The organism is Pseudomonas sp. C9-3 (assembly GCF_032392015.1).
In the GTDB taxonomy this organism is placed as follows: domain Bacteria; phylum Pseudomonadota; class Gammaproteobacteria; order Pseudomonadales; family Pseudomonadaceae; genus Pseudomonas; species Pseudomonas nitroreducens.
In genome coordinates this window covers 5,398,285-5,455,394 of the sequence record NZ_CP135919.1, presented here as the reverse complement: position 1 = coordinate 5,455,394, position 57,110 = coordinate 5,398,285, and the positions used below count along the sequence as shown (strand labels likewise).

General features: G+C 64.9%; 46 protein-coding genes (2 of these 46 only partly in view). 19 read left to right on the top strand and 27 right to left on the bottom strand.

Translation table 11 applies throughout. From position 1 onward, the window contains the following. Positions 1–621: the 5' portion of an SPFH domain-containing protein gene (locus RS899_RS24970; RefSeq protein WP_054908101.1), read on the bottom strand. It extends 306 nt beyond the left edge of the window; the window shows 621 of its 927 coding nt (coding positions 1–621); the start codon lies at positions 619–621; its stop codon lies beyond the left edge, outside the window. Between the two features lie 302 nt (positions 622–923). Between RS899_RS24970 and RS899_RS24965 the strand changes: the two genes are divergently transcribed. After that, a complete protein-coding gene (locus tag RS899_RS24965) occupies positions 924–2,147 on the top strand; it encodes a glycosyltransferase family 4 protein (RefSeq protein WP_315808322.1) in 1,224 nt (407 codons plus the stop codon). 45 nt (positions 2,148–2,192) lie between these two features. Here the strand turns inward: RS899_RS24965 and RS899_RS24960 are convergent, their stop codons facing one another. Both RS899_RS24960 and RS899_RS24955 read right to left on the bottom strand, forming a co-directional pair. Next, positions 2,193–3,977 (bottom strand): GspE/PulE family protein, encoded by a 1,785-nt coding sequence (locus RS899_RS24960; RefSeq protein ID WP_065348183.1) that lies wholly within the window; start codon positions 3,975–3,977, stop codon positions 2,193–2,195. Between the two features lie 55 nt (positions 3,978–4,032). Continuing rightward, a complete protein-coding gene (locus RS899_RS24955) occupies positions 4,033–5,397 on the bottom strand; it encodes an inorganic triphosphatase (RefSeq protein WP_315808321.1) in 1,365 nt (454 codons plus the stop codon). 187 nt (positions 5,398–5,584) lie between these two features. Between RS899_RS24955 and argE the strand changes: the two genes are divergently transcribed. Continuing rightward, positions 5,585–6,724: an acetylornithine deacetylase gene (gene argE, locus RS899_RS24950; RefSeq protein WP_315808320.1), complete on the top strand. Its 1,140-nt coding sequence runs from the start codon at positions 5,585–5,587 to the stop codon at positions 6,722–6,724. A 170-nt stretch (positions 6,725–6,894) separates the two neighbouring features. Continuing rightward, entirely contained in the window at positions 6,895–8,193 is a 1,299-nt protein-coding gene (gene argA, locus RS899_RS24945; protein WP_024762181.1) for an amino-acid N-acetyltransferase, read from the top strand. Here the strand turns inward: argA and RS899_RS24940 are convergent, their stop codons facing one another. From RS899_RS24940 to RS899_RS24925, 4 genes are all read right to left on the bottom strand, one after another. Further along, complete coding sequence (locus tag RS899_RS24940) at positions 8,194–8,460, bottom strand: ribosome modulation factor (RefSeq protein WP_315808319.1); 267 nt, start codon at positions 8,458–8,460, stop codon at positions 8,194–8,196. Between the two features lie 138 nt (positions 8,461–8,598). After that, positions 8,599–10,185, bottom strand: coding sequence for a glutamate--cysteine ligase (gene gshA / locus RS899_RS24935; RefSeq protein WP_054908093.1), 1,587 nt, complete (start codon positions 10,183–10,185; stop codon positions 8,599–8,601). 166 nt (positions 10,186–10,351) lie between these two features. Then, complete coding sequence (locus tag RS899_RS24930) at positions 10,352–10,714, bottom strand: PaaI family thioesterase (protein ID WP_371914040.1); 363 nt, start codon at positions 10,712–10,714, stop codon at positions 10,352–10,354. Positions 10,715–10,750: 36 nt separating this feature from the next. Further along, on the bottom strand, positions 10,751–13,090 hold the full coding sequence (locus tag RS899_RS24925) for a Tex family protein (RefSeq protein ID WP_054908091.1): 2,340 nt from the start codon (positions 13,088–13,090) through the stop codon (positions 10,751–10,753). 223 nt (positions 13,091–13,313) lie between these two features. Here RS899_RS24925 and ompR point away from each other — a divergent pair, with 223 nt between their 5' ends. Together ompR and RS899_RS24915 are read left to right on the top strand one after the other, a co-directional pair. Further along, positions 13,314–14,054 carry a two-component system response regulator OmpR gene (gene ompR, locus RS899_RS24920; protein WP_169935708.1) on the top strand — a complete coding sequence of 247 codons (741 nt, stop codon included), beginning with the start codon at positions 13,314–13,316 and terminating at the stop codon, positions 14,052–14,054. A 117-nt stretch (positions 14,055–14,171) separates the two neighbouring features. Continuing rightward, positions 14,172–15,491: an ATP-binding protein gene (locus tag RS899_RS24915; RefSeq protein WP_054908089.1), complete on the top strand. Its 1,320-nt coding sequence runs from the start codon at positions 14,172–14,174 to the stop codon at positions 15,489–15,491. A 138-nt stretch (positions 15,492–15,629) separates the two neighbouring features. On the opposite strand, the gene RS899_RS24910 is transcribed toward RS899_RS24915, so the two are convergent. The 3 genes from RS899_RS24910 to RS899_RS24900 all read right to left on the bottom strand — a co-directional run bounded on the left by RS899_RS24910 (position 15,630) and on the right by RS899_RS24900 (position 18,160). Beyond that, positions 15,630–16,559 (bottom strand): LD-carboxypeptidase, encoded by a 930-nt coding sequence (locus RS899_RS24910; protein WP_315808318.1) that lies wholly within the window; start codon positions 16,557–16,559, stop codon positions 15,630–15,632. A 288-nt stretch (positions 16,560–16,847) separates the two neighbouring features. Then, entirely contained in the window at positions 16,848–17,753 is a 906-nt protein-coding gene (gene rimK / locus RS899_RS24905; protein ID WP_038803545.1) for a 30S ribosomal protein S6--L-glutamate ligase, read from the bottom strand. Continuing rightward, on the bottom strand, positions 17,750–18,160 hold the full coding sequence (locus tag RS899_RS24900; protein WP_233297592.1) for an ATP-dependent zinc protease family protein: 411 nt from the start codon (positions 18,158–18,160) through the stop codon (positions 17,750–17,752). Before RS899_RS24900 ends, rimK begins: the two co-directional genes overlap by 4 nt. A 167-nt stretch (positions 18,161–18,327) precedes the next feature. On the opposite strand from RS899_RS24900, the gene RS899_RS24895 reads away from it, so the two are divergent. Further along, positions 18,328–18,720: an RNA-binding S4 domain-containing protein gene (locus RS899_RS24895; protein ID WP_045215645.1), complete on the top strand. Its 393-nt coding sequence runs from the start codon at positions 18,328–18,330 to the stop codon at positions 18,718–18,720. A 45-nt stretch (positions 18,721–18,765) separates the two neighbouring features. Here the strand turns inward: RS899_RS24895 and RS899_RS24890 are convergent, their stop codons facing one another. After that, positions 18,766–19,566: a phosphatase PAP2 family protein gene (locus RS899_RS24890; RefSeq protein ID WP_233297505.1), complete on the bottom strand. Its 801-nt coding sequence runs from the start codon at positions 19,564–19,566 to the stop codon at positions 18,766–18,768. Between the two features lie 118 nt (positions 19,567–19,684). On the opposite strand from RS899_RS24890, the gene hslO reads away from it, so the two are divergent. From hslO to RS899_RS24865, 5 genes are all read left to right on the top strand, one after another. Next, entirely contained in the window at positions 19,685–20,578 is an 894-nt protein-coding gene (gene hslO, locus RS899_RS24885) for an Hsp33 family molecular chaperone HslO (RefSeq protein ID WP_054908085.1), read from the top strand. 168 nt (positions 20,579–20,746) lie between these two features. Continuing rightward, positions 20,747–22,288 carry a phosphoenolpyruvate carboxykinase gene (locus RS899_RS24880; protein WP_054908084.1) on the top strand — a complete coding sequence of 514 codons (1,542 nt, stop codon included), beginning with the start codon at positions 20,747–20,749 and terminating at the stop codon, positions 22,286–22,288. A 244-nt stretch (positions 22,289–22,532) separates the two neighbouring features. Beyond that, positions 22,533–24,458, top strand: coding sequence for an ATP-dependent DNA helicase RecQ (locus RS899_RS24875; protein ID WP_315808317.1), 1,926 nt, complete (start codon positions 22,533–22,535; stop codon positions 24,456–24,458). Positions 24,459–24,592: 134 nt separating this feature from the next. Beyond that, positions 24,593–26,092, top strand: a complete 1,500-nt coding sequence (locus RS899_RS24870; RefSeq protein WP_315808316.1) for an NAD(P)/FAD-dependent oxidoreductase — start codon at positions 24,593–24,595, stop codon at positions 26,090–26,092. A gap of 145 nt (positions 26,093–26,237) precedes the next feature. After that, positions 26,238–26,840, top strand: a complete 603-nt coding sequence (locus RS899_RS24865) for a nitroreductase family protein (RefSeq protein WP_054908081.1) — start codon at positions 26,238–26,240, stop codon at positions 26,838–26,840. Positions 26,841–27,067: 227 nt separating this feature from the next. Here RS899_RS24865 and RS899_RS24860 read toward each other — a convergent pair whose 3' ends face one another. Beyond that, complete coding sequence (locus RS899_RS24860; RefSeq protein ID WP_054908080.1) at positions 27,068–27,967, bottom strand: LysR family transcriptional regulator; 900 nt, start codon at positions 27,965–27,967, stop codon at positions 27,068–27,070. A gap of 104 nt (positions 27,968–28,071) precedes the next feature. On the opposite strand from RS899_RS24860, the gene RS899_RS24855 reads away from it, so the two are divergent. Both RS899_RS24855 and RS899_RS24850 read left to right on the top strand, forming a co-directional pair. Further along, positions 28,072–29,307, top strand: a complete 1,236-nt coding sequence (locus RS899_RS24855) for a 3-hydroxyacyl-CoA dehydrogenase (protein WP_024762197.1) — start codon at positions 28,072–28,074, stop codon at positions 29,305–29,307. A gap of 2 nt (positions 29,308–29,309) precedes the next feature. Further along, positions 29,310–31,100: an acyl-CoA dehydrogenase C-terminal domain-containing protein gene (locus tag RS899_RS24850; protein WP_315808315.1), complete on the top strand. Its 1,791-nt coding sequence runs from the start codon at positions 29,310–29,312 to the stop codon at positions 31,098–31,100. Positions 31,101–31,353: 253 nt separating this feature from the next. Here RS899_RS24850 and RS899_RS24845 read toward each other — a convergent pair whose 3' ends face one another. From RS899_RS24845 to RS899_RS24835, 3 genes are read right to left on the bottom strand one after another with little or no spacing between them, the layout of a single operon-like run. Then, a complete protein-coding gene (locus RS899_RS24845) occupies positions 31,354–31,866 on the bottom strand; it encodes a dihydrofolate reductase (RefSeq protein WP_315808314.1) in 513 nt (170 codons plus the stop codon). A gap of 20 nt (positions 31,867–31,886) precedes the next feature. Continuing rightward, a complete protein-coding gene (locus tag RS899_RS24840; protein WP_315808313.1) occupies positions 31,887–32,954 on the bottom strand; it encodes a hypothetical protein in 1,068 nt (355 codons plus the stop codon). Continuing rightward, entirely contained in the window at positions 32,951–33,973 is a 1,023-nt protein-coding gene (locus RS899_RS24835; RefSeq protein ID WP_315808312.1) for a hypothetical protein, read from the bottom strand. Before RS899_RS24835 ends, RS899_RS24840 begins: the two co-directional genes overlap by 4 nt. A gap of 179 nt (positions 33,974–34,152) precedes the next feature. Here RS899_RS24835 and RS899_RS24830 point away from each other — a divergent pair, with 179 nt between their 5' ends. Beyond that, positions 34,153–35,529, top strand: a complete 1,377-nt coding sequence (locus tag RS899_RS24830; RefSeq protein WP_315808311.1) for a DUF2868 domain-containing protein — start codon at positions 34,153–34,155, stop codon at positions 35,527–35,529. Beyond that, the gene (locus RS899_RS24825; protein WP_315808310.1) at positions 35,522–36,895 is read left to right on the top strand and encodes a GTPase/DUF3482 domain-containing protein; all 1,374 of its coding nucleotides are present in this window, start codon (positions 35,522–35,524) and stop codon (positions 36,893–36,895) included. Before RS899_RS24830 ends, RS899_RS24825 begins: the two co-directional genes overlap by 8 nt. Before the next feature lie 239 nt (positions 36,896–37,134). Here the strand turns inward: RS899_RS24825 and RS899_RS24820 are convergent, their stop codons facing one another. Continuing rightward, positions 37,135–37,602: a metallophosphoesterase family protein gene (locus RS899_RS24820; RefSeq protein WP_315808309.1), complete on the bottom strand. Its 468-nt coding sequence runs from the start codon at positions 37,600–37,602 to the stop codon at positions 37,135–37,137. A gap of 49 nt (positions 37,603–37,651) precedes the next feature. Beyond that, on the bottom strand, positions 37,652–39,043 hold the full coding sequence (locus RS899_RS24815; RefSeq protein WP_233297495.1) for a nucleobase:cation symporter-2 family protein: 1,392 nt from the start codon (positions 39,041–39,043) through the stop codon (positions 37,652–37,654). A 268-nt stretch (positions 39,044–39,311) separates the two neighbouring features. Here RS899_RS24815 and RS899_RS24810 point away from each other — a divergent pair, with 268 nt between their 5' ends. Continuing rightward, a complete protein-coding gene (locus RS899_RS24810) occupies positions 39,312–39,773 on the top strand; it encodes a pilin (RefSeq protein WP_315808308.1) in 462 nt (153 codons plus the stop codon). A 64-nt stretch (positions 39,774–39,837) separates the two neighbouring features. On the opposite strand, the gene ilvD is transcribed toward RS899_RS24810, so the two are convergent. Continuing rightward, positions 39,838–41,676 (bottom strand): dihydroxy-acid dehydratase, encoded by a 1,839-nt coding sequence (ilvD, locus tag RS899_RS24805; RefSeq protein WP_233297494.1) that lies wholly within the window; start codon positions 41,674–41,676, stop codon positions 39,838–39,840. 376 nt (positions 41,677–42,052) lie between these two features. On the opposite strand from ilvD, the gene RS899_RS24800 reads away from it, so the two are divergent. Then, positions 42,053–42,382, top strand: a complete 330-nt coding sequence (locus RS899_RS24800) for a hypothetical protein (RefSeq protein WP_054908070.1) — start codon at positions 42,053–42,055, stop codon at positions 42,380–42,382. Between the two features lie 123 nt (positions 42,383–42,505). On the opposite strand, the gene RS899_RS24795 is transcribed toward RS899_RS24800, so the two are convergent. Together RS899_RS24795 and RS899_RS24790 are read right to left on the bottom strand one after the other, a co-directional pair. Continuing rightward, positions 42,506–43,702 (bottom strand): class I SAM-dependent rRNA methyltransferase, encoded by a 1,197-nt coding sequence (locus RS899_RS24795; RefSeq protein ID WP_315808307.1) that lies wholly within the window; start codon positions 43,700–43,702, stop codon positions 42,506–42,508. A gap of 81 nt (positions 43,703–43,783) precedes the next feature. After that, a complete protein-coding gene (locus RS899_RS24790) occupies positions 43,784–44,323 on the bottom strand; it encodes a type 1 glutamine amidotransferase domain-containing protein (protein ID WP_315808306.1) in 540 nt (179 codons plus the stop codon). Between the two features lie 193 nt (positions 44,324–44,516). Between RS899_RS24790 and RS899_RS24785 the strand changes: the two genes are divergently transcribed. Next, the gene (locus RS899_RS24785) at positions 44,517–45,341 is read left to right on the top strand and encodes an HDOD domain-containing protein (RefSeq protein ID WP_139092894.1); all 825 of its coding nucleotides are present in this window, start codon (positions 44,517–44,519) and stop codon (positions 45,339–45,341) included. A gap of 169 nt (positions 45,342–45,510) precedes the next feature. Here RS899_RS24785 and RS899_RS24780 read toward each other — a convergent pair whose 3' ends face one another. The 7 genes from RS899_RS24780 to RS899_RS24750 form a co-directional block, all read right to left on the bottom strand. Further along, positions 45,511–47,409 (bottom strand): beta-ketoacyl synthase, encoded by a 1,899-nt coding sequence (locus tag RS899_RS24780; protein WP_054908067.1) that lies wholly within the window; start codon positions 47,407–47,409, stop codon positions 45,511–45,513. 266 nt (positions 47,410–47,675) lie between these two features. Beyond that, positions 47,676–48,608, bottom strand: a complete 933-nt coding sequence (gene arcC, locus RS899_RS24775) for a carbamate kinase (protein ID WP_054908066.1) — start codon at positions 48,606–48,608, stop codon at positions 47,676–47,678. A gap of 72 nt (positions 48,609–48,680) precedes the next feature. Next, entirely contained in the window at positions 48,681–49,691 is a 1,011-nt protein-coding gene (locus RS899_RS24770; protein WP_054908065.1) for an ornithine carbamoyltransferase, read from the bottom strand. 125 nt (positions 49,692–49,816) lie between these two features. Then, complete coding sequence (arcA, locus tag RS899_RS24765) at positions 49,817–51,073, bottom strand: arginine deiminase (protein WP_045215707.1); 1,257 nt, start codon at positions 51,071–51,073, stop codon at positions 49,817–49,819. A 16-nt stretch (positions 51,074–51,089) separates the two neighbouring features. Further along, positions 51,090–52,541: an arginine-ornithine antiporter gene (arcD, locus tag RS899_RS24760; protein ID WP_233297491.1), complete on the bottom strand. Its 1,452-nt coding sequence runs from the start codon at positions 52,539–52,541 to the stop codon at positions 51,090–51,092. Between the two features lie 586 nt (positions 52,542–53,127). Beyond that, complete coding sequence (locus tag RS899_RS24755) at positions 53,128–54,522, bottom strand: sigma-54 dependent transcriptional regulator (RefSeq protein ID WP_315808305.1); 1,395 nt, start codon at positions 54,520–54,522, stop codon at positions 53,128–53,130. Next, positions 54,519–56,315, bottom strand: coding sequence for a sensor histidine kinase (locus tag RS899_RS24750; protein ID WP_315808304.1), 1,797 nt, complete (start codon positions 56,313–56,315; stop codon positions 54,519–54,521). Before RS899_RS24750 ends, RS899_RS24755 begins: the two co-directional genes overlap by 4 nt. Before the next feature lie 201 nt (positions 56,316–56,516). On the opposite strand from RS899_RS24750, the gene RS899_RS24745 reads away from it, so the two are divergent. Further along, positions 56,517–57,110 carry the 5' portion of an acyltransferase family protein gene (locus RS899_RS24745; RefSeq protein ID WP_315808303.1) on the top strand. 522 nt of this gene lie beyond the right edge of the window, so only the first 594 of its 1,116 coding nucleotides appear in the window; the start codon lies at positions 56,517–56,519; its stop codon lies beyond the right edge, outside the window.

The following is a 57,110-nucleotide window of genomic DNA, read 5'->3' as shown; positions in this document are numbered from 1 at the left end:
CTGCTTCTCACCTTCGGCGGTAAGAATGTCGGCGGCGCGCTTGCCTTCGGCTTCGAGAATCTGAGCGCGCTTGAGGCGCTCGGCACGCATCTGCCCGCTCATCGCTTCCACCAGGTCGGCCGGCGGGCTGATGTCCTTGATCTCGATACGGGTGACTTTCAGGCCCCAGGGCGCGGTGGCTTCATCGACGGTGCGCAGCAGGCGCTCGTTGATCGAGTCGCGCTGGCTGAGCATATGGTCCAGCTCCATGGAGCCGAGCACGGTGCGGATGTTGGTCATCACCAGGTTGCGCACGGCGTTTTCCAGCCCGCTGACCTCATAAGCGGCGCGTGCCGCGTCCACTACCTGGTAGAAGCACACCGCGTCGATCTCGACGATGGCGTTGTCGGCGCTGATCGCTTCCTGCGGCGGGATGTCCAGCACGCGTTCCATCATGTTGATCTTCTGGCCGACGCGATCCACCACCGGAATGATGATGCTCAGGCCCGGCTTGAGCGTGACGGTATAGCGACCGAAGCGCTCGATGGTCCATTCGAAGCCCTGGGGAACGACCTTGAACCCCATGAGGACGATGACGATGGCGAGGATGACGAAGAGCAGGGCAACACTGCCGATTTCCATGTGAAGAACTCCTTGTGGTGCAAGACGGACGGGTTTGCTGCAGGGCATCAGTATAAGGCTGCAGAGCCGGCCGACTGGATAAGCATAGTTCCCGCAACGTCCCGGGATTTCGCCAGTGAGAGGGAGCATTAAGAAATATCTGCGCCCCAGCTTCCAGACTTCTGATTGAGCGCGGCGGCACGGACAGCGGACTCTGCACACCCTTCGGATCATCCTACCAGCGCGGAGGTTGGTCCCGCCCGGCTCCATCGCAATCTATCCATCGATGCGCGGCGTGCGGGACTCATGGAGCAGGTGTTGTCGTGAAATTGTTGCTCATCCACCAGAACTTTCCTGGCCAGTTCCTCCACCTGGCACACGGTCTGCTCAAGGACAGTCGCTGCCAGCTGCTGGCTATTGCCCGTGATACGGCACGGGGTGTGCCGGGGGTACGTACGCTGCGCTACAGCCCCAGCCGGGCGGTTTCCCCGCAGATCCACCACTATCTGTATACCGTCGAGGATGCCGTCCTGCATGGTCAGCAGGTAGCCAGGCTGTTGCTGCAACTGCGCGGCACTGGCTATCGCCCGGACGTGATCCTGGCGCACCCGGGCTGGGGAGAAACCTTGTATGCCAAGGACGTCTACCCGGATGTTCCGCTGGTGCACTTCTGCGAGTACTACGGCGCCATGGAGGGGGCGGATATCAATTTCGACCCGGAGTTTCCGTCGAGTTTCGACGAGTGTGCTCGCAGCCGGACGCGCAATGCCCTGCACCTGCTGAACCTGGAGCATTGCGACCTGGGCATCAGTCCCACCCCGTGGCAGCGCGGCCTGCATCCGCTGGCATACCGGGAGAAAATCCAGGTGGCCCACGAAGGTATTCCCCTCGATATGCTGCGTCCGGACCCGCGAGGTTCCTTGCGCCTACCCTCCGGGCAGGTGCTCAGGGCTGGCGATCCCGTGGTGACTTACGTGGCCCGCAATCTGGAACCCTATCGGGGCTTCCACATCTTCATGCGCGCGTTGCCGCAGATTCTCGACCGCCACCCGCGGGCACAGGTCCTGATACTGGGAGGCGACGAGGTGAGCTACGGCATGCCTCCCCAGGGGGCGCCCAACTGGCGCACGCGCATGCTCGAGGAGGTGAGGCTGGACCGCTCACGCGTGCACTTCCTTGGCAAGGTTCCCTATGCCACCTATGTGAAAGCGCTGCAGGTTTCCTGTGCACACGTCTACCTGACCTACCCCTTCGTCCTGTCGTGGTCGATGCTCGAGGCCATGGCGTGCGGCTGCCTGCTGGTCGCCTCCGACACGGCACCGGTCCGTGAGGTGGTTCGCGATCGCGAGAATGGCTATCTGGTGGACTTCTTCGCCGTCGACGACCTGGCCGAGCGAGTGCTCGAGGTCCTGCACAATCCGTCGGCGCATGCCGGCTTGCGCCAGATGGCCCGTCTCACTGCGCAGCGCTTTGACACCCGCAGCGGGGTCAGCGCCTATCGTCGTCTGCTGGAGATGGCCATGGAACCTGCGCGGGCTCAAGGCTGAGGCTGGGTGGCGGCGCGACCGGCGCCGCCGTGGCGTCCAGAGGGGCTACTTCTGCTCGCTCTGCGGGGTCACCCGCATGACTTCCTCGATGGTCGTCAGGCCCGCCGCAACCTTCTGCGCGCCGGACAGCCGCAGGCTGCGCATGCCTTCCTTGAAGGCCTGGCGGCGCAGCGGGATGAGGTCGGTGTCAGCGGTGATCAGCTCCTTCAGCGACTCCGTCAGCAGCATGATTTCGTACACGCCGGCGCGTCCGCGGTAGCCGGTGTCGCGGCATTCCAGGCAGCCGACGGCCTGCTGCGCACCGGTGGGCAGCGGAGCGTTCCACGGGCGGGTGACTTCCTGCCAGTCTTCCTCGTGCAGCTCCATCGGCGCCTTGCAGTGCGGGCAGAGCGTGCGCACCAGGCGTTGGGCCATGACGCCGAGCACGGTGGCGCGGATCAGGTAGTAGGGCACGCCCAGTTCCAGCAGGCGGGTGATGGCGGTGGGCGAGTCGTTGGTGTGCAGCGTGGAGAGCACCAGGTGGCCGGTGAGCGCCGCCTGGATCGCCATCTCGGCGGTCTCCAGGTCGCGGATCTCGCCGACCATGATGATGTCCGGGTCCTGCCGCAGCAGGGCGCGCACGCCGCTGGCGAAGGTCAGGTCTATGTTGTGCTGCACCTGCATCTGGTTGAACGAGGGCTCGATCATCTCGATCGGGTCCTCGATGGTGCAGAGGTTCACTTCATCCGTGGCAAGCTGCTTGAGCGTGGTGTAGAGCGTGGTGGTCTTGCCCGAACCGGTGGGCCCGGTGACCAGGATGATGCCATTGGGCTGGCTGGTCATGCTCTCCCAGCGGCGCAGGTCGTCGGGGGAGAAGCCGAGCTGATCGAAGCTCTTGAGCAGCACCTCGGGGTCGAAGATCCGCATCACCATCTTCTCGCCGAAGGCCGTGGGCAGCGTCGACAGGCGCAGCTCCACCTCGGCGCCTTCCGGCGTCTTGGTCTTCACCCGGCCGTCCTGCGGCTTGCGCTTCTCGGCGACGTTCATGCGCCCCAGGGACTTCAGGCGGCTGACCACCGCCATGCTGACCTGCGGTGGGAACTGGTAGACGTTGTGCAGTACGCCGTCGATGCGGAAGCGCACTGTGCCCTGCTCGCGCCGCGGTTCGATATGGATATCGCTGGCGCGCTGCTGGAAGGCGTACTGGAACAGCCAGTCGACGATGGTGACGATGTGCGCGTCGTTGGCATCGGGCTCCTGGTCGCTGGCACCCAGGTTGAGCAACTGTTCGAAGTTGCCGACCCCGCTGATCTTCTGGTCCGCCGAACTGGCGCCGGTCACGGACTTGGCGAGGCGGTAGAACTCGACGGTGAAGCGCTGGATGTCCGCGGGGTTGGCCACCACGCGTTTGATCGGGCGCTTGAGGACGTGGGTGAGGTTGCTCTCCCAGGCGTGCACGAAGGGCTGTGCGCTGGCGATGGTGACTTCGTCCGGCGCTACTGCGACCGCGAGGATATGGTGGCGCTGGGCGAAGGCGTACGACATCAGCGGCGTGACCGCCGCGACATCGATCTTCAGCGGGTCGATACGCAGGTAGGGCTGCCCGGAGAAGTCCGCCAGCCATCTCACCAGCGCATCCAGGTCCAGCTTGCGCCCCGGCCGCTGGCGATCCTCGACCTGCTGCGCGGCGAGGAACTCCAGTGGGTGCTGCTGGTTCTTCACCGCACTGCGGCGGATCGCCAGGCACTGTTCGGCGTCATCCTGGGCGACCCGGCCCTGGGTGACCAGCTCGCGCAGGATGTCGCCCAGGTCGAGCGGACGATCCTGGGCGGAAGGGGCAAAGACGGACATGCAGACTCCCTACTTCAATGGCGGGTCGACAGGCCCGCGACGTCGCCGGGCCAGCTTATTTCAAAAGCGCCTTCCACGGCTTGAGGGTCAGCACAGTATGGGCCTGGGCCGCGAGGGCATCCAGGCGCCCCTCGGCGTCGGGAGTGGCGAGCAGCTCCTGCAGCTTGGCCAGTTCGCCGTAGAGGCGGTCGGTTTCCGGCAGCTCCAGCACGCTGCGCGCCAGGCGCAGCCAGACCAGCATGCGCTGCAGGCGCGGCAACTGGTCGGCGAGTACCTCGGGCAAATGCTGGGCGCGTTGCAGCGGCATGGCCTGGGCTTCTTCGGCCAGGATGCGCTGCAGCCACTTGCCGACGGCGGAGCCGCCCAGGCGATTGGCGCGGTCGTTGCGCTCGGTGGTCCAGGCCTTGCCCAGCAGCCAGCGAGAGGCGCTCAGGGAGAACTGACCCCAGCGCACATTCGCCAGTTCCTCGCGGAAGACTGCCGGCATCTGTTGGCGCACGGCTTCGTCGTGGCGGCCCTGCTCGAGGCGCGGCTGCCAGTCGGCGATCAGCGCATCGAGAGCAGTACGCAGTTCGCGAGTGGTGGCGCGCGGTACGGCCTGGCCAAGACTGCCGAGCAGGGAGCGCAGGTCGACCAGTTGCTGCAGCCAGCTTTCCAGCAGGCTCCAGTGGCCATTGAAGCGGTATTGCTCGGCCAGGCGCTGGCTGCTGCCCAGCAGAGACCAGGACAGCGCGGCGAAGGCGCCGTCCAGCGGGGTTTCACGCAGCAGCTTCTGGGTATCGGGTTGTACGTTGTAGCTGGTCGGGTCGAACAGGCGGTAGCCGCGCTCGGCCTTGCTGATGTCGCAGGGCATCAGCGCGAGGTCGGCGGCCAGTTCGATGGCCAGGTCCAGCAGCGCTTCGGGCTCGCCCTGGCGCAGTTCCAGCTCCAGTTCGCAGATTTCCTCTTCCTGCTTGCCGGCGACGACCTTGCCCAGGTCCAGCGCGGCCTCGATCACCACCTTGGCTTTGCCGCGGCCCCAGGCGATCTCGGCGCGCTGGCGGGTGAAGTCGGTGCTGAAAATCGGCTTCAGGGTCTTCTTGTCCAGGTCCGCAAGGGCGGCTGGCCAGCACTGGTCGTCAAGCTTCTTGATATCAAGCTTGTTCTTCTCCAGGTACCAGTCCCACTCGTTGCGCTCGGACAGGCCGGCGATGCTCTGGCCGCGGGTCTTCAGGGTCTGGATGAACTGCTCGCCGTCCTTGCGCATGCGCAGCGCCACGCGGGCGCGGGCCAGGTCGCGGCCCGGGGTGTCGTAGTACTGGTTGAACAGCTCGCGGGGCTCCCAGCCGGATTTGTTGCGCTTCTTCAGTGCGGGATGCTCGCGCAGGGCTTCGAGGGTCTCGCGGCTGGCGCGCAGTTTGATTTCGGTTTCTTTCTGCATGGCGGGGGTCCGGGTCAGAGCGGCCGCGCCCGGATTCCCGACCTGCTGTAGGAAGGACGGAACGACGGGCGCGAAAAAGACTTCAAAGTCATGCAGTCTACAGGACTTCGGCATTCCTGCCGGGCGCCGCGAGGTTTTACCGCAGCGTGGCATGGTCCATAGTGGGAACACATCTTCGGAGGACGCCATGCCGTTGCCGCCCCTGAAACAACGCTTTGCCGAGCTGATCGCGGTTCCTTCCGTCAGCTGTACCCAGCCCGCGCTGGACCAGTCCAATCGCCCGGTGGTCGAGTTGCTCGGCAACTGGCTGGTGGACCTGGGATTCGCCTGCGAGATGCAGCCGGTGTCACCGGGCAAGTTCAACCTGATCGCGACCCTGGGCAGCGGCCCCGGCGGGCTGGTGCTGGCCGGGCACACCGATACCGTGCCCTATGACGAGGCCCTGTGGAAAAGCGACCCGCTGGGCCTGGATGAACGCGACGGGCGCTGGTTCGGCCTGGGCGCCTGCGACATGAAGGGCTTCTTCGCCCTGGTCATCGAAGCGCTGTTGCCGCTGCTGGAGCAGCCGTTCAGGCAGCCGCTGATCATCCTCGCCACCTGTGACGAGGAAAGCTCCATGGCCGGTGCTCGTGCGCTGGCCGACGCGGGGCGGCCGTTGGGGCGCGCCGCGGTGATCGGCGAGCCGACCAACCTCAAGCCGATCCGCCTGCACAAGGGCGTGATGATGGAGCGCATCGATATTCTCGGGCAGAGCGGCCATTCCTCCGACCCGAGCCTGGGACGCAGTGCGCTGGAGGCGATGCAGGCAGTGATGGGCGAGTTACAGAGCCTGCGTAGCCAGTGGCAGCAGGAATTCAACAACCCGCAGTTCAGCGTGCCGCAGCCGACGCTCAACCTGGGCTGCATCCACGGCGGCGACAATCCCAACCGCATCTGCGGCCAGTGCGCCCTGGAATTCGACCTGCGCCCGCTTCCGGGAGTGGCCCCGGAAACCCTGCGCCAGAGCATTCGCGAGCGGCTGCAGCCGGTTGCCGAGCGGCACGCCGTGAAAATCGATTACGCACCGCTTTTCCCTGCCGTGCCGCCCTTCGAGGAGCCGGCGCAGAGTGAGCTGGTGCGACTCGCCGAAAGTCTGACCGGGCACACGGCGGAAGCGGTAGCCTTTGGCACCGAAGCACCGTATCTTCAGCAGCTCGGCTGCCAGACCCTGGTGCTTGGCCCCGGCGACATCGCCTGCGCCCACCAGCCCGATGAACACCTTGAACTGGACCGCATCGAGCCGACCGTAGAGTTACTACGCGGATTGATCCGTCATTACTGTCTATAGAGAGCCCTGCGTAGGCAGTTGCCTGTAGAGCGCCCGGAAAGCGGGCCCAACGTACCCAAGAGGAGAAACCTGTCGATGTTCCTGCGACGACGATAACCGCGCCGCCACTGGCCGCCTTTCGGCCGCATCCGACAGATTTCCGCCCACTCGAACGACAGGCTTTTCAAGCAATGCACGACTACGTCAACTGGCTGCGCCACGCCTCGCCCTACATCAACTCACACCGGGACTGCACCTTCGTGGTGATGCTCCCCGGCGAGGGCGTCGAAGACCCCAATTTCGGCAATATCGTCCACGACCTGGTGCTGCTGCACAGCCTGGGTGTGCGCCTGGTGCTGGTGCACGGCTCGCGTCCGCAGATCGAGGCGCGCCTGGCCCAGCACGGGCTGGCGCCGCGCTTCCATCGCGGCCTGCGGGTGACCGATGCACCGACACTGGGCTGCGTGATCGACGCGGTGGGCAGCCTGCGCATCACCATCGAGGCACGCTTGTCGATGGATATGGCCGCCTCGCCCATGCAGGGCTCGCGCATGCGCGTGACCTCGGGCAACTTCGTCACCGCACGGCCGATCGGCGTGGTCGATGGCATCGACTACCACCACACCGGCGAAGTCCGTCGGATCGACCGCAAGGGCATCAATCGCCAGCTCGACGAGCGCAGCATCGTACTGCTCTCGCCGCTGGGTTACTCACCCACCGGGGAAATCTTCAACCTCGCCTGCGAGGACGTGGCCATGCGCGCGGCCATCGACCTGGGCGCGGACAAACTGATTCTCTATGGGGCCGAGCGCGGCCTGATGGATGAGGCCGGCAAGCTGGTGCGCGAGTTGCGCCCGCAGCAGGTACCTGCGCACCTGGAACGCCTCGGGTCGAGTTATCAGGGCGAGTTGCTCGATGCCGCCGCCCAGGCCTGCCGCGCAGGTGTGCGGCGCAGCCATATTGTCAGCTACACCGAGGATGGCTCGTTGCTGTCCGAGCTGTTCACCCGCACTGGCAACGGCACCCTGGTGGCGCAGGAACAGTTCGAACAACTGCGCGAAGCGGGCATCGAGGACGTGGGTGGATTGCTGGAGCTGATCCGTCCGCTGGAAGAGCAGGGCATTCTGGTACGTCGCTCCCGCGAGGTACTGGAGCGCGAGATCGAGCAGTTCAGCATCGTCGAGCGCGAAGGGCTGATCATCGCCTGCGCGGCGCTCTATCCCATTGCCGATTCCGACGCGGGCGAGCTGGCATGCCTAGCGGTGAATCCGGAGTACCGCCACGGCGGACGCGGCGACGACCTGCTGGAGCGCATCGAACAGCGCGCGCGCAACCTGGGACTGAAAACCCTTTATGTGCTCACCACCCGCACGGCCCACTGGTTCCGTGAGCGCGGCTTCCAGCCCAGCAGCGTGGAGCGCCTGCCGGCGGCGCGGGCGTCGCTGTACAACTATCAGCGCAATTCCCAGGTGTTCGAGAAGACGCTCTGATCAGATCCGCTCTTTGCCGGACACCGAATGCCTGATCTGCACGCTAACTCGTGACGCCGGGCCTGGCTCTGCGCCGGGCCCGGCCTGTTCCTTCTGCTGCCGCTGGCGCAGTCGCTCACCGCCGTCGCGCCAGCCGGCTTCCCAGCTGGCCGCCAGAATGTCATGCAGCGGACAGCGCGGGGCGCGGCCGAGCAGCGCTTCCAGGTAGCCTTGCCGGTAGGCGACTTCCAGCTGGTGGAGTGTCCAGGAGGGAGAGTGAAGGGACATGCGCGCGTTCCTGCGAGGTCTTGCGCGGATCGCGCCGGCCGGGCCGGGGCGATCCGCAGGGAGGGAGGATTCTCCCCCCGCCCTCGCAGGTTGCCGATCAGAACTCTATGAGCCGCGTGTCAGCGATTTCTTGCACCGTCAGACGCTGAGCAGGCCCAGGATGCTCGCCTGATACGCGGCGACGAAGGTGTCGAAATCGCCTTCGGGCTGCTTCTCCAGCTCCGCCTGTTCGGCCAGGGATTCGCTGGCCATGCTCTCGAAGCGCGCCTGCTCCTCGGCCGACAGCGGTTCACCCTGCAGGGTGGCGGCATGCTGGCGGCTGTAGCGCAGGGCGAAGGCCTCGAAGCTCTCGCCGCGTTCGCGCATCTCCGCCAGGACCTTCGCCGACGGCGTCAGGCTGGCGTCGGCAACCTTGGCGCGCTGCTCGGCCAGGCTCTGCGCGTGCAGGCCCGTGCCGTTGGCGCGGTCGAGCAGTTCGATGATCGGCGCGATGCCGTCGAGCAGGGCGTTCGCCCAGTCCTTCATCTCAAGCTGCTGGCCACCGCGCTCCAGCTTCAGGCCGGGGCGACGACCTTCCTTGACCACCTTGAGGAAGTTGCTGGTGGCCGCGCCGCACTCGCAACCGCCCAGCGGCGGGCTGTCGGACAGCGCGCAGTAGAGCAGGAAGGCGTCGAGGAAGCGCGCTTCGGTGACGTCGATGCCCAGCGGCAGGAAGGGGTTGATGTCCAGACAGCGCGCCTCGACGTACTGCACGCCACGGGCCATCAGCGCCTGGATCGGGCGCTCGCCGGTGTAGGTGACGCGTTTCGGGCGGATGCTCGAGTAGTACTCGTTCTCGATCTGCAGGATGTTGGTGTTGAGCTGCACCCACTCGCCATCGACCTTGGTGCCGACCTTCTCGTACGGCGCGTACGGCGTGCTCACCGCGCGGCGCAGGCTGTCGATGTAGCTGTCCAGGTCGTTGTAGCAGGGCGTCAGGCCGGCCTGGGCGTTGTTCTGGTAGCCCAGGTCGCTCATGCGCAGGCTGGTGGCGTAGGGCAGGTAGAGCGTGTGCTCGTCGAAGGCTTCCAGGCCGTGCGGGCGGCCGCGCAGGAAGCCGGCGTCCAGCGCCGGGGAGGCGCCGAACAGGTACATCAGCAGCCAGCTGTAGCGGCGGAAGTTACGGATCATCGCGATGTAGCGATGCGACTGGAAGTCCCGCGCGCTCTTCTCGCTGCCTTCGTCCTGGCGCAGCAGCTCCCAGATGCCCTCGGGCAGGGAGAAGTTGTAATGGATGCCGGCGATGCACTGCATGGTCTTGCCGTAACGCAGGGCCAGGCCCTTGCGGTAGACGTACTTCAGGCGGCCGATGTGCGAGCTGCCGTAGCGGGCGATCGGGATGGTCTCTTCATCCGGCAGCTCGCAGGGCATGGATGGGCTCCACAGGTATTCGCCGTCGAGCTTGCCGCTGGCGAATCGGTGGATTTCTCCCAGTTCGTCCAGGGTCTTTTCGACGCTGGTGGAGGTCGGCGTGATGAACTCCAGCAGCGACTCGGAGTAGTCGGTGGTGATCTGCGGGTTGGTCAACGCCGAGCCCAGGGCGCGCGGATGCGGGGTCAGGGCAAGCTTGCCGCGCTCGTCGACGCGCAGGCATTCGCGCTCGATACCGTGCAGGCACTGGGTGAGCAGGGACAGGTTGGCGGCATCGCCCAGCAGGGCCAGGCGGCGGGAAAGTTGGTCGCTCAAGTTGGAAGTCCTTCACACGGCAATCGCCCCACTATGGGGGTGGACTGGGCGGTCTACAAGGGGAGAACACAACCGGCGTGGTCGCCTGGCTTCATCGAGGCGCTGTGCCGGCGCCCGCAAATCCGGGGCTCCGGCGTACAGCATAGGTCAGTTGTCGCGGCGCGAATTACAGCTGGGCGAAGGTGCCTTGTCCCTTGGCGACCAGCTTGTCGCCCTGGTGGATGTCGGCTTCCACTACCAGCGTGCGTCGCCCGGCATGCAGGACCTTCGCCACACAGCGCACTTCGCCCTCGGCGACCGCGCGGATGTAGTTGATCTTGCATTCCAGGGTGACGCTCTGTCGGTCGAAACCATGGACGCTGGAGCAGGCCAGGCCCATGGTCATGTCCATCAGCGTGAAGAGTGCGCCGCCGTGCATGACGTTGCCGCGATTGCGCAGGTGCTCGGCCATCGGCAGCAGCACCTCGGCTTCGCCGTCGGCGACACGGATCGGCTGTACGCCAAGGGTGTCGCTGAAGCGGCTGATCATCAGCTCGCGGGCGGGCATCTCGCTCATGGACCTTCCTTACTTCTTCTTCAGTTGCTTGGCGTTGGCGAACAGCGAGGCCATGGCATTGTTCGCCGGGGCCTTCTCCTGCTGGCGCGGAGCGCTGCGCTCGCCACGCGGCGCGCCGTTGCCGGGCCGGCCGCCGCCACGCGGGCCGTCGACCTTCTCGCCGGGGGTGTCGCTCATGCGCATGGACAGGCCGACGCGGTTGCGCGGGATGTCCACTTCCATGACCTTGACCTTGACGATGTCACCGGCCTTGACCACTTCGTACGGGTCCTTGACGAACTTCTCCGACAGCGCGGAGATGTGCACCAGGCCGTCCTGGTGGACGCCGATGTCGACGAAGGCGCCGAAGTTGGTGACGTTGGTCACCACGCCTTCGAGCACCATGCCGGGGGTGAGGTCCTTCAGGCTCTCGACGCCTTCCTGGAACTCGGCGGTCTTGAACTCCGGGCGCGGGTCGCGGCCGGGCTTGTCGAGTTCCTTGAGGATGTCGGTGACGGTGGGCAGGCCGAACTGCTCGTCGGTGAACTTCTTCGGGTCCAGGCGCTTGAGGAAGCCCGAGTCGCCGATCAGCGAGCGCACGTCGCGGCCGGTGTCGGCGGCGATGCGCTGTACCAGCGGGTAGGTTTCCGGGTGCACGGCGGACGCATCCAGCGGGTTGTCGCCGTTCATCACGCGGAGGAAGCCTGCGGCCTGCTCGAAGGTCTTCTCGCCCAGGCGGCTGACTTTCTTCAGCTCGTCGCGGGTCTTGAAGGCGCCGTTGGCATCGCGGTGCGAGACGATGTTCTGCGCCAGGGTGCTGTTCAGGCCGGAGATGCGCGCCAGCAGGGCGGCGGAAGCGGTGTTGACGTCCACGCCGACGGCGTTCACGCAGTCTTCCACCACCGCGTCCAGGCTGCGTGCGAGCTGCAGTTGGGAGACGTCGTGCTGGTACTGGCCGACGCCAATGGACTTCGGTTCGATCTTCACCAACTCGGCCAGCGGGTCCTGCAGGCGGCGGGCGATGGAGACGGCGCCGCGCAGCGATACGTCCAGCTCCGGGAATTCCCTGGCGGCCAGCTCGGACGCCGAGTACACCGAAGCGCCGGCCTCGCTGACCATGATCTTGGTGCACTTGAGGGCTGGGTATTTCTTGATCAATTCGGCAGCCAGCTTGTCGGTTTCGCGGCTGGCGGTGCCGTTACCAATGGCGATCAGCTCCACCTGGTGCTTGGCGCACAGCGCGGCGAGCACGGCGATGGTCTGGTCCCACTGGTTCTTCGGCACGTGCGGGTAGACGGTGGCGGTGTCCAGCAGCTTGCCGGTGGCATCGACCACGGCGACCTTCACGCCGGTGCGCAGGCCCGGGTCCAGGCCCAGGGTGGCGCGCGGGCCGGCCGGGGCGGCCAGCAGCAGGTCGTGCAGGTTGCGGGCGAAGACGTTGATCGCCTCGAGGTCGGCGCCTTCGCGCAGCTCGCCCAGCAGGTCGGTTTCCAGGTGGGTGTAGAGCTTGACCTTCCAGGTCCAGCGCACCACTTCGGAGAGCCACTTGTCTGCTGCGCGGCCCTGGTTGGCGATGCCGAAGCGCTCGCCAATCATGATCTCGCAAGGGTGGGAGGTGCCCGGCAGCTCTTCGCCGACCTTCAGGGCGACGCTGAGGATGCCCTCGTTGCGGCCACGGAAGATCGCCAGTGCACGGTGCGACGGGGCGTTCTTCAGCGGTTCGTCGTGCTCGAAGTAGTCGCTGAACTTGGCACCTTCGGTTTCCTTGCCCGGCACCATGCGCGCGGTCAGGGTGGCGTTATCCTTGAGGAAGCTGCGCAGGCGGTCGAGCAGCGTGGCGTCTTCGGCGAAGCGCTCCATGAGGATGTACTTGGCGCCTTCGAGGACGGCCTTGGTGTCGGCGAAGCCCTTCTCGGCATCGACGAAGCGCGCGGCCTCGGTTTCCGGGGTCAGGCTCGGGTCGGCGAACAGCGCGTCGGCCAGTTCGCCCAGGCCGGCTTCCAGGGCGATCTGGCCCTTGGTGCGGCGCTTCTGCTTATAGGGCAGGTAGAGGTCTTCGAGGCGGGTCTTGGTGTCGGCCAGGTTGATCTCACGGGCCAGTTCCGGGGTCAGCTTGCCCTGTTCCTCGATGCTGGCGAGAATCGCGCCACGGCGCTCGTCCAGCTCGCGCAGGTAGCGCAGGCGCTCTTCGAGCATGCGCAGCTGGGTGTCATCCAGGCTGCCGGTGACTTCTTTCCGGTAGCGGGCGATGAAGGGGACGGTGGAGCCTTCGTCGAGCAGGGCGACGGCAGCGGCGACTTGCTGCGGTTGAACGCGGCCGGAGGGCAGTGCGGAAAGCTCTTCGGCGATACGGGTGTTGATGCTGTCCATGAATCCACCTGACAAAACAATCGAATTACGGGACGTCAGGACCGGGGTTCCCGGCCTCACGACAGGCTCTGTGACAACGCCCCGCCGCAAAAGCGCCGCATTATACCCACGACAATTTCACCGGGTGGGCGGCTGGTCGGGGAAAAATCTGCTAACAATGGACAAGCCGTGATGCGCGGCTGCTGGGCGATAATGCCCGCCGAATCAGATTCTGGGAGTTTCCATGAGCAACGCTGCCACCCTGCCCGAAGGCGAAAAGATCCTCGTGGTCGATGACGACGCGCGCCTGCGCCGTCTGCTGGAACGCTTCCTCGATGAGCAGGGTTACCGTGTCCGCGCCGTCGAAAACACCGAGCAGATGGACCGCCTGCTGGCCCGCGAGCTGTTCCAGCTGGTGGTGCTGGACCTGATGATGCCGGGCGAGGATGGCCTCTCGGCGTGCAAGCGCCTGCGCGAGTCGAACAACCAGATCCCGATCATCATGCTCACCGCCAAGGGCGACGAGACCAGCCGCATCTCGGGCCTCGAACAGGGTGCCGACGATTACCTGGCCAAGCCGTTCAACCCGCGCGAATTGCTGGCGCGGATCAAGGCCGTGCTGCGCCGCCAGGCGCCGCTGGTGCCGGGCGCGCCGGCGGGTGAGGACGAGATCGTCACCTTCGGCGACTACGAATTGCACCTGGCGACCCGCGAGCTGAAGAAGGGCGAGGAAGTGCACATGCTCACCACCGGTGAGTTCGCCGTGCTCAAGGCCCTGGTACAACATGCCCGCGAGCCGCTGACCCGTGACAAGCTGATGAACCTGGCCCGCGGCCGCGAATGGGACGCCCTGGAGCGCTCCATCGACGTGCAGATTTCCCGCCTGCGCCGGCTGATCGAGCCCGATCCGTCGAAGCCGCGCTACATCCAGACCGTCTGGGGCGTGGGCTACGTATTCGTGCCGGATGGCTCCGCGCGCAAGTGATTCAACCTGTAGGAGCGAGGGGGACGCCCTCGTTCTTGCTCGCGAACAATGCCTCGCGCCGATGTGGGTTCGCGAGCAAGCTCGCTCCTACAATTCGTGTTCCCTGGTAGTCCGTTCTTGAAAACACCCCTCTGGTTCCCGCAAAGCTTCTTCGCCCGCACGTTGTGGCTGGTGCTCATCGTCGTGCTGTTCTCCAAGGCGCTGACCCTGGTCTACCTGCTGATGAACGAAGACATGCTGGTCGACCGCCAGTACAGCCATGGCGCGGCGCTCACCGTGCGCGCCTACTGGGCGGCCGACGAGAAATCGCGCGAGGCCATCGCCCAGTCCGCCGGGCTGAAGTGGGCGCCCCACGAGCAGGGGCAGCCGGAGGAAGTGCACTGGCCGTACACGGAAATCTTCCAGCGGCAGATGCGCATGGAACTGGGCATCGATACCGAGACGCGCCTGCGTATCCATCATCCGTCGATGCTCTGGGTGCGTGCGCCGACCCTGGGTGACGGCTGGATCGGCGTGCCGCTCTATCCGCACCCGCTGCGTGGCCAGCAGATCTGGAGCGTGCTGGGTTGGTTCCTGGGCATTGGCCTGCTGTCCACGGCTGCCGCCTGGATTTTCGTGCGCCTGCTCAGCCAGCCGCTCAAGCGCCTGGTGTTCGCCTCCCGCGAGTTCGGCAAGGGGCGCAGCGTGCGCCTGCCATTGGGGGCGGAAACGCCCAGCGAGATGGCCGAGGTGTATCGTGCCTTCAACCAGATGGCCGATGACGTCGAGCAGGCGGGAAGAGAGCGTGAGCTGATGCTGGCCGGTGTGTCCCATGATCTGCGCACGCCGCTGACGCGCCTGCGCCTGTCACTGGAGCTGATGCCGGAAAGTGACCGCGAGATGGTCGAGGACATGGTCCGCGACATCGAGGACATGGACGCGATCCTGGATCAGTTCCTCGCCTTCATCCGTGACGGACGCGACGAATCAGTGGAAGAGGGCGACCTCGCCGACCTCATCCGCGAGGTGGCCGATGCCTTCAACCAGACCGGCAACCGCGTGCGGTTGTGCCTGGAGACGCTGCCGCTGTTCCGCTTCCGCCGCGTCTCGATCAAGCGCCTGCTGGGCAACCTGATCGAAAACGGCCTCAACCACGGCGGCGGCAAGGTCGAAGTGGCGGCCCATGTCGCCGGCGGCGGCGGCGCGCCCTATGTGGTGCTCAGCGTGCTGGACCGGGGCGCGGGCGTCGATCCGCAGGAACTGGACAACATCTTCAACCCCTTCTTCCGCGGCGATAAGGCACGCGGCGGCAAGGGCACCGGCCTGGGGCTGGCCATCGTCAAGCGTATCGCCGAACAGCACGGCGGCAGCATCGAGCTGCGCAACCGCGAGGGTGGCGGGGTGGAGGCGCGTGTCTGCCTGCCGCTGGGCCTGCTGCTGCCGCGCGACGCGCATTAAGAGCCTGCTTGCGATCTGCTGCGCGTCGGCATAACGGCGTTGAGGCCAGCCGAGAAGTGCTCGTTGACTGCCGTCAACCCCGCTTTCTCAGCTGTCCTCGCCTTGTTCTGCTCTAGCTCGCGAGATCGTGAACAGACTTTAATCCCAGCGCAGGGACTTTCCTTCCAGCACCGCCCGGCGCCCATAGGGCCAGGCGCGGTTGTGTGCGCCGTGGCCGCTGGGCAGGCCGTGATAGAGCGGGACACCCAGCGTCGCGGCGTACTCGGCGAAGATCTCCTCCAGGCTGTGGGCCACGCCCTTGCGCGGACAATCGGTGAAGGTGCCGAGGCAGATCGCGCCCAGGCGCGCGCCGTTCAGGCTGTTGAGTAGCTGCCAGAGGCTGCGCTCGATGCGGTAGTAGGGCTCGCCGACGTCCTCGAGGATCAGGATCGCGCCGTCCGGCACGTACAGCGCGCCAGCGGTGCCGGCCATGCAGGCCAGTGCGGTGAGGTTGCCGCCGATCAATTCGCCCTCTACGGCGAGTTTCGGCCCGGCGAGGTGCTGAACCGCCAGCTTGCCGGGGCCGCCCGCCAGTACGTGGCTGATCGATGCCAGCGATGCCAGGCGTTCGCGCTGTTCATTGGGGGCGCTCAGCGGCTGCAGGCCGAGCCCGGTGGCGACCATCCCGTGGATCGCCGGCAGGCCCTGGCGGTGGAAGGCGCTGAGCAGGATGGAAATGTCCGAGAAGCCGATCAGCGGACGTGGTGAGGCAGCCTGGATGCGCTGCCAGTCCAGCTGGGGGATGAGTTGTCCACAACCATAGCCGCCGCGCAGGCACCAGACGGCGCTGACGCCATCCAGTTCGAAGGCGGCGTGGAAGTCTTCCAGGCGTTGCTCCGGCGTGCCGGCCAGGTAGCGGTAGCGTGCGTCGGCGTGTTCGCCCAGGTGGTAGTCGATGCCCTGCACCTCCAACTGGCGCAGGGTCGCTTCCAGCACTTCCTCAGCGATGGCGGAGGCCGGCGCGACGAGCGCGACGCGGCCTTCGATGGGCGACCATTTGAGTTCGGCGTGGGGGCGGGAAGCGGGCATGTCTGTCATCCGGTTACTGCAGGAGAGCTTGTAGGAGCGAGCTTGCTCGCGAAGGGTTCCGTGGGGCAATGAAGCTTGGAGCTGGAGCTGGAGCTGGAGCTTCGGGGGCTCGGTGCTTCATGCTGATTTGGCTGCCGTGCGACCCCTCACCCCATGTTGTGCTGATGAGCTTCATGGGATCTTGTCCCTGGCATCCCTGTCGTGACTATGTGCTTCTCTGGGCCCCCTGCCAGGCCATCCTTGTCCTGGCGTTCGCCGGCGCAACACAGGCGTCGCGAAAGCCCCGGCTCACCCCTTGCCCTTGGTCCGCGCCAGATGCGGCCCGCCATTCTTCTCCAGGTACTCGATGATGACCCCGGCGATGTCCTTGCCGGTGGTGGTCTCGATGCCCTCCAGGCCCGGCGAGGAGTTCACCTCCATCACCAGCGGCCCATGGTTGGAGCGCAGGATGTCGACGCCAGCCACGTGCAGGCCCATCACCTTGGCGGCGCGGATGGCGGTCATGCGTTCTTCCGGGGTGATCTTGATCAGGCTGGCGCTGCCGCCGCGGTGCAGATTTGAGCGGAACTCGCCGGCCGCCGCCTGGCGCTTCATCGAGGCGATCACCTTGTCGCCCACCACGAAGCAGCGGATGTCGGCGCCGCCGGCTTCCTTGATGTATTCCTGCACCATGATGTTGTGCTTGAGCCCCATGAAGGCCTCCAGCACGGATTCGGCGGCCTTTTCCGTCTCGCAGAGCACCACACCGATGCCCTGGGTGCCTTCCAGCAGCTTGATTACCAGCGGTGCGCCGCCGACCATCTCGATCAGGTCCGGCACGTCATCGGGGGAATGGGCGAAGCCGGTCACCGGCAGGCCGATGCCCTTGCGCGAGAGCAACTGCAGCGAACGCAGCTTGTCGCGGGAGCGGGCGATGGCCACCGATTCGTTGAGCGGGAATACCCCCATCATCTCGAACTGGCGCAGCACCGCGCAGCCGTAGAAGGTCACCGAGGCGCCGATGCGCGGGATCACCGCGTCGAAACCTTCCAGCGGCTTGCCGCGGTAGTGGATCTGCGGCTTGTGGCTGGCGATGTTCATGTAGGCGCGGAGGGTGTCGATCACCACCATCTCGTGGCCGCGTTGCTGCCCGGCCTCCACCAGCCGACGGGTGGAATACAGGCGCGGATTGCGCGACAGCACAGCAATTTTCATTGATCACCTGGAAGGGCGGCGGGAACCATGATGAGGGGTTTGTCTTGTACGTAGGTGAGGCCGGGGTTGACCACGAGCTGGCCGTGGACCAGCGCCTTGGAGCCTAGCAGCACGCGGTAGCGCATGGTCTTGCGGCAGGCCAGGGTGAACTCCACCGACCAGGCGCGATCACCGAGGGCCAGCAATGTGCGGATCACGTAGCGGGTCTGGGCCTGGCCGTTGGAGCTCTTGATGGTCTTCATCGTCACCACCGGTGCTTCGCAGCGGTGGCGGCGCTGCACCTGGGTGCCCAGGTGGGCGATGAAGCGTACCCAGTCCTGGCCGCCACGCTGGAACGGCACGATGTCGCTGGCATGCAGGGTGGAAGTGCTGGCGCCGGTGTCGATCTTCGCGCGCAGGCCGACCATGCCCAGTTCGGGCAGGGCGATCCATTCGCGCAGACCAATTACCGACAGCTGGTCGAAAGTCTTCAAGGCAGGCGTCCCCGGCGTTTGCCGGCATTCTAGTCAGGCCGGTTGTGCCCCGCCAGCGGGGTGCGCGGTACACTCGCAGGCCCACATGACGAGGTTGTGACGTGAGCGAGAAAGACGACGACAAGGTCCGCCTGGACAAGTGGCTGTGGGCGGCGCGCTTCTACAAGACCCGCTCCCTGGCCAAGGAGGCCATCGACGGTGGCAAGGTGCATTGCCGGGGCGAGCGCTGCAAGCCGGGCAAGGAGCCCAAGGTTGGCGAGGAATACGTGATCCGCACCGGCTTCGACGAGCGCACCGTCGTGGTGAAGGCGCTGTCGATGGTGCGTCGTGGCGCGCCTGAGGCGCAGTTGCTCTACGAGGAGACCGCCGACAGCGTGAAGCGCCGCGAGGATGCCTCGGCGATGCGCAAGGCTGGCGCACTGGGCGTGCAGACCGACGGGCGGCCGACCAAGAAGCAGCGCCGCCAGTTGTTCAGCTTCCGCGATCAGGAGTGAGCAGCCGGCGAGGGCCGCAGGCGCCTCGCCGGGATCATCCGCTCGTCAGGCGGTGACGACGCTCAGGCGGTTGAGCAGCGGGATTTTCGCCGCCAGGCGGAACAACGGGTCGGTCCAGCGCACCAGCGCGGCGCTGCCCACCGCGGCGAAGGGCGTGAAGCAGCCCCAGGCCAGGGCCACCAGGGCCATCTGCACGCCGCCAATGTAGTCGTCCTGGCCCCAATGGGCACCGGCTACCAGGCGCGGCAGCATGAACAGCAGCGCGAGGCTCCAGACCACCACCCATTGCAGCGCGGTGCGGGCGAACAGGGTGAGGAACAGCGCCCAGATCAGCAGCACCGAGGCGTGGTCGCCAGGGAAACTGCGGGCCGACTCGTCCTTCACCTCGAAGGGCGTGTCCTCCCACTGCGGGAAGAAGTGCTCCAGGCGCACGGCATCCGGCGCAATGCTGGAAATGCTCGCGTGCTGCCAGCCCAGCTTGTGGGCGATCTTGGCGTAGAGGATGCGCACCACCACCAGCACCAGCGCTGCACATAGAAAGCCGAAGGTCGCCGCGCGGACTTGGGTCGCCTTGAAGATCCAGTCGCCACGGATCATCAGCAGCAGCAGGATTATCCCGACCAGCAGGTCGAACGGCCGGGTGCTGGCCACGGCCCAGGTCAGACGCCAGGCTTCGTTGGTCGCCAGCGGCTGGTTGAGCAGGCTGAACAGGCTGAAGTCGAACAGATCCATCGCCGACCGGGAGGGCTCCCAGAGCCACAGCAGGAGCAGGGCGAGGGCCATCAGGTGGCAGGCGATGAAGGGCTTCCAGGACCAGGTGGCTTGGAACGGCGTGGTTTTGTCCATAAAATCGATTCCCCCTTCTGACAACGGTTCCGGGTTGCCGGATACGACAAAGCGCGCTTTATAGGCCTTTGCCATCAACTTGTCATTTATTTGTGCCTATCGCAGCGTTGTGCCCAGCATGTCTCAGATCGATCAAAGTCAGCGTTTCCTGTTTGACAACACCGATGTTCGCGGTGAGCTGGTGGAGCTCGACCGCAGTTATGCCGAAGTGCTGGCCAAGCACCCCTATCCGCAGCCGGTCGCCCAGTTGCTGGGAGAAATGCTAGCCGCGGCCGCGCTACTTTGCGGCACCCTCAAGTTCGACGGCCTGCTGGTGCTGCAGGCGCGCTCCAGTGGCGCTGTTCCGCTGCTGATGGTGGAGTGTTCCAGTGCTCGCGAAGTGCGTGGCCTAGCCCGCTACGACGCCGAGGCCATCGGCGATACCGCCGGCCTCGCCGAGCTGATGCCCCATGGCGTGCTGACGCTCACCGTCGATCCGAAGAACGGCAAGCGCTACCAGGGCATCGTGCCGCTGGAGGGCGCGACCCTGGCCGACTGCCTGTCGACCTACTTCGCCACCTCCGAGCAGTTGCCGACCCGCTTCTGGCTCAACGCCGACAGCCGCCGCGCCCGTGGCCTGCTGCTGCAGCAGTTGCCGGCGGACCGCCAGCTCGACACTGAGTCGCGCGAAGCCAGCTGGCAGCACGTCACCACCCTGGCCGACACCCTCACCGCCGAGGAGCTGCTGGGCCTGGACAACCCCACCGTGCTGCATCGCCTGTACCACGAAGACGACGTGCGCCTGTTCGAGGCGCAGCCGCTGGTGTTCCGCTGCAGCTGCTCTCGGGAACGCTCGGCCAATGCGCTGGTCAGTCTTGGGCAGGAAGACGCCGAGCGTCTGCTGGCCGAAGAGGATGGCGAAATCGTCATCGACTGTCAGTTCTGCAACCAGCGCTACCGTTTCGATGGCTCCGACGTTGCCCAGCTGTTCTCGGGTGGCGGAAGCCAGACGCCGTCAGAAACTCGCCATTGACCGCTTCGATTTGTCCGATAGACGAACCAATGGCGCTATCGCCGGATCAGAGGCTGCACGAGAACAGTTCTTTTCTGGCATAATCCCGCGACTTTTTTCCGCGGTAGTGGGAATCAGAAGTCACTACGCAATGTTTGGAGGACTCGGCTTCGGCCGACGGGGACCCACATGACGCAAGCCAACAAAGCCGTTTACACCGATATCAGCGTTGCCCAACTGGTTGAAGAAGCCATTCGCCGCGGCGAAGGCGAACTCGCCGACAACGGCTCGCTGGTCGTGAAAACCGGCCACCGCACCGGCCGCTCGCCTGCCGACCGTTTCATCGTCGAAGAGCCGGGCAGCAAGGATTCCATCGCATGGGGCGCCATCAACCGTCCGTTCCCGGCCGACAAGTTCGATGCCCTGTGGGACCGTGTCCAGGCGTTCAATAACGCCCAGGAACACTTCGTCTCCCACGTTCATGTAGGTTCCGCCGCGGATCACTACCTGGCCGTCAAGATGACCACCGCCACTGCCTGGCAGAACCTGTTCGGCCGCGCGCTGTTCATCGAGCCCGAGCAGTACAACCCGGCCGGCCGCGAAGAATGGCAGGTGCTCAACGTCGCCAACTTCGAGTGCGTGCCCGAGCGTGACGGCACCAACTCCGATGGCTGCGTGATCCTCAACTTCGCGCAGAAGAAAGTGCTGATCGCCGGCATGCGCTACGCCGGTGAAATGAAGAAGGCCATGTTCGGCGTGCAGAACTACCTGCTGCCGGAAAAAGACGTGCTGCCGATGCACTGCGCCGCCAACATCGGTGAAGCCGGCGACGTGACCCTGTTCTTCGGCCTGTCCGGCACCGGCAAGACCACCCTGTCCGCCGACGAAAGCCGCTACCTGATCGGCGACGACGAGCACGGTTGGGGCGAAGGCGTTGTCTTCAACATCGAAGGCGGCTGCTACGCCAAGTGCATCGACCTGTCCGAGAAGAACGAGCCGGTCATCTGGAAAGCCATCAAGTTCGGCGCGGTGCTGGAAAACGTCGTCCTCGACGAAAACCGCACCCCGAACTACGCCGATGACAGCCTGACCCAGAACTCCCGCGCGGCCTACCCGCTGGAAAACGTCGAGAAGCGTTCCGAAAAGAACCTCGGCGGCGAGCCCAATGCCGTGATCTTCCTGACCTGCGACCTGACCGGCGTTCTGCCGCCAGTGTCGATCCTGAACAACGAGCAGGCGGCCTATCACTTCCTGTCCGGCTACACCGCGCTGGTGGGTTCCACCGAAATGGGTTCGGGCGGCGGCATCAAGTCGACCTTCTCCACCTGCTTCGGCGCACCCTTCTTCCCGCGCCCGGCCGGTGTTTACGCCGAACTGCTGATCAAGCGCATCCAGGCCTTCGGTTCCAAGGTCTACCTGGTCAACACCGGCTGGACCGGCGGTGGCTACGGCGTCGGCAAGCGCTTCAACATCCCGACTACCCGTGGCGTGATCGCTGCCATCCAGAGCGGCGCTCTGATCGGTGCCGAGACCGAGCACTTGGACATCATCAACCTGGACGTACCGAAAGTCGTTCCGGGCGTCGAGACCAACCTGCTCAACCCGCGCAACACCTGGGAAGACAAGGCTGCCTACGACGAAGCCGCCAAGGGCCTGGCCAGCAAGTTCATCGAGAACTTCAAGAAGTTCGACGTGAGCGACGCCATCAAGAACGCCGGCCCGCAGCTGTAAGCGAGCCCGTTCTGGAAAGGGCCGCCTTCGGGCGGCTTTTTCATTGGTGCCTGGGAACGGTCCTGCTCCGAGGTGCTCTTCATAGGAGCGAGCTTGTGACCCACAGGGATGTGGGGAATGCCGTCAGCCGTAGGGAACGGATTCGGCCTCGCGAACCGGAGTTGGGCTTTTCGCGAGCAAGCTCGCTCCTACAATCCATGTCCCTAGCATGGGTTTCGCATGATAGGTAATGGAGTACTCCCTAATGCACGACACCCTCGAACGCGTCTTCGGTTTCCGCCAGTTCCGCCCCGGTCAGGAGGCGGCGGTCAGTGCTGTGCTGGCCGGGCGTTCGGCTGCCGCGATCTTCCCCACCGGCTCGGGCAAGTCGCTGTGCTACCAGTTGCCGGCGCTGCTGCTGCCGCACCTGACACTGGTGGTCTCGCCGCTGCTGGCGCTGATGCAGGACCAGCTCGCCTTCCTCGCCCGCCACGGCATCGCCGCCGCGAGCATCGATTCGGCGCAGAGCCGCGAGCAGACTGCGCAGACCATGGCCCGCGCGCGTAGCGGCGAGCTGAAGGTGCTGATGATTTCGGTCGAGCGCCTGAAGAACGAGCGCTTCCGCCACTTCATCAGTGAGGTGCCGATTTCCCTGCTGGTGGTGGACGAGGCGCACTGCATCTCGGAGTGGGGCCACAACTTCCGCCCCGATTACCTGAAGCTGCCGGACTACCAGAAGCAGTTCCGCATTCCCCAGGTGCTGCTGCTCACTGCCACGGCGACGCCCGCGGTGATCGCCGACATGCGCAGCAAGTTCGCCATCGCCGAGAGCGACGTGGTCACAACCGGCTTCTACCGCGCAAACCTGGAATTGCAGGTGGAGCCGATCTCCAGCGCCGCTCGCCGTGCCCGGCTGGTGGAATGGTTGCGCGAGCGTCCGGGCAAGCCGGCCATCGTCTACGTCACCCAGCAAAAGACCGCCGAGGAGATCGCCGCGCATCTGGCCGAGCGCGGTATTCCCGCATGTGCCTACCACGCCGGGATGGAACACCCGGAGCGCGAGGGCATCCAGCGCCGCTTCATGGAAGGCCGGCTGAACTGCATCGTTGCCACCATCGCCTTTGGCATGGGCATCGACAAGAGTGACATCCGCCAGGTGGTGCACTACGACCTGCCCAAGTCGCTGGAGAACTACAGCCAGGAAATCGGCCGCGCCGGGCGCGACGGTCAGCGCTCGGAATGCCTGGTGCTGGCCAACCGCGACAGCCTCAACGTGCTGGAGAACTTCGTCTACGGTGACACACCCGAGCGTGAGGGCATCCGCAACGTTCTGGAGGACATCCGCCAGGCGCCGAATGGTCAGTGGGAAACCATGCTGGTGCCGCTGTCGGACCAGTCGAACATCCGCCAGCTGCCACTCAAGACGCTGCTGGTGCAGCTGGAGCTGCGCGGCATCATCGCGCCACGCTTCGCCTATTTCGCCGAATATCGCTACAAGCTGCTGATCGATTCCTCCGCACTGCTGAGCCACTTTGAGGGCGAGCGGCGGCAGTTCGTCGAAGCCATCCTCACCACTTCGGCCCGCGCGCGAACCTGGGCGACCCTGGATTTCGACACGCTCTACAGCCGCCATGGCGCCGAGCGCTCACGGGTGGTGAAGGCGCTGGATTACTTCCAGGAGCGCGGCTGGGTGGAGCTGGAGAGCAAGCAGATGACCGAGGTGTGCTCGGTGCGCGACGCCTCCTTCGTTGTGGATAAGTTGAGCGAGGAGCTGCACGGTTACTTCAAGCGCCACGAGGAAAGCGAGATCGCCCGCATCGGCGCCATGCTCGATCTGCTGGGCAGCTCGGACTGCCTGAGCTGGCGCCTCGCCCAGTACTTCGGCGACCAGCAGGCGCCGCGCCAGTGTGGTCACTGTTCGGTGTGCGCCGGCCATGTCGCCCGCCTGCCTGAGCCGCCCCCACTGCCAGCTCTGGATGGCCAGTCGCTGCACAGCCGATGCGACGCCTTCCTGGAGAAGTACCGCAGTGCCCGAGGCACCGCGCCCAGCGCCGACTGCATCACGCGCTTCCTCTGTGGCATCAGCGTGCCGGCCTTCACCCGCATGCGCGCGCGTGGATTGCCGGGCTACGCCACGCTGGAAGACTACCCCTACGCCCAGGTGCGCGACTGGGTACAGGCGCAGCTCTGAACGGCTGAATTCGGCGGCGCCACGCACGACTAAAGGTCGGCGTGATGCCGCCCGGGCTGCTTGTAGGGTGAGGGGAGGAAATTCCTCCTAGACTCACCAGGCACTGCCTGCCTAACGGCCGAGGAGCCCCAAGCATGTCCGTCGAGCACCTGGATGTACTGATCATCGGCGCCGGCCTGTCCGGCATTGGCGCCGCCTGTCACCTGCAGAAGCAATGCCCCGGCAAGTCCTACGCCATCCTCGAAGGCCGCGAGGCCATGGGTGGCACCTGGGACCTGTTTCGCTACCCGGGCATTCGCTCCGACTCGGACATGTACACCCTGGGGTACAACTTCAAGCCCTGGACCGATCCCAAGGCCATCGCCGACGGCCCGTCGATCCTCAACTACATCCGCGAAACCGCCCGCGAGTACCGCGTCGAGGACAAGGTGCGCTACCGCCATCGCGTGCTCAAGGCCGACTGGGACAGCAACACCGCGCGCTGGAACCTCAGCGTGCAGCGCGGCGATGAAGTGGAGCCCGTGCGCATGAGTGCGCAATTCCTCTTCATGTGCACCGGCTACTACCGCTACGACGCCGGCTACACCCCGGACTTCCCGGGCCGAGAAAGCTTTGGCGGGCAGGTCATCCACCCGCAACTGTGGCCGGAGAATTTCGACTACAGCGGCAAGCGCATCGTGGTGATCGGCAGCGGTGCCACCGCCGTCACGCTGATCCCCTCGCTGACCGACAAGGCCGCCCACGTCACCATGCTGCAGCGCTCGCCGTCCTACGTGATCACCCTGCCGGCGAAGGACCCGATCTCCAACTTCCTGCGCAATTTCCTGCCGGAGAAATGGGTGTATCGCCAGGCGCGGGCGCGCAACGTGACCATGCAGATGATCTTCTTCATGGCCTCCAAAATGTTCCCCGGCGCGGTGCGCAAGTTGATGCTCAAGCTGGCCAACCTGCAGCTGGGCAAGGACTTCGACATGCGCCACTTCAGCCCGCGCTACAAGCCGTGGGACGAGCGCGTGTGCTGTGTGCCGGACGGCGACCTGTTCAAAGCGCTGCGCCAGGGCCGCGCCTCCGTGGTCACCGACCATATCGAGCGCTTCAGCGAGAAGGGCATCGTGCTGAAGTCCGGGCAGGTGCTGGAGGCGGACGTCATCGTCACCGCCACCGGGCTGGACCTGGTGATGTTCGGTGGTGCCGAACTGGCCATCGACGGCAAGCCCTTCGAGGTCACCCAGAGCATGGGCTACCGCGGCATCATGCTGCGCGACCTGCCCAACCTCGCCGCCATCGTCGGCTACACCAATGCGAGCTGGACGCTCAAGGCCGACCTGTCCAGCGAGTACTTCTGCCGCCTGATCAACCATCTGGACGCCATCGGCATGCGCCAGTGCACGCCGCGCCAGACCGATGGGTCGGTGAAGGAAGAACCCTTCCTCAACCTCAACTCCGGCTATATCCAGCGTGCCGCCGACCGCATGCCCAAGCAGGGCGACCGCACGCCGTGGAAGCTCTACCAGAACTACGCGCTGGACCTGGCCCTGCTGCGTTTCGGCAAGGTCGAAGACGGCTATCTGACCTTCACCTCGCCCAAGCAGCGCCAAACCACGGCTGCGCCGGTGGAAGCGCTGGAGAGCTGACCCTCGCGTCGGAGCCCGCCGGTCCTGGCGGGCCTCGTTCTATCGAGGCATCGGATAGACATTATCGATATGCCGCTCTGCAACGCGGCCGCCTCTCGGCTTACCATGCGCGCCATTCCCGCCCATGCCAGCCAGAGGATTTTCCATGCTGATCGAAGACGCCATCCGCAGCCGCCGTTCCATCCGCGGTTTCGACACTTCCTACGTGATGAGCCGTGAAGAGAAGGACGACCTGCTGCAACAGGCGCTGCTCGCGCCCACTTCCTTCAACCTGCAGCACGTGCGCCTGGTGGAAGTCAGTGACCCGCAACTGCGCGCGCAGATCCGCGCGGCGGGCTGGGACCAGGTGCAGATGACCGAGGCTTCGATGCTGGTGATCGTCTGTGCGCAGGTCGATAGCTGGGAGCAGAACGCCGAGCGCGTGTGGGACGGCGCCCCGGTCGAAGTGAAGAACTACATGGTCGGCGCCATCGACGGCTACTACAGAGGCAAACCGCAGACCCAGCGCGACGAAGCCATGCGCAGCTGCGGCCTGGTGGCCCAGACCCTGATGCTCGCGGCCCGTGGCCGTGGCCTCGACAGCGTGCCCATGGTCGGTTTCGACTTCGACGCCGTGGGCAAGCTGATCAACCTGCCGGCCAGCCATGCCATCGGCCTGATGATCGCCGTCGGTAAACAGGCGGTGGAAGCCAAGCCGCGCATCGGTCGCCTGCCGCTGGAAGAGACGATCGTTCGCGATCGCTTCTGATCCCCACAAAACGCGCCTCCGGGCGCGTTTCTGCTTTCTTCTGCACACCGCCCGCCTCCGAGCCTGTGTCTTCCCTCACCCTAACCCTCTCCCAGAGGGAGAGGGGACTGGAGCGTGCCGGCTGTGACCGTGCCATCAGCCGGTGCGGACAGCTCCCTCTCCCTCTGGGAGAGGGCGGGGGTGAGGGTAGCCCCCGAGCGCAAGGTTCACATTTGCGTGCCCCGCCCTCAATCCGGCGCCGCCTCGATGATCCGCTCGACCAACCACTGCAACGCCGCATCCCGCTCGCGCTGGGCGAGGTACACCAGCTCCAGGTGGAACTGCCCCACATCGAACGGCAGCTCCAGCACCTGCAACGGCAGCAGTTCCGCGAAATAGGTGGCGAGCCGCGTTGGCAGCACCGTCAGCAGATCGGTGCTGGCCACCAGATGCGCCGCCTGCAGGTAGTTGGGCGTGGTGTAGGCGATCTCCCGCTTGAGTCCCTGGCTGGCCAGCCACTGGTCGACCATGCCCTTGGTCTGCCCGCCGGAAACCCACAGGTGCCGCTGACCGAGGAAGGTCTGCAGATCGATCCCGCCATTCACCTGCGGATGCCCGCGCCGGGCCAGCAGGCGCAGTGTTTCACTCGCCCACGGCCGACGCTGGAAGCGCGCCGGCAACTCTTCGAAGCGCCCCAGCACCAGATCAAGATTGCCCTTGTCCAGCGCCTCCGCCGGTAGCGTCGGTGTCAGGTGCTGGATGCTCAGGCCCATGCCCGGCGCCGCGCTGCCCAGACTTTCGAGCAGGTGCGGCATGCACAGCGCTTCCACATAGTCGGTCAACGCCATCGTGAAGCGCTGGCGGCTGCGCGCGGGGTCGAAGGTGTCGCCGCCGGCCAGGCTCTGGCCGATGCGCTGCAGCGCATCGCGGATCGGCGCTTCCAGCTCCAGCGCCCGGGGCGTCGGCTGCATCGCCCGGCCGACACGCACCAGCAGCGGATCATCGAGCAGCTCGCGCAGGCGGTTCAGCGCGTTGCTCACCGCGGGCTGGCTCAGTGACAGGCGCTCAGCCGCGCGCGAGACGTTGCGCTCGCGCAGCAGCGCGTCCAGCACCCGCAGCAGGTTGAGGTCGAACGTATTCATATTCATCGGCTGAATGCCACTTATCACAACTCAAAATTTCAAAAATAGTACCGCCTTCCCTAAGGTGAGTGGTCTTCAAACGAGCGTTTCAGGCTGACAAGAGGAACAACATGAGCCAGAACATCCGCATCGCCAGCGCCGCCGTCATCGGCGCGGGCACCATGGGCCGGGGCATTGCCATGTGCCTGGCGAACGCCGGCGTGCAGGTCCTGTGGCTGGACAACAACCCGCAGATGCTGACCCAGGCCCTCGGCGCCGTGGCCGACACCTACGCCCACAACGTCCGCCAGGGCCGCATCGACGAGGCCGAGGCAGCTCGCCGCCGTGCGCGTATCTCCCAGGTGGCGAACTACGCGGCGATCCGCGAAGTGGACCTGGTGATCGAGGCGGTATACGAGAACCTCGAACTCAAGCAGTCGATCTTCCGCGAGCTGGACGCGGCGCTGAAACCCTCGGCGATCCTGGCCTCCAACACCTCCTACCTGGACGTCGACGCCATCGCCGCCGTGACCTCGCGGCCGTCGCAGGTGCTCGGCCTGCACTTCTTCAGCCCGGCGCACATCATGAAGCTGCTGGAGATCGTGCGCGGTGCGAAGACTGCGCCCGCCGTGCTCGAAGCCGCGCTGGAACTGGGCGAGCGCATGGGCAAGGTCAGCGTGGTGGCCGGCAACTGCCACGGCTTCATCGGCAACCGCATGCTGGAGAAGTACGTCCAGGAGTCGCGCCGGTTGATCCTCGAAGGCTCGCTGCCGCACCAGGTGGACGCGGCGATCCAAAGCTTCGGTTTCGCCATGGGGCCGTTCCGCATGTTCGATGTGGTCGGTATCGACCTCGAATGGCGCGCCCGCGAGTTGGCCGGCAAGGGCCAGGACGCGCCGACCGTGCAGGTGGATAACCGCCTGTGCGAGATGGGCCGTTTCGGCCAGAAGAGCGGCAACGGCTTCTATCACTACGAGCCGGGCAGCCGCCAGGCCGAGCATGACCCGGAAGTCGACGCCCTGGTGGTGCGCGAATCCGAGCGCCTGGGTTACTCCCGCCGCGATATCGGTGCCGAGGAAATCCTCGAGCGCTGCCTGCTGGCCCTGGTCAACGAAGGCGCGAAGATCCTCGACGAAGGCATCGCCTCCACCAGCGCCGACATCGACACCGTTTACCTCAATGGTTATGGCTTCCCCAAGGACAAGTCCGGCCCAATGGCCTGGGCCGATGCCCAGGGCCTGCAGAGCGTGCTGGCGCGCCTGCGCGACCTGGCTGGCGAGCACGGCGCGCACTGGCAGCCGGCCGCGCTGATCGAGCGCCTGGCCGCCGCCAATGGTCGCTTCGCTGACGTCAAACAGGAGCATTGAACATGAGTTACCAGGCACCCTTGCGCGACATGCGCTTCGTCCTCCACGAACTGTTCGACGTCAGCGCCCACTGTGAGCTGCTGGGCAACGGCCTCGACCGCGAGCTGATCGACGGCGTGCTGGAAGAAGGCGCGCGTTACACCGGCGAAGTGGTCGCACCGCTGAACCGTAACAGCGACGAGCAGGGTGCGACCTTGCTCAATGGCGAAGTCACCACGCCGGACGGCTTCCGCGACGCGTACAAGCAGTACTGCGACAACGGCTGGGCGAGCATGACCGGGCCGACCGAGTTCGGCGGCCAGGGCTTCCCGCAGATGGTCTCGGCCAGTTTCCACGAGATGCTGATGGCCGCCTCGCTGTCCTTCCGCGTCTATTCCGGGCTGACCGAGGGCGCTGTGCTGGCGCTGTACAAGCACGGCGCGCCGGAGCTTCAGCGCGACTACCTGGCGAAGATGGTCAGTGGCGTGTGGAGCGGCACCATGTGCCTCACCGAGCCGCAGGCCGGTACCGACCTCGCGCTGCTGCGCACCCGCGCCGAGCCGCAGGCTGACGGCTCCTACAGCGTCAGCGGCAGCAAGATCTTCATCAGCGGCGGCGAACAGGACCTGTCGGAGAACATCGTCCACCTGGTGCTGGCGCGCCTACCGGATGCGCCGGCCGGGGTGAAGGGCATCAGCCTGTTCCTCGTGCCCAAGTTCATCGCCAACCCCGACGGCACGCCGGGCGCGCGCAACGCCCTGAGCTGCGGTGCCATCGAACACAAGATGGGCATCAAGGGCGCGTCCACCTGCGTGATGAACTTCGACGGCGCCACCGGCTGGCTGATCGGCCAGGCCAACCAGGGGCTGGCCTGCATGTTCACCATGATGAACGACGCGCGCTTCCAGGTCGGCCTGCAGGGACTGGGTATCGCCGAGCGCTCCTGCCAGGGCGCGCTGGCCTATGCCCGCGAGCGCCTGCAATCGCGGGCGCTGACCGGTGCGGCGGAGCCGTCCAAGGCCGCCGACCCGATCATTGTCCACCCGGACGTGCGGCGCATGCTGCTGACCCAGAAGACCCTGACCGAGGGCTGCCGGATGGTGTCCGCACTCTGCGCACGGGAGCTGGACCTGGAGCACGGCCATCCCGAGGCCGACGCCCGCAAGGCCGCGAGCAAGCGTGCGGCGCTGCTGATCCCCATCGTGAAGTCGTTCTTCACCGATGTCGGCCAGGAGGTATCCAGCCTCGGCGTGCAGGTCTACGGCGGCCACGGCTACATCCGCGAGTGGGGCATGGAGCAGCTGATGCGCGATAGCCGCATCACCCAGATCTACGAAGGCACCAACGGCATCCAGGCGCTCGACCTGATCCGTCGCAAGCTGCTGGGCGACGGCGGTACGGAGTTGAATGCGCTGATCGGCGAGCTGGCGGCTGTCTGCGAGACTGCAGGAGCCCGTACCGAACTGGCCGGCCTGGCAGAAACCGTGCGCCAACGCCTGCTGGAATGGCGCAGCCTGACCAGCGAAGTGATCGCCGCCTGCCAGCGCGACCCGCAGGAAATTGGCGCTACCTCGGTGGACTTCCTGCAGTACTGCTCCTATGTGCTGCTGGCGGGCCTGTGGGTGCAGGCCGCCGGCGTGGCCCAGGCGAAGCTGGCGGTCGGCGAGGGCGACGCGGACTTCTACCGCGCCAAGCTCGCCAGCGCGGAGTTCTACATCAAGCGCATCCTGCCGCGCGCCAGCATGCACCGCGAGGCGCTGCTGGGCGGGGCGGATTGTCTGATGGGGCTGGACGCGGAGCACTTTGTGTTCTGATGCGCCGGTAATGAAAAACGCCGCGCCGGGTGACCCGGGGCGGCGTTTTTCTTTGTGGGTTCGGAGTTGGGCGTTCCCTCACCCTAACCCTGGCTGCGCGCCCCGCTCAGAGGGAGAGGGGACTGTTCAGTGCGCTTTGAAAGCTTTGAGTGAGCCGGAGGGGCCAGGGAACGCAGAATTCATCTCGGCACATTCGGCTCCCTCTCCCTCTGGGAGAGGGCTGGGGTGAGGGGGCTCTGAATACGCTGAGCAATCAAGCCCGCTCCCACACCTCGAACGCATAAGCCGGCGTCTCGCCCTCGGCGTCATGCTCGATGCTCGAAGCCAGATGCCAGTGCGCTTCATCCACTTCGGGGAAGTGCGCATCACCCGCCGGGCTCAACCCCACGCGGGTCAGGTACAGCCGCTCGGCGCGCTCCAGCGCCTCGTCATACAGCTGCGCCCCGCCGATCAGCATCAGTTCCTCGGCCTCTTCCTGCTTCGCCCATTCGGCGGCGCGCTCAAGGGCGGCGTCGAGGCTGGTGAAGACTTCCGCGCCTTCCAGCTTCAGCCCGGCCTGGCGGGTCACCACGATATTCAGCCGGCCCGGTAGCGGGCGGCCCAGCGAATCCCAGGTCTTGCGGCCCATGATCACCGGCTTGCCCAGGGTCATCGCCTTGAAGTGCTTGAGGTCCTGCGGCAGGTGCCAGGGCAGGCGGTTGTCGACGCCGATCACGCGGTTGTCGGCAAGGGCGGCGATCATCGCCAGGGGCAGGGCTTCGGACATCGTGACTCCAGTGCTGAACATCAGTGGGAACTCCCAGTGCCAGAGGATACCAGCCGCTCACCCTCGGCGGGGCCGGCGGCTGGCGGAACGCGCATGAAGAAGGTGCCGTCCTCGTTGACCTGGGTGATGCCGGTGGAGAGCACCTTGCGGTAGTCCTTGAGGTTGAACGACAGCGTCTGCTCGGGCCGCTCGGCCTTGAGCAGCACTTGCGAGTAGGTGATGAGGATCTCGAAGATCTTCAGGTCCCCCGATTGCAGCCAGATATAGGACGGCCCGGCCTGGCGCGGCGGCTCGAAGGCCAGCGAAGCGGCGCCGGGCTTGGGCGCGAACTTCAGGTGCAGTCCCTTGGCGTCCAGCCAGCTGGATTCGACGCGGCCATCGATGCCCACCAGCGGGAAGACCTGGTGGTAGTTCAGGTGCATCACGTTGTCCTGCAGCACCGCGCCGGGCCGCTCCAGGGTCACCAGCGAATCCAGGCGCAGGCCGACCAGGCTCATGGCGCCGTAGCTGGGCACGCCGAGCACCTTCACGCTGTCGGGTTGGTAGTCGAGGTTGTCGCCGTCGAGCTTCACCGTGCCGGACAGCCGCAACGGCAGCCAGGGCCCGACGCCCAGCGGCTGGACCTCGCCGGAGACCAGCAGGCGGTCGCCTTCGACGCTCAGCTGGAAGCCGCGCAGCATCGTCTCCGGGTAATCGAGGATGTGCTGGTTGAACAGGTTGGCGAGCTGCTCGGGGCTGAGGATCACCTCGCCCTCGGAGACGTTGATGCGCATGTCCTGCGGGCGGTCGAAGTCGATGGGCTCGCCGGCCTTGAGCGGCACCAGCCAGCCTTTGAGCTGCGGGCTGTGGAAGCCGATGCCGCCCTGGAAATAGAGGTCCACGTTGTTCAGCAGGATGCCCACGCCGTCCTGGCCGGAGTCGCGCAGGCCGCCCGGCCGGCTGGCCTTGAAGTCCGCTGCCGGCGGCGTCTGCTGGAACCAGCCCTGGCGCAGCACGCCCAGTTCGCGCTGCTGCTTGTCGATGGCGCTCTCGGCGGCGGCGTTGCCGGCAAACGCCAGCAGGAGCAAGGAAGCGAGGAGGGTTCTCATAGGGCTTTCTCCTCCGGGGCGGGCGCCTTCACCGGCGAGACGGCGATATGCACCATGCCGTCCTCGCGCAGGCGGATTTCGCCGTACTGCAGCTGGCGCCGGTAGTCGTAGAGGTTGAACAGCAGCGGGGCATCGGGGCTGAGGCTGGTGAACAGCGCGTAGGCCTTCACCAGGATGGTCCGCGCCATTTTGATGTCGCCGCCCTCGATGAACATGTAACTTTTCGGTGCCTTGAGGCGCGGCCATTTCAGCTCGGCCAACTCGCTGCCCAGCAGCAGGTCCATGCCGCCGTCGGCGAGCTTCAGGCTGCGCACGGCGAAGTCCAGGCGCGGCGGCGGGAACAGGCCGTCGAGGTCGACCAGGATGCGGTTGCCGATCAGCTGCATGTGCGCGGTGTGCAGTTGCAGCACCTCGGACATCTCGATGGACGCGGCGCTCAGCGAGGGCGTGACATCCACGTTGTCGACGTAGATCCGCTGCGGCACCAGCGCCACCTTCAGCGGCCCGGCCTGCTCGATCCCGGTGACCATCCGCAGTGGCCGCCAGCGCCCCTTGCGCAGCAGTTCGCCGTGGACTTCCTGGCCATCGGCGCGGGTGCTGAGTTTCAGGTTGCGCACAGGCGCATTGGCATTGCGCAGCTCTTCGTTGAGCAGGCTGGCGAGGGTGGCGTCGGCGACAAAGATGTCCCCGGCCTGGATGTGCGCGACCATGGACTTCGGGTCGTCGAGCATCAGCGGCGTGCCCGCGCCGGCCACCGGGCTCATCTGGATCAGCATCTTGCGGATGAAGAAGCCGATGTCGTCGTGCAGGCGGAAGTCGGTCTGGCTGATCCACAGTTGCGAGGTATTGCTGGCGGACTGCCGGGCGCTGACACTGGCGTCCAGCTGGCGCGGCGGCACGGCCTGCATCAGCGGGGTGTCCGGGCCCCAGTCGGAAGGGCGTACCGGCGGTGTTTCCACGGCCGCCGCGGTGGTGGCGGCGAGCAGCAGGGGCAAGGCACTGAGCAGCGAGCGCAGCATGGCGAGGCCTCATTGTTGTTTTTATAGGGGCAGTGCTATCGGCTGAGTCTGAGCCCGCCCGCGCCTGGCGAGAGCCCCTCCTTGGTTTGGTTGACGATGCAGGGTGTTACCGGCGGCGCCGGGACGCCACGGCGAGCAGCGGTTATCCTTGCTGGCGAATACCGATTGTCGGAGAACCCGTGAGCGAGTCCGCCCTCCAATCCCTGTGGCTGTGCGAGGCCGTGCGCCTGCGCGAGGAACAGGTCGGTCCCCTGGAAGACAGCGAGGCCAATCGCCGCGCCATCGTTGGCGGTGGCGACCTCGCACAGCGCCTTCAGCACCGCGCGCTGCTGCTGGCCGAGCGCGATGGCCAGCGCGCCGCCTTGCGCACCTGGAGCCAGGGTGCGCGCCTGTCGATCTACCTGCTGCTGGCGCTGGCGCTGTTCACCGGCGGCGGCCTGGCCTTCGCCGCGCTGGGCGACGGACAGCGCCCGGTCAACGTGTTCTGGGCTTTGGCCAGTCTGCTCGGGCTGCACCTCATTACCCTCGTTGGCTGGACGCTGGCCTTCTTCGCCGGCGGTGAGGCGGCCGGCGCGCTTGGGCGCCTGTGGCTGTGGCTGAGCGGCAAGCTCGCCCGCGATGCCCATGCGGCGCAGCTGGCGCCGGCGTTGCTGGTGCTGTTGGATCGCCAGAAGCTGACCCGCTGGGCGCTCGGCCTGCTGGTCCACGGCCTGTGGTTCGTCGCGCTGAGCAGCGCGCTGGGCGTGATGCTGGCGCTGCTGGCGACGCGGCGCTACGGCTTCGTCTGGGAGACCACCATCCTCGGTGGCGATACCTTCATTGCGCTGACCCACGGTCTGGGTGCGCTGCCGTCCCTGCTCGGCTTCCCGCAGCCCGACTCCGACCTGGTGCGTGCCAGTGGCGATGCCCTGGTGGCCAGCGAAAACGCGCGCCATGCCTGGGCCGGTTGGCTGGTGGGCATCCTGCTGGTGTATGGCGTGCTGCTGCGCGGCGCGCTCTGGCTGCTCTGCCTGTGGCGCTGGAAGCGCGGGCGCGCGCAGCTGGCGCTGGATGTCTCGCTGCCCGGCTACGCCCTGCTGCGCGAACGCCTGATGCCCGCCAGCGAACGGCTGGGTGTCAGCGATGCCGCACCGGATGAGCTGGTCGAGCCACAAGCGCAGTTGCCGGCGTCCACCGCCGATGGCGCGCTGCTGGTCTCCATCGAACTGCTGGACCGACCCAACTGGCCGCCGAAGCTGCCGGCAGGGATTGCCAATGCCGGCGACCTCGACGACGGTGCCCAGCGCCGCCGCCTGCTGGAGCAACTGACGCGCTACCCGCCAGCGCGCCTGGTGATCGCCTGCGACCCGCGCCGCTCGCCGGATCGCGGCACCCTGGCGTTGATCGCCGAACTGTCGCGTTGCGCCGCCGCCACTCGCGTCTGGCTGCTGCAGGCGCCGCCGGGCGAAGCGCTGGACGCCGAGCGCCTGGGCGATTGGCACGCCGGCATCGAGCGGCTGAATTTGCCTCACACCTCGGCATCCCCGCTGGGTTGGCTGGAGACTGGGCATGACTGATGCGCTGAAACTGGCCGTGGTCGGCCACACCAACGTCGGCAAGACCTCGCTGCTGCGGACCCTGACCCGTGATGTGGGCTTCGGCGAAGTCTCGCATCGCCCCAGTACCACGCGGCATGTGGAAGGCGCACGTCTGTCGGTCGATGGTGAGCCGCTGCTGGAGCTGTACGACACGCCGGGCCTGGAAGACGCCATCGCCCTGCGCGATTTCCTCGACGGCCTTGAGCGCCCCGGCGAGCGCCTGGATGGCCCGGAGAAACTCCGTCGTTTCCTCGACGGTAGCGAAGCCCGCGGCCGTTTCGAGCAGGAAGCCAAGGTGCTGCGCCAGTTGCTCGCCTCCGACGCCGGCCTCTACGTGATCGACGCCCGCGAGCCGGTACTGGCCAAGTACCGCGACGAACTGGCGGTACTGGCCGCCTGCGCCCGGCCGTTGCTCCCGGTGCTCAATTTCGTCGCCAGCCCGCAGCACCGCGAAGAGCAGTGGCGCGAGGCGCTGTCCCGTCTCGGCCTGCACGCGCTGGTGCGCTTCGACAGCGTGGCGCCGCCGCTGGACGGTGAGCGCCGCCTCTACGAAAGCCTTGCTCTGTTGATGGAGCGTGCGCGCCCGCAACTGGATCGACTGGTGGCCGATCACGAAGCACAAGCTGTCGCCCGCCGCGAGGCCGGTGCGCGGTTGATCGCCGAATTGCTGGTGGATGTCGCCGCCTGCCGCCAACTGGTGCCGGCAGGCGATGCCGCCATGCGCGCCGCCACCGAAACGCTGCGCAACCAGGTACGCAAGCGCGAAGACAGCTGCGTGAAGGCGCTGCTCAGCCTCTACGCCTTCCGCAAGGACGACGCCCGCGCGGCTGACCTGCCGTTGATGGACGGCCGCTGGGGCGATGATCTGTTCAACCCGGAAACCCTGCGCCAACTGGGCATTCGCCTCGGCGGTGGCGTCGCGGCCGGTGCGGCGGCGGGAGCGGGGATCGATCTGCTGGTGGGCGGCCTGACACTGGGTGCGGCGACTGCGCTGGGCGCCCTCGCCGGCGGTGCCTGGCAGACCGTCGGCCATTACGGCCAGCGCCTGCTGGGCAAGCTCAAGGGCAGCCGCGAGTTGTCGGTGGACGACAGCGTGCTGCGTCTGCTGGCGCTGCGGCAGCGGCAACTGCTGGCGGCCTTGCAGACTCGCGGGCATGCGGCGGTGGAGGCAATCCACCTGCAATCGCCGGAGGACAAGCAATGGCGCGAGGGCAAGCTACCCGATGCCCTGCGCAAGGCGCGGGCGCATCCGGAGTGGTCGGGCCTCAATGGCAAGCGGCGCAGCGAGAAGACCGAGCGGCAGGAGGCGGTGGCGCAGTTGGCCACCCAGTTGCTGGAGCCTTAGGTACGGTGCGGCGGCAGTTCGCGAGCAAGCTCGCTCCTGCGAAGAGCACCGCGTGCGGGCTCATGTGAGTCCGTAGGGCGCATAACCTGGAACAGGTTATGCGCCGGCTAAAGTGCGGCGGATAACGCTGGCGCGTTATGCGCCCTACGACATTGCACCGTTCGGAGCGAGCTTGTGACCCACATGGATGTGGGGAATGCCGTTTTCCGTAGGGAACGGATGCGGCCTCGCGAACGCTCTCAGGCGAGCGAAACCATCTCCACCCTGGGTTGCCCGTCGACGATCTCCAGAATCGCCAGCGCAATCGGCAGCTTGAACCGCCGCGGCCCTGCGCTTCCCGGATTCAGATAGAGAACCCCATCGCGCACCTCATTCAGGGGCTTGTGCGAATGCCCCGCCAGCACCACGTCGATGCCTTCGTCCGCCGGATCGATGGCCAGTTGCTTGAGGTCGTGGATCAGGTAAAGCCGCAACCCGCCCAGCTCCAGCAGCAAGGTCTCCGGCAACGCACCAGCCCAGTCGTCGGTATCGTTGTTGCCGCGCACCACGTCCAGCGGGGCGAGCTCGCGGAGTTGATCGAGCAGCGAGGCGGGGCCGATATCGCCCAGGTGCAGGATGCGCTCGCAGCCGCGCAGCGCCGCCAGCGCTTCGGGGCGCAGCAGGCCGTGGGTGTCGGCGATGACGCCGATGCGCAGGGAAGTGTTCATGCCAGGGAGCATAAACGACGACGCCACCCGAAGGTGGCGTCGTGGCGGATCAGCCGTTGTGCGAGGCCTTGGCGGCGTCGGACTCGGGCAGGAACCAGTTCAGCAGCAGCGCGCAGATGCCGCCGGTGGCGACGCCGGATTCCAGCACGTTGCGGATCGCGTGGGGCATGTGCGCGAGGAACTCCGGCACCTGCGAAATGCCCAGGCCCAGCGCCAGGCTGACGGCGATGATCAGCAGCGCGCGGCGGTCCAGATGGGTGCCGGCGAGGATGTTGATGCCCGAGGCGGCAACCGCGCCGAACATCACCATTACCGCGCCGCCGAGCACCGGTTCCGGCACGGCCTGGATCACCCCGGCGACGCTGGGGAACAGGCCTAGCACGATGAGCATCGCGGCGATCCACAGGCCGACGTGGCGGCTGGCGACGCCAGTCAGCTGGATCACGCCGTTGTTCTGCGCGAACACCGAGCTGGGGAAGGTGTTGAACAGGCCGGCCAGCAGCGAGTTGGCGCCGTTCACCAGCACGCCGCCCTTGATGCGCTGCATCCACAGCGGGCCTTCCACCGGCTGCTTGGAGATCTTGCTGGTGGCGGTGACGTCGCCGATGGCTTCCAGCGAGGTGACCAGGTAGATCACCAGCATCGGGATGAACAGGCTCCAGGAGAAGCCCAGGCCGAAGTGCAGCGGCACCGGGACCTGGAAGGCCGGCGCTTCGTGCATGCCGGTGAAGTCCAGGCGCCCCAGGTAGCCGGCCAGCGCGTAGCCCACGGCCAGGGCGATGACGATGGCGCCGCTGCGCATCCACACCACCGGGATGCGGTTGAGGATGACGATGATCGCCAGCACCAGGCCCGACAGCATCAGGTTTTCGCCATTGGCGAAGGTGCCGTTGGCCATGGCGGAGAAGCCGCCGCCCATGCTGATCAGGCCGACCTTGATCAGGGTGAGGCCGATCATCAGCACCACGATGCCCGTGACCAGCGGGGTGATCAGGCGCTTCACGAAGGGCAGGATGCGCGATACGCCCATTTCGACGAAGGAGCCGGCCATGACCACGCCGAAGATCGCCGCCATCACCGCTTCCACCGGCGTGCCGTTCTTCACCATCAGCGCCCCGCCGGCGATCAGCGGGCCGACGAAGTTGAAGCTGGTGCCCTGGACGATCAACAGCCCCGCGCCGAACGGTCCGAAGCGCTTGCACTGGACGAAGGTGGCGATGCCGGAGATCACCAGCGACATCGACACGATCAGGTTGGTGTCGCGCGGCGACACGCCCAGCGCCTGGCAGATCAGCAGGCCGGGGGTGACGATCGGCACGATGATCGCCAGCAGGTGCTGCAGCGCCGCGAGCAGGGCGATGGGCAGGGCGGGGCGGTCTTCCAGGCCGTAGACCAGGTCGGGCTGGTCGTTGGCGGCGGACGGGTTCTCGAGGGAGCTCATGGGCGGCGGTCCGGGAAAAAAGAGCGCGATTTTACTGGCCCTGAGCGGGATCGCACAGTGCCATGAGGCAAGGAGGGATGAATGGGGAAGTCTTCATTCCTACGGCGCGCCTGTGCAGTGGCACCTCGGAAGTGTTCTCTCCGCGAAAAAGCGCCGAATTTTCAACCGGCTGTGCGGACGTCTCTGAATGTTTTAACCCGTTGGCGTGGCTTCACTGGAATGCATCCGGAGCCATTCGGGTATCCGGCGCAATCAGAGGGACACGCAGATGGTTAAACAACAAGGTTTCACCCTGATCGAGTTGATGATCGTGGTCGCGATCATCGGGATTCTGGCTTCGGTTTCCTTGCCGCTGTATTCGGATTATTCGTCTCGCTCAAGGGCTGCTGCAGCCAAGGCAGAGCTGTCCGCCGTCAAAACTGCGGTGAGCCTTTGTATCTCCGAAACGGGCAAGGCAGACGACTGCAAGGCGGGTGATTACGGGATTCCGAAGAGCTTTACCGCGACGTCCAACATTACCGGCGACTATGCGGTGGAAAAGGGTGTGATAAAAGCCTCGACTGCAGCCACGGACGCGGATGGAAATGCACTCAAGATAGAGCTCACTCCTACCAAGACCCAGGGGGAGAGCTCGGTCGCTTGGGAGGAGAAAGGTACCATCTGCAATGCGGATCGCGGCCTCAAACCCGGCTCGGGCGACTGTCCTAAGGTCTCGGCAACCAAGTCATAAGCCACCGCGCCACATCAATAAAAAAGCCCGGCATTCGCCGGGCTTTTTCATGTCACTACCAGACTCAACCGTCCAGCAGGGCCTTGTCGCGCACCGCGCCCTTGTCGGCGCTGGTGGCGAGCAGGGCGTAGGCTTTCAGCGCAGTGCTCACCTTGCGCGCGCGCGGCAGCGCCGGCTTCCAGCCCTTCTTGTCCTGCTCGGCGCGGCGGGTGGCCAGTTCTTCATCGCTCACCAGCAGGTTGATGCTGCGGTTGGGGATGTCGATCAGCACCTTGTCGCCGTCCTGCACCAGGCCGATGGCGCCGCCTGCGGCAGCTTCCGGCGAGGCGTGGCCGATGGACAGGCCGGAGGTGCCGCCGGAGAAGCGACCGTCGGTGAGCAGGGCGCAGTCCTTGCCCAGGCCCTTGGACTTCAGGTAGCTGGTCGGGTACAGCATTTCCTGCATGCCCGGGCCGCCTTTCGGGCCTTCGTAGCGGATGATCACGATGTCGCCCGGCTTCACTTCATCGGCGAGGATGCCCTTCACGGCGCCGTCCTGGCTTTCGAAGATCTTCGCGCGGCCTTCGAACACGTGGATGGACTCGTCCACGCCAGCGGTCTTCACCACGCAGCCGTCGAGGGCGATGTTGCCGTACAGCACGGCCAGGCCACCTTCCTGGGAATAGGCGTGCTCGACACTGCGAATGCAGCCTTCGGCGCGGTCGTCATCCAGGGTGTCCCAGCGGGTGCTCTGGCTGAACGCCACCTGGGTCGGGATGCCAGCGGGGCCGGCCTTGAAGAAGGTGTGGACCTTCTCGTCCTGGGTCTGGGTGATGTCCCACTCGGCGATGGCGTCGGCCATGCTCGGGCTGTGCACGGTCGGCACGTCGGTGTGCAGCAGGCCGCCACGGGCCAGTTCACCGAGGATGGAGAAGATACCGCCGGCGCGGTGCACGTCTTCCATGTGGTACTTCTGGATGTTCGGCGCGACCTTGCACAGCTGCGGCACCTTGCGCGACAGGCGATCGATGTCGCGCAGGTCGAAGGCGATCTCCGCCTCCTGGGCAGCGGCCAGCAGGTGCAGGATGGTGTTGGTCGAACCGCCCATGGCGATGTCCAGGGTCATGGCGTTTTCGAACGCCTTGAAGCTGGCGACATTACGCGGCAGCACGGACTCGTCGCCTTCGCCGTAGTAGCGCTGGCACAACTCGACGGCCAGGCGGCCGGCGCGCAGGAACAGCTGCTCGCGGTCGGCGTGGGTGGCCAGGGTCGAACCGTTGCCCGGCAGGGACAGGCCCAGGGCTTCGGTCAGGCAGTTCATCGAGTTGGCGGTGAACATGCCGGAGCAGGAGCCGCAGGTCGGGCAGGCGCTGCGCTCGTACTCGGCGACTTTCTCGTCGGAGCAGGAGTCGTCGGCGGCGACGACCATGGCGTCCACCAGGTCCAGGCCGTGGTTGGCCAGCTTGGTCTTGCCGGCTTCCATCGGGCCGCCGGAGACGAACACCACTGGGATGTTCAGGCGCAGGGCGGCCATCAGCATGCCGGGGGTGATCTTGTCGCAGTTGGAGATGCAGACGATGGCGTCGGCGCAGTGGGCGTTGACCATGTATTCCACGGAGTCGGCGATGATCTCGCGCGACGGCAGGGAATAGAGCATGCCGTCATGGCCCATGGCGATGCCGTCGTCCACGGCGATGGTGTTGAATTCCTTGGCCACGCCGCCGTGTTTTTCGATCTCGCGGGCGACCAGCTGGCCCAGGTCCTTCAGGTGCACGTGGCCGGGCACGAACTGGGTGAAGGAGTTGGCGATGGCGATGATCGGTTTCTTGAAGTCTTCGTCCTTCATCCCGGTGGCGCGCCACAGGGCGCGGGCGCCGGCCATGTTGCGGCCGTGGGTGGAGGTTTTCGAACGGTAATCGGGCATGACAGGTTCCTGCGGCTCAGGTGCACGGTGGGAGTCGATCCGGGTCTTCTGTGCGGCGGCGTGCAGCGGATGGCGCTGGCCGGCGAGACCTTGAGCAGACTCTAAGTCGTATCGTGAGCGCGGTACGCACCGGATGCAAACAGCAGATGGCCTTGCATGGGCGAGGTCGGCGCGGGGCTTGGCGGGGTCACCGCCTGCTCGGCCGGGGCTCACAGGCCCGCCGGGGGATAAATGGCAGGAATGAGCCGGATTCTACGCCGGGCCTTGCCGCCAGGGAAAGGCTGGCGGTCGGCGCGGGCCATAGACTTTCGCCGCGCTGGCGTGGTCAGAATGGCCATTGACGCTTTTCGATCCCGTTCGTTGAAGGAGCAACCCCATGAGAATCCTCCCCGTCGCCCTACTGGCTGCGCTCTTCGTTGGCAGCGTGCAGGCCTCGTCCGATGCGGCCTGGCAAGCGCAGGACAAGCAGCAGCGCGAAGCCTGCCTGGCGCTGAGCCATCTGCAGAACAAGAAGGTACTGGGCGCGCCGGTGCTGTTCGACGACAGCGTGGGCTACACGGCGCTGATGATTGGAGGCCTATACCCTGAAAAGAAGAGTCCGCAGGCGCACATGAAGGGCAAGCAGGGGCGCGAGCTTTGCCTGTTCCAGCGCAGCACCGGCAAGGCGGTGATCAGCGAGGCGGATTCGCTGATGCCGGTGAAGTGAAGGGGGTGAGGGACCTTATCTCGTAGGGCGCATAACGCTCCAAGCGTTATCCGCCATCCGCCGTTGAAACGAAAAACGGGGCGCATCCCGAGAGGAGGCGCCCCGTTTTCGTGCTGTACCGTCTTAGCCGTTAGGCAGCAGGCGCACGGTCAGGCTCTTGATGTAGCGGGTTTCCGGGATCGCCAGGTGAACCGGATGGTCCGGGCCCTGGCCGCCGCGCTCGAGCAACTGGATGTTGCGGTCCAGGTGGCGGGCGCTACCCAGCAGGATGTTCTGCAGGTCGTCTTCGGGCAGGTGCATCGAGCAGGAGGCGCTGACCAGCACGCCGTCCTTGGACAGCAGGCGCATGGCCTGTTCGTTGAGGCGGCGGTAGGCGGCCTCGCCGTTCTTCAGGTCCTTCTTGCGCTTGATGAAGGCGGGCGGGTCGGCAACGATCACGTCGAAGCGCTCGTCGGCGGCCTTCAGCTCGCGCAGGGCGTCGAATACGTCACCTTCCACGCAGGCGACTTTCTCGGCCAGGCCGTTGAGGGTGGCGTTGCGTTCCACGCCATCCAGGGCGAAGCCGGAGGCGTCGACGCACATCACTTCGCTGGCGCCGAAGGCCGCGGCCTGGATGCCCCAGCCGCCGATGTAGCTGAACAGGTCCAGTACGCGCTTGCCTTGTACATAGGGCTGCAGGCGGGCGCGGTTCATGCGGTGGTCGTAGAACCAGCCGGTCTTCTGGCCGGCGAGCACCGGAGCTTCGAACTTCACGCCGTTCTCTTCCAGGGCGACCCATTCGGGGACTTCGCCGTAGGCGTTCTCGACGTAGCGCTCAAGACCTTCGGCATCGCGGGCGCTGGAGTCGTTCTTCCACAGCACGGCGCTGGGCTTGAGCACCTGCAGCAGGGCGGCGAGTACGTCGTCGCGGTGCTTCTCCATGGTCGCCGAGGCGAGCTGGACTACCAGTACGTCGCCGAAACGGTCTACCACCAGGCCCGGCAGCAGGTCGGAGTCACCGTAGACGAGGCGGTAGAAGGGCTTGTCGAACAGGCGATCGCGCAGGCTCAGGGCGACGTTCAGGCGGTGAACCAGTAGCGATTTGTCGAGAACGTGCTTGGTATCGCGGGAAATCAGACGGGCGCAGATGAGGTTGTTCGGGCTCATCGCGACGATGCCCAGCGGCTTGCCGTTGGCCATTTCGAGGATGGCCTGTTCGCCGGCGCCGAAGCCGTTCAGCGGGGTGGCGGCGACGTCCACCTCGTTGCTGTAGACCCACAGGTGGCCGGCGCGCAGGCGGCGCTCGGCGTTGGCTTTCAGACGCAGGCTGGGCAGGGTCATGGGGAAGGCTCCGGCAAAAGAGCGGGATTATAGCGCAGCAGCGTGCGCCGCCGGAGCAGGGCGCACGCGCTTTTGATCGGATCAGGCGGCGAGGGTTTCGATCAGTTGTTTGTTGAAAGCGGGAATATCGTCGGGCTTGCGGCTGCTGATCAGATGCCCGTCCTTGACCACCTGGCGGTCTACCCAGTGGCCGCCGGCGTTGTTGATGTCGTCCTTGAGCGAGTTCCAGCTGGTCAGCGTCTTGCCCTTCACCAGGCCGGCGGAGACGAGCAACCAGGCGCCGTGGCAGATCACGGCGATGGGTTTGCCGGCCTCGCTGGCCTTCTGCACGATTTCCTGGGCCTTGGGCAGGTTGCGGATCTGGTCGGCGTTGATCACGCCGCCGGGTAGCAGCACCGCGTCATAGTCATCGACGCGGGCGGTCTCGAAGGTGCCGTCGACCTTGAAGTTGTCCGCCGGCTTGTCGTGGTTCCAGCCGCGTACCTTGTCGGTGCTGTCGGAGAGGATCTTCACCTTGGCGCCGGCCTCCTCTAGCGCCTCGCGCGGGCCGGTCAGTTCGACCTGTTCGAAACCATCGGTGACCAGGATGGCGACGGTCTTGCCTTTGAGTGTCTTGCTCATGGCGTGTCTCCCATTTCTTCCGCTTGGGTGTAAAGGTTCCGACACAGCAGCCGATGAAAGTTCAGTCTAAAACGGCAGTTCCAGAATGCGTTGCTCTGGGTAAACTGTGCGCCCCGTCAACTTTCCAGTCCGCGCCTTCATGTCCCAAGAACTCTCCGCCGAACAGATCCGTCAGGCCCTGCAGGGCATCAGCGTGCCGCCGCAGCCGCAGATCATGGTTGACCTGCAGATGGAGCAGTTCATGCCCAATCCGGACCTGAAGGCGATCGCCAAGCTGATCAGCCAGGACCCGGGGCTGTCCGGTGCGCTGCTGAAGCTGGTGAACTCGCCGTTCTTCGGCCTGGCCAATCGCATCACTTCGATCCAGCGTGCGGTGAACCTGCTGGGCAGCCGTTCGGTGATCAACCTGATCAACGCCCAGTCGATCAAGGGCGAGATGACCGACGACACCATCGTCACCCTTAATCGCTTCTGGGATACCGCGCAGGACGTGGCCATGAGCTGCCTGACCCTGGCCAAGCGCATTGGCTACGAGTCGGTGGACGAGGCATACGCGCTGGGGTTGTTCCACAACTGCGGCATCCCGCTGATGCTCAAGCGTTTCCCCAACTACATGGCGGTGCTGGAAGAGGCCTACGCCAGCGCCAGTGACGAACGCCGCGTGGTCGACACCGAGAACCGCGTACTGAACACCAATCATGCGGTGGTCGGCTACTTCACGGCACGCTCGTGGCGCCTGCCGGAACACGTCTGCGAGGCCATCGCCAACCACCACAACGCGCTGTCGATCTTCAGTGACGACAATTCCCGCGACACCCAGCTGAAGAACCTGTTGGCAATCCTCAAGATGGCCGAGCACATCTGTGGTTCCTACCGTGTGCTGGGCAACCAGACCGAGGACCACGAGTGGGAAAGCGTGCGCGCGCTGGTGCTGGATTACGTCGGGCTGACCGAGTACGACTTCGAGAACCTGAAGGGCAGCATTCTCGAGTTGGGCGTGGGGCAGGGGACGTACTGATCGGAGCCAGGTGTAGGAGCGAGCTTGCTCGCGAACGGGTTTTGCTGGTGACGACGGTGTTGTGCGGTTCGCGAGCAAGCTCGCTCCTACAGGCCTCGACCACACCGAGTGAATCGTCAGGCACAAAAAAGCCGGGCATCTGCCCGGCTTTTTCGTTCAACGTCGGCGATCAGTCGATCATGTCGCTGAAGCGCTCATCCTTCTTGTAGGCAATGGTCTGGCTGAAGCCGGGGACCTGGATGCCCTGATCGCTGATCTCGATGGCCTGTTCGTCGATCATGTCGTTGCCGAAGTTATAGATGATGTCGAAGCGGCCCTGGGTCGCGGCTTCATCGTACTGGCGGGCGACGGCGCGGGTGGCTTCGCGGCGCGCCTGGTAGTCGTTGAAGGCAGCATCGCCGTGGCGTTTGCGCAGCATCTTCTCGGTGACGGCCGGGGACAGCAGCACGCCGGTGGCGTTGTTGCCGCCGAAACCCTTGGAGTTGATGAAGCAGACTTCCAGGTCGTCGCGGCGCACATCGCTGCTGGACAGGGCGATGTGGTCCTTGAAGACGTCGTCGGCGAACTTGTCGACGGTCTTGATGCCGGGGATGACGCCGTAGCGGAAGGTGCCCAGTGCCGAGATCAGCTGGTCGGCGCTGGCGGTGGCCAGGGAGTGGCCGACGAAGGCTTTCACCGCGGTGATCGGCCAGTCGCTGATGCCGAAGGCGGTGGCGACGCGGTCGAGGATTTCCGACTCGGTCACGCGGTTGGCCGGGGTGCTGGAGCCGTGGGCGTGGACGAAGCTGTGCTGGCGCACGCTTTTCTCGCCCACGATCTGCGCGGCGGCGGCCACGGCCTTGGCCATGGTCAGGTAGTTGCCCGGGCCGGGGGCGGAGATGGACTTCTTGAAGCCGTCGGCGTTGATGAACACGTCCGGCACCGAACCGTGGATCTCGGCGCCCAACTCCAGGGCCAGGGCGTCGTCCATCAGCACCACGTACTGCGCGGACTCGGCCAGGGAGAAGCCACAGTTGTCGCCGAACGGGCGGCTGGCGCGGCGGAAGTCGACATCGTCGCGGCCCTCGATCAGGCGCAGGCCTTCCTCGGTGGCCAGCGCGCCCATGGCGGCGTAGCCCTCGATGATCTCCGAGGTGATCGGCGCCTCGGCGTTGCCGACGATGGCCACACGGGCCTGGCCGGTGGTGATGACGTCGATGCCTTTCTGCAGGTTATAGAGGAAGGTCGCGCAGGCGCCGGTCACGCTGCCAGTCATGCCGACGCTGCCGAGTACGTAGGCGTTGATGAAGTCGGTGGGCATGCTGTTGAAGCCCAGCGGCAACTGCTTGGCCGAAACGCGATGGCCGCGCAGGCGCGATTGCAGCAGGCCGCCGAAGCCGTTTTCGTCCAGCTGGCTCATGATGCTGCTGGAGAACACGGCGATCTCGTCGGGCTGCACCGCGTTGCAGATGGTCTGCCAGTCGATGCCGGTGGAGCGCACTGCGTCGGTGGCGGCGACTACGGACATCTGCAGGCCACGCGGGTGGAAACGTGAGTTGTACAGCTCGCCCGGCTCGAAGCCGGTGGGCAACTGGCCGGCGGATTTCACCGGCAGCGCGCGGTAGCTGTCGACCTTGAACTCGCAACTGTCGTGCAGGGTGACGCGGACTTCGCTGCCTTCGGTCTCTTCAACCGACCAGTTCGCCGGCAGCGGCTCGGGCAGTTGCTTGCGCAGGGTGGTGAAGGTCAGCGGGGCGCCGGCGGCGTTGACGGTCAGGCTTTTGTGGCAATGCGCGGCGTCGACGTCGAGGTATTGCAACTCGATGCGGCGGATCAGGGTGGACTGGCGAATCTGCTCGGCGAAGCGTTGTTCGATGGCGGCCAGATCGAGGGCGTTGCCGTCGGCATCCTGATACTGGCCGTCGACGACTTTCACCAGCTTCATCATCACGGCGAGGCCGGCGAGGGTTTCCTGGCGGGCGGCGGGCTCCATGGATTCGAGGACGGTGCGGCGGAACCCATGGTGGAAGGAACTGCGGCCTGCCGCGTTATATCCACCAAAACCAACGATGACCGGTAGTCGAGACATCTCTCGGAAACTCCTTCAGCAAGTGCATCTTGTGCGGCTGGGCGCCAGTTGCGCATGGAGGCGCGGCCCGGTGGCACAAAGCCAGGCGGTGGCTTCTAGTGATTCGAATGCTTTAGCTGACGAGGATGATGACTGCCGAGTCACGCTTGCGCCAGGAATTGTCGGAAGTAGGCGACGAGTTTCCGGGCAGATCGCGCAGGGTCCTTGAACGAAAACGGGAGCCATGAGGGCTCCCGTTTCGATGTTGCCTTTGCTGAGGACAGGTCTTAGCGGTACTCGATGCCAGCCTTTTTGGTGCTGACGCGGGTGCCGGATTCGCCTTTGGTGATGGCGACGATGTTTTCCAGCGAGCCGATCACTGCATCCTTGCCGGTGGCGCGGGCAAACTCGATGGCTGCCATGACCTTCGGACCCATGGAGCCGGCGGCGAAGCCGAGGCGTTCCAGTTCGTCCGGGTGAGCCTGGGCGATGCCTTTCTGGGTCGGTTTGCCCCAGTCGATGTAGGCAGCGTCCACGTCGGTGGCGATGATCAGGATGTCAGCCGACAGCTCCTGGGCCAGCAGCGAGGAGCACAGGTCCTTGTCGATCACGGCTTCGACGCCGGAAAGCTTCTTGCCGGATTCGTCGTACATGGTCGGGATGCCGCCGCCGCCTGCACAGATGACGATGGTGCCTTTCTCCAGCAGCCACTTGACCGGGCGGATCTCGAAGATGCGCTTCGGACGGGGGCTGGCGACCACGCGGCGGAATTTGTCGCCGTCGGGGGCGATGCTCCAGCCTTTCTCCTTGGCCAGGGCTTCGGCTTCTTCCTTCGAATAGACCGGGCCGATGGGCTTGGTCGGGTTCTGGAAGGCCGGGTCTTTGGCGTCCACTTCGACCTGGGTGAGGATGGTGGCGAACGGTACTTCGAACGGCAGCAGGTTGCCCATTTCCTGTTCGATCATGTAGCCGATCATGCCTTCGGTTTCAGCGCCGAGGACGTCCAGCGGATAGGGGGCAACCTTGTCGTAGGCGGCGCCCTGCAGGGCCAGAAGGCCGACCTGCGGGCCGTTGCCGTGGGCGATTACCAGCTCGTTGCCGGGAGCGACTTTGGAAATCTGTTCGGCGGCGATCCGAACGTTCAAGCGTTGATTGTCAGCAGTCATGGGCTCGCCACGACGCAGCAGGGCATTACCGCCCAATGCGACGACGATACGCATATTCAGTACCTCCGAAAGAGTGGAAACGCGCCCGGGGCCGGCGCTTGGGCGCGGCCCCGGGGCGGCCCGGCATTACATGTCGGCGAGGGTCGATACGAGGATTGCCTTGATGGTGTGCATGCGGTTTTCCGCTTGCTCGAAGGCAATGTTGTACGGGGATTCGAAGACGTCTTCGGTCACTTCGATGCCGTTCTTCAGGTTCGGGTACTTGGCGGCGATTTCCTTGCCGACCTTGGTTTCGCTGTTGTGGAAGGCGGGCAGGCAGTGCATGAACTTCACGCGCGGGTTACCGGCAGCTTTCATCATGTCCATGTTGACCTGGTACGGCAGCAGCTCGGTGATGCGTTCGCCCCAGGCTTCCACCGGCTCACCCATGGAGACCCAGACGTCGGTGTGGATGAAGTCCACGCCTTTGACTGCCACTTTCGGGTCTTCGGTGATGGTGATTTTCGCACCGCTTTCTTCCGCGAATTTCTTGCAGGCGGCAACGTGTTCGTCGGTCGGCCACAGTTCTTTCGGGGCGGCGATGCGCACGTCCATGCCGAGCTTGGCGCCGATCAGCAGCAGGGAGTTACCCATGTTGTTGCGGGCGTCGCCCAGGTAGGCGTAGCTGATGTCGTGCAGCGGCTTGTCGCTGTGCTCACGCATGGTCAGCACGTCGGCCAGCATCTGGGTCGGGTGGTACTCGTCGGTGAGGCCGTTGAACACCGGTACGCCGGCGTACTTGGCGAGTTCCTCGACGATTTCCTGCTTGAAGCCACGGTATTCGATGGCGTCGTACATGCGGCCCAGTACGCGGGCGGTGTCCTTCATCGACTCCTTGTGGCCGATCTGCGAGGAGTTCGGGTCGATGTAGGTGACGTTGGCACCCTGGTCATAGGCGGCGACTTCGAAGGCGCAACGGGTGCGGGTCGAGGTTTTCTCGAAGATCAGCGCAATGTTGTTGCCTTTCAGGTGCTGTTGCTCGGTACCGGTGTACTTGGCGCGTTTCAGGTCGCGGGACAGGTCGAGCAGATAGCGCAACTCGCGAGTGCTGTGGTGCATCAGGCTGAGCAGGTTGCGGTTGTGCATATTGAAAGCCATGTTCGTTCTCCTTGTGGGATGGAAAGCTAGGCCTCGTCAGTACAGCTCGTGGCTGGCGGGGCAGGCGGCCCCGGCTAGGGCCGCCTTTTCAGATCAATGCGCTCTGTGAGTGATAGTCGGGCGAATCAATAGTCGATCGGGTCGCGGATGATCGGGCAGGTCATGCAGTGACCGCCGCCACGGCCCCGGCCCAGTTCGCCGGCGCTGATGGTGATGACTTCCACACCGGCCTTGCGCAGCAGGGTGTTGGTGTAGGTGTTGCGGTCATAACCGACCACCACGCCCGGCTCCAGGCAGACCACGTTGTTGCCGTCGTCCCACTGCTCGCGCTCGGCGGCGAAGCTGTTGCCGCCGGTTTCGACGACGCGCAGTTTCTTCAGGCCCAGGCTCTCGGCGACGACGGTCATGAAGTCCTTGTCTTCGCGCTGGACGTTGATGCCGTAGGGGCTCTTCTCGTCCGGACGCAGGGTGAAGGCAACGATCTCTTTCACCACTTCCGGGAAGACGGTGACCAGGTCGCGGTCGCAGAAGGTGAAGACGGTGTCCAGGTGCATCGCGGCGCGGGACTTGGGCAGGCCGGCAACGATGACTTTCTCCGCTGCGCCCTTGGCGAACAGTGCCTGGGCAACCTGGCCGATGGCCTGGCGGGAAGAGCGCTCACCCATACCGATCAGGACGACACCGTTGCCGATGGGCATGACGTCGCCGCCTTCGAGGGTGGACATGCCGTGGTCCTTGTCCGGATCGCCGTACCAGACTTCGAATTCGGCGTTGGTGAATTCCGGGTGGAACTTGTAGATCGCGGTGGTCAGCAGGGTTTCCTGACGTCGCGCCGGCCAGTACATCGGATTCAGGGTCACACCGCCGTAGATCCAGCAGGTGGTGTCACGGGTGAACTGGGTGTTGGGCAGCGGCGGCAGCAGGAAGCTGGAGTGGCCGAGGTAGTCGCGGTACATCTTCAGCGCCTTGGCGCCTTCGCTTTCCGGGATGTCATCGGAGGCCACGCCGCCGATGAGGAATTCCGCCAGTTTGCGAGGCTCCAGGCTTTCCAGCCAGCCGCGCAGTTCCTGGGTCAGGCCGACACCAACGCTGTCGTTGGTGATCTTGCGATCGAGGATCCACTTGAGGGCTTCGGGATTCTGGACGGTCTCGGTCAGCAGGTTGTGCATTTCGAGGACGTCGATGCCACGCTCGCGCATCTTGGTGACGAAATCGAAGTGGTCACGCTTCGCCTGGTTCACCCAGATAACGTCGTCGAACAGCAACTCGTCGCAGTTGCTCGGGGTCAGGCGTTGGTGGGCGAGTCCGGGCGAGCAGACCATCACTTTGCGTAGTTTGCCAGCTTCAGAATGGACGCCAAGTTTGGTTTTTTCCGTGCTCATGAGATGTCTCCAGGAGTTACAGAGTGAGGAAGCCGTCGTAGAGGCCATAGGCCGCGATCAGTGCACCGATCACGACTACTGCGAAGATGAGCTTCTCGACATTGGTGAAGATGGGTTGACCCACTTCATGTTTCGCTTTGGCGAAGAGGATGACGCCGGGCGCGTAGAGCAGCGCCGACAGCAGCAGGTATTTCAGACCGCCTGCGTAGATCAGCCACACCGCGTAGAGAACCGAGATACCGGCGATGATCAGGTCTTTGGTGCGGTCGGCCGAGTCGGTCTCGTAGGTCTCGCCCTTGACTGCCAGCAGCAGGCCGTAGGCCGCGGACCAGAAGTAAGGGATGAGGATCATCGAGGTGGCCAGCAGCAGCATCTTGGTGTACGGGTCCATGCCACCATCGGCGCTGCCGGAGGTGAAGAACACGATGACCAGGAAGACCTGCACGCAGATGTTGGTCAGCCACAGTGCGTTGGCCGGCACCTGGTTGGCGTTCTCCTTGCGGAGGAACTCCGGCATGGTGTGGTCCTTGGCGGCGGCGAACATGATCTCGGCGCAGAGCAGTACCCAGGAGAGCAGGGCACCCAGCAGGGAGATCAGCAGACCGACGCTGATCAGGACAGCGCCCCAGTGACCGACCACGTGCTCCAGCACCAGCGCCATCGACGGGTTCTGCAGCTTGGCCAGTTCCGGCTGGGTCATCACGCCCATGGACAGCACGTTCACCAGTACCAGCAGCAGCAGGACGGTGATGAAGCCGATCACGGTAGCTTTACCGACGTCCGAGCGTTTTTCCGCACGGGAGGAGAAGATGCTCGCGCCTTCGATGCCGATGAACACCCAGACGGTGACCAGCATCATGTTGCGCACCTGGTTCATCACGCTGCCCAGGTCAGGATTGCTCTTGCCCCAGATGTCCGCGGTGAAGATGTCCAGCTTGAAGGCGAACAGGCAGATCAGGATGAACAGGAACAGCGGGACGATCTTCGCCACCGTGGTGATGGTGTTGATGAACGCCGCTTCCTTGATCCCGCGCAGCACCAGGAAGTGCAGGGCCCACAAGAGGATCGACGCGCAGACGATCGCCGCGACGGTGTCACCCTTGCCGAAGATCGGGAAGAAGTAACCCAGGGTGCTGAACAGCAGGAGGAAGTAACCGACGTTGCCGAGCCACGCGCTGATCCAGTAACCCCAGGCCGAGGAGAAGCCCATGTAGTCACCGAAACCGGCCTTGGCGTAGGCGTACACACCGCCGTCAAGCTGGGGTTTGCGGTTGGCCAGAGTCTGGAAGACGAAGGCCAGGGTCAGCATGCCGACCGCGGTGATGGCCCAGCCGATGAGGATGGCGCCGACGTCTGCACTGGCCGCCATGTTTTGCGGAAGGGAGAAAATGCCCCCGCCGATCATGGATCCTACGACCAGGGCTGTCAGCGCGCCGAGTCGTAGTTTTTGGCTGCTTTCTTGCGACATTTAAGAATCTCCCTATAGGAAGTTGGAGAGTGACGCTATTAGGCGCCTGTCCCTGGGTGTCACCCCTGATTCAGGTCAATAGCTTGCTATCCAATGTATCGGGCAGTACTTCCTGCTCTGCCCACCCCGGATAAACCATAGGAGAGGTTTTGCATTAGTGCCCGATATAGAGGGGATTTCGTGAAGATTTGAGCGCGCTTTCATGACCGCAGAATGGCAGTCAAATGCAGAGGGCCAAGCGGAATGCGCCGTAGCTCTTGATTCCTAAGCGGCAGGCGTGCGTAGGACCGTTATGTAGGAAAGTCCTGAACGATGAAGAGGGGGGAGGAAATTGGCCGGGGCAGGATCACTGCACCCGGCGATGCGCCTTGCGAATAGAAGGCGCGAGATGGCAAGAAGCCCGAAGGACACCACCGGGTTCGTGGCCCGGTGGGGCGACGTGACAGGCACGCCGCGAGATGTGATGCACAAGGCAATCGCACCGATGTCGCAGAGCAAGGTGTGTGCCAGGGCGGAAGGCTACGTCAGAGCGCTCTGCAGCGCTGTTCGCCCTTGGTCGCAGAGGGTGCTATAGGCGGATTCCTGCTCAGGCGTCGGTGTCGTCGGCGGAAATTCCGCCACTGCCGGAGAACAGCAACCCATGTTTGCGCAGCTTGTCGTGCAGCGTCTTGCGGGGTATTCCCAGTGCCTCGGCAAGGCTGCGCAGGGAGTTGTGCGGGCGCCTCATTTCAGCGGCGATCAAGGAGCGCTCGAAGGATTCGACCTGTTCGTTCAACCCGCTGCCATGAATCGCCGACACGGTTTGGCCGCGGTTCTCGTCCAGACCCAGATCCAGCCCGAGTGCAAAGCGCTCTGCCGCATTCTGCAGTTCGCGGACGTTGCCCGGCCAGCCATGGGCCAGTAGCTGCGCCCTCTGGGCTGAGTCCAGCGGCCTTGCGCTCAGGCCATGGCGTTCTGCAGCGCGTTCGGCGAAGTGCTGGAACAGCAGCAGGATGTCGTCGCCGCGCTCGCGCAGCGGCGGAATGCGCAGGCTGGCAACATTGAGACGGTAGTAAAGGTCGGCGCGGAAGCGGCCTTCGTCCGAGGCGAGGCGAAGGTCCTCTTTCGTTGCCGCGATGATGCGGATATCCAGCGGGATGAGCTGATTGGAGCCCAGGCGTTCGACAGTACGCTCCTGCAAGAGGCGCAGCAGCTTGACCTGTACGTCCAGGCTCATGCTCTCTATCTCGTCGAGGAACAGGGTGCCGCCGTTGGCGAACTCGAATTTGCCGATGCGGCGTTTCTGCGCGCCGGTGAAGGCGCCCTGCTCATGGCCGAACAGCTCGCTTTCCACTACCGACTCGGCCAGCGCGCCGGCGTTGATGGCGACGAAGGGGCCATTGCGGCGATTCGACAGATCATGGAGGGCACGCGCCACCACTTCCTTGCCCGAGCCTGTTTCGCCCAGCACCAGAACATCAGCCTGGATTGCCGCCAGTGAGGCGACCTGCTGTTGCAGGCGTTGCATTGGCGCGGACTGGCCCACGAGGCGGCCCCGGACCTCCTTCTGCTCCGTCAGCGCCAGGCGCAGGCTGCGGTTCTCCAGCACCAGACGGCGCACGTCCAGCGCGCGGCGTACGCTGTCCAGCAGGGCATCGCTGGGGAAGGGCTTTTCCAGGAAGTCGTAGGCGCCCGAACGCATGGCCTTCACCGCGAGCGGCACGTCTCCGTGGCCCGTCACCAGGATCACCGGCAGCTCCGAATCTTGCGCGTGCAGCTGTTCGAGCAATTGCAGTCCATCGATGCCCGGCATGCGGATATCGCTGACGATCACTCCTGGCCAGTCGCGTGCCAGTTGGGGATCGATCCCTCGTGCATCGCCCAGCGGCACTACCTTGAAGCCAGCGAGGTCGAGTGTCTGGCAGAGCGCCTGTCGCAAATGCGGATCGTCATCGACCAGCAAAACCTGGGTCGTGGGATCGAAAGGCTCGGCCGAACTCATGCGCGGGTTTCCTCTTGCGGCGTCAGGGTCACACCGGGAACGCCCGGCAACAGATGCAATTGTACGAGAGCGCCGCCATCCGGGTGATTCCCAAGTTCCAGGCGGCCGCCGAGAGTGCGTAACAATGTGTCGCAGATGGCCAGTCCCAGGCCGAGACCCTTTGCACTGGTTTTGGTGGTGAAGAAAGGCTCCCGGGCATGCGCCAGGGCCTGCTCCGAAAAGCCGGGGCCGTTGTCGCGCAGCGAAACGATGACGCGCTCCGGCGTTTGCTCGGCGGTCAGCCAGATTCTCCGCGGCAGACCTTTCTCCGCAAGGGCGTCAAGGGCGTTGGAGATCAGGTTGGAAAGGATTTGCCGGAGCCGCGTTTCGCCCGCTTGTACCCAGAGTGCCGCATCCGGCAGATCTCGCAACAATTCGACGTTCATCGCCTGGCGCCGCTGCGCGACCAGGGCCAGAGCGTCGTTGATCGCCGGCTGCAACGCGACGTTCTCCGGAGCTCGACGGGCGCCGCGGGCATAAGCCTTGAGGTGGCCGATGATCGAGGCCATGCGCCCCGTCAGTTCGCCAATTTGTTGCAGGTTGCCGCGGGCATCGTCATAGCGCTCGTGATCGAGCAGAACGCGGGCGTTGTCGGCATAGCTGCGGATGGCCGCGAGCGGCTGGTTGAGTTCGTGGCTGATGCTGGCGGACATGGTACCCAGGGCGGTGAGTTTCCCGGCCTGTACCACTTCATCCTGGGCGTGCATCAGTTCGCGTTGCGCCTGCTCGCGGTTGCTGACTTCCTCCAATAGCCGGGTATTGGCGCCTTCCAGTTCCTGGGTGCGCTCCTGTACGCGCAGCTCCAGCTCATGCTTTGCCTGGGCTTCCAGGGCGATACGCTCAAGGAAGTGGCGGCGGCTAATCGTCAGCAGTGAAAGCAATAGAAGAAGGGCCACCAGGGTAGCTGCGCCGATCAGCACGACGCTGCGAACCGGGCCATCGACTTGGGTGCGCGGCGTATAGATGCTGACCGTCCAGCCGGTTTCCGGCAAATGACGGCTCTGGCTGATCCAGCGCCGCTGATCGATCTTCAGTGGCAGCGGATGTAGCACGGGATAGGGGATGTTCTCGGCAATCTCGCGCTGCTTGGCCGGCGACAGCTCCTTTCCGGTATGGAAGCGCCACGCGTTGCTGGAGGAGAGGATGACGACGCCGTTGGAGTCCATTACCAACAATTGCTCCGGCGTATTGCCCCAGAGCTGCTCCATATGCTCGAGGTCGACCTTCACCACCAGCACACCGAGCAGCTTTCCTCCGTCGCGCACGTCGCTGGCGAAATAGTAACCGCGTCGCTTGGACGTCGTGCCCAGGCCGAAGAATCTACCCTGACGGCCCTGGGTCGCTTCTTTGTAATAGGGGCGGAATGAAAAGTTTCGGCCGACGAAGCTATCGGCCTGGTCCCAGTTGGAGGCGGCGTGGGTCATGCCGTCCGCCTGAATCAGGTAGATGACGTCAGCCCCGGTGCGCCCGCGGATGCGCTGCAGCTCCAGGTTGGCGGCGTTCTGTGCTGTCAGGCTGTCAGGCGCCTGCAGAGCGGCGCGCAAGGTCGGCAGCTCGCCGAGGATCGGTGGCAGGTCCTCGTAACGGCGCAGGGTGCCCAGCAAGTTGGCGACGTAGAGGTCGAGGGTCTGCTGGTTCTGCTCGGCCAGTTGTTCGCTGTAGTAGCGCTGGGCGAAGTGGTGGAGGGGCCAGAGAAGTGGGGCGAGCAGGAACAACATCAGAGCCAGCGTGCGCCAGCGAGCGAAATGAATCATGGTGGCATCACATCAAGTTGTATCGCGCTATCGATATTATTTCACAATTTTCCTAGGTAATGACGTAATGTTGTTGCGTTCCTCTATTAACGGTGAATGTTCGAATGGTGAGGTCGGTTTGAGGCTTCGCTCCGATATCCCGCCCGTGATGGGGGTGAGAGGCAGGTATTTCGGTGAAACTATATAAGAAGAGTTAGTTAGATGAGCCAAAGAAATCTGGGTGTCGATGTTCTGCGTGGGCTGGGAATTCTCTTCGTGGTTTCCGGTCATGCTAGCAGTGGGTCAATGTTTTACCCGTTTGCGCCATATTCTTTTCATATGCCGCTATTCTTCTTCATATCGGGTTTGTTTTTTTTAGAGTCAAAGCATGATGGGGTGTTATCGGTTGTGCTGAAGAATGCAAAATCATTGTTGCTGTACTCGACACTTTATTACTTTGTATATGCTTTAGTGTGTCAGGTTATTCTGCGGCTTGGATTTTCGCAGTTGTATCATCCTCTCTCGCTGGATAGGCTATTCCTGAACCAGTTCGGTACAGGCGGTGCTTATGGTTTTACGGCGGCATACTGGTTTATTCCATGCCTGTTCTTCGTGAAGGTTTATTTTTCCCTTGTACATGCGAGAATAATCTCTTTCCTGAAAGGGCGATTCAGAGCGTGGTCTTCGATTTTTATGATTTCCTTGTATGCGGGTATAGCATTCTGGGCAGTCAATTCCAGCATGGATATGTATAGCGAAAATACGGTTACTTTGCAGCGGATGGTTATTTATCGATTTGCATTTGCTTTATTCTTC

Excerpts from the sequence above, each read along its gene's own strand:
- RS899_RS24960 (WP_065348183.1), bottom strand. The coding sequence starts at position 3,977 with ATGTCCGTCTTTGCCCCTTCCGCCCAGGATCGTCCGCTCGACCTGGGC.
- RS899_RS24955 (WP_315808321.1), bottom strand. The coding sequence starts at position 5,397 with ATGCAGAAAGAAACCGAAATCAAACTGCGCGCCAGCCGCGAGACCCTC.
- argE (WP_315808320.1), top strand. The coding sequence starts at position 5,585 with ATGCCGTTGCCGCCCCTGAAACAACGCTTTGCCGAGCTGATCGCGGTT.
- argA (WP_024762181.1), top strand. The coding sequence starts at position 6,895 with ATGCACGACTACGTCAACTGGCTGCGCCACGCCTCGCCCTACATCAAC.
- RS899_RS24940 (WP_315808319.1), bottom strand. The coding sequence starts at position 8,460 with ATGTCCCTTCACTCTCCCTCCTGGACACTCCACCAGCTGGAAGTCGCC.
- RS899_RS24930 (WP_371914040.1), bottom strand. The coding sequence starts at position 10,714 with ATGATCAGCCGCTTCAGCGACACCCTTGGCGTACAGCCGATCCGTGTC.
- RS899_RS24925 (WP_054908091.1), bottom strand. The coding sequence starts at position 13,090 with ATGGACAGCATCAACACCCGTATCGCCGAAGAGCTTTCCGCACTGCCC.
- ompR (WP_169935708.1), top strand. The coding sequence starts at position 13,314 with ATGAGCAACGCTGCCACCCTGCCCGAAGGCGAAAAGATCCTCGTGGTC.
- RS899_RS24910 (WP_315808318.1), bottom strand. The coding sequence starts at position 16,559 with ATGCCCGCTTCCCGCCCCCACGCCGAACTCAAATGGTCGCCCATCGAA.
- rimK (WP_038803545.1), bottom strand. The coding sequence starts at position 17,753 with ATGAAAATTGCTGTGCTGTCGCGCAATCCGCGCCTGTATTCCACCCGT.
- RS899_RS24900 (WP_233297592.1), bottom strand. The coding sequence starts at position 18,160 with ATGGTCGGCCTGCGCGCGAAGATCGACACCGGCGCCAGCACTTCCACC.
- RS899_RS24890 (WP_233297505.1), bottom strand. The coding sequence starts at position 19,566 with ATGGACAAAACCACGCCGTTCCAAGCCACCTGGTCCTGGAAGCCCTTC.
- hslO (WP_054908085.1), top strand. The coding sequence starts at position 19,685 with ATGTCTCAGATCGATCAAAGTCAGCGTTTCCTGTTTGACAACACCGAT.
- RS899_RS24880 (WP_054908084.1), top strand. The coding sequence starts at position 20,747 with ATGACGCAAGCCAACAAAGCCGTTTACACCGATATCAGCGTTGCCCAA.
- RS899_RS24875 (WP_315808317.1), top strand. The coding sequence starts at position 22,533 with ATGCACGACACCCTCGAACGCGTCTTCGGTTTCCGCCAGTTCCGCCCC.
- RS899_RS24870 (WP_315808316.1), top strand. The coding sequence starts at position 24,593 with ATGTCCGTCGAGCACCTGGATGTACTGATCATCGGCGCCGGCCTGTCC.
- RS899_RS24865 (WP_054908081.1), top strand. The coding sequence starts at position 26,238 with ATGCTGATCGAAGACGCCATCCGCAGCCGCCGTTCCATCCGCGGTTTC.
- RS899_RS24860 (WP_054908080.1), bottom strand. The coding sequence starts at position 27,967 with ATGAATATGAATACGTTCGACCTCAACCTGCTGCGGGTGCTGGACGCG.
- RS899_RS24855 (WP_024762197.1), top strand. The coding sequence starts at position 28,072 with ATGAGCCAGAACATCCGCATCGCCAGCGCCGCCGTCATCGGCGCGGGC.
- RS899_RS24850 (WP_315808315.1), top strand. The coding sequence starts at position 29,310 with ATGAGTTACCAGGCACCCTTGCGCGACATGCGCTTCGTCCTCCACGAA.
- RS899_RS24845 (WP_315808314.1), bottom strand. The coding sequence starts at position 31,866 with ATGTCCGAAGCCCTGCCCCTGGCGATGATCGCCGCCCTTGCCGACAAC.
- RS899_RS24840 (WP_315808313.1), bottom strand. The coding sequence starts at position 32,954 with ATGAGAACCCTCCTCGCTTCCTTGCTCCTGCTGGCGTTTGCCGGCAAC.
- RS899_RS24835 (WP_315808312.1), bottom strand. The coding sequence starts at position 33,973 with ATGCTGCGCTCGCTGCTCAGTGCCTTGCCCCTGCTGCTCGCCGCCACC.
- RS899_RS24825 (WP_315808310.1), top strand. The coding sequence starts at position 35,522 with ATGACTGATGCGCTGAAACTGGCCGTGGTCGGCCACACCAACGTCGGC.
- RS899_RS24820 (WP_315808309.1), bottom strand. The coding sequence starts at position 37,602 with ATGAACACTTCCCTGCGCATCGGCGTCATCGCCGACACCCACGGCCTG.
- RS899_RS24815 (WP_233297495.1), bottom strand. The coding sequence starts at position 39,043 with ATGAGCTCCCTCGAGAACCCGTCCGCCGCCAACGACCAGCCCGACCTG.
- RS899_RS24810 (WP_315808308.1), top strand. The coding sequence starts at position 39,312 with ATGGTTAAACAACAAGGTTTCACCCTGATCGAGTTGATGATCGTGGTC.
- ilvD (WP_233297494.1), bottom strand. The coding sequence starts at position 41,676 with ATGCCCGATTACCGTTCGAAAACCTCCACCCACGGCCGCAACATGGCC.
- RS899_RS24800 (WP_054908070.1), top strand. The coding sequence starts at position 42,053 with ATGAGAATCCTCCCCGTCGCCCTACTGGCTGCGCTCTTCGTTGGCAGC.
- RS899_RS24795 (WP_315808307.1), bottom strand. The coding sequence starts at position 43,702 with ATGACCCTGCCCAGCCTGCGTCTGAAAGCCAACGCCGAGCGCCGCCTG.
- RS899_RS24790 (WP_315808306.1), bottom strand. The coding sequence starts at position 44,323 with ATGAGCAAGACACTCAAAGGCAAGACCGTCGCCATCCTGGTCACCGAT.
- RS899_RS24780 (WP_054908067.1), bottom strand. The coding sequence starts at position 47,409 with ATGTCTCGACTACCGGTCATCGTTGGTTTTGGTGGATATAACGCGGCA.
- arcC (WP_054908066.1), bottom strand. The coding sequence starts at position 48,608 with ATGCGTATCGTCGTCGCATTGGGCGGTAATGCCCTGCTGCGTCGTGGC.
- RS899_RS24770 (WP_054908065.1), bottom strand. The coding sequence starts at position 49,691 with ATGGCTTTCAATATGCACAACCGCAACCTGCTCAGCCTGATGCACCAC.
- arcA (WP_045215707.1), bottom strand. The coding sequence starts at position 51,073 with ATGAGCACGGAAAAAACCAAACTTGGCGTCCATTCTGAAGCTGGCAAA.
- arcD (WP_233297491.1), bottom strand. The coding sequence starts at position 52,541 with ATGTCGCAAGAAAGCAGCCAAAAACTACGACTCGGCGCGCTGACAGCC.
- RS899_RS24755 (WP_315808305.1), bottom strand. The coding sequence starts at position 54,522 with ATGAGTTCGGCCGAGCCTTTCGATCCCACGACCCAGGTTTTGCTGGTC.
- RS899_RS24750 (WP_315808304.1), bottom strand. The coding sequence starts at position 56,315 with ATGATTCATTTCGCTCGCTGGCGCACGCTGGCTCTGATGTTGTTCCTG.